This is a genomic window from Agrobacterium sp. SORGH_AS_0745, assembly GCF_030818995.1.
Taxonomy (GTDB): Bacteria; Pseudomonadota; Alphaproteobacteria; order Rhizobiales; family Rhizobiaceae; genus Agrobacterium; species Agrobacterium tumefaciens.
In genome coordinates this window covers 318938-375908 of record NZ_JAUTBI010000001.1, presented here as the reverse complement: position 1 = coordinate 375908, position 56971 = coordinate 318938, and the positions used below count along the sequence as shown (strand labels likewise).

General features: G+C 59.9%; 52 protein-coding genes and 3 pseudogenes (2 of these 55 cut by a window edge). 18 read left to right on the top strand and 37 right to left on the bottom strand.

Going from position 1 to position 56971, the window contains the following annotated elements; all coding sequences use genetic code 11:
• Nucleotides 1–401 carry the 3' portion of an MFS transporter gene (locus tag QE432_RS01685; RefSeq protein WP_013762339.1) on the top strand. The gene continues 781 nt to the left of window position 1, outside the view, so 401 of the gene's 1182 nt are visible here — the last part of the coding sequence; the start codon falls outside the window, past its left edge; its stop codon occupies nt 399–401.
• A gap of 218 nt (nt 402–619) precedes the next feature.
• On the opposite strand, the gene QE432_RS01680 is transcribed toward QE432_RS01685, so the two are convergent.
• The 3 genes from QE432_RS01680 to QE432_RS01670 form a co-directional block, all read right to left on the bottom strand.
• Nucleotides 620–1612, bottom strand: a complete 993-nt coding sequence (locus QE432_RS01680; RefSeq protein ID WP_013762340.1) for a WD40 repeat domain-containing protein — start codon at nt 1610–1612, stop codon at nt 620–622.
• 244 nt (nt 1613–1856) lie between these two features.
• Nucleotides 1857–2981: a CobW family GTP-binding protein gene (locus tag QE432_RS01675; RefSeq protein ID WP_004430957.1), complete on the bottom strand. Its 1125-nt coding sequence runs from the start codon at nt 2979–2981 to the stop codon at nt 1857–1859.
• Nucleotides 2982–3096: 115 nt separating this feature from the next.
• Complete coding sequence (locus QE432_RS01670) at nt 3097–3897, bottom strand: creatininase family protein (RefSeq protein ID WP_111801978.1); 801 nt, start codon at nt 3895–3897, stop codon at nt 3097–3099.
• A 79-nt stretch (nt 3898–3976) separates the two neighbouring features.
• On the opposite strand from QE432_RS01670, the gene QE432_RS01665 reads away from it, so the two are divergent.
• From QE432_RS01665 to QE432_RS01655, 3 genes are all read left to right on the top strand, one after another.
• Nucleotides 3977–4486, top strand: a complete 510-nt coding sequence (locus QE432_RS01665) for a MarR family winged helix-turn-helix transcriptional regulator (RefSeq protein WP_004430960.1) — start codon at nt 3977–3979, stop codon at nt 4484–4486.
• Between the two features lie 131 nt (nt 4487–4617).
• Complete coding sequence (locus QE432_RS01660; protein ID WP_004430963.1) at nt 4618–5640, top strand: LacI family DNA-binding transcriptional regulator; 1023 nt, start codon at nt 4618–4620, stop codon at nt 5638–5640.
• 299 nt (nt 5641–5939) lie between these two features.
• Complete coding sequence (locus tag QE432_RS01655) at nt 5940–6902, top strand: 2-hydroxyacid dehydrogenase (RefSeq protein WP_111795288.1); 963 nt, start codon at nt 5940–5942, stop codon at nt 6900–6902.
• Nucleotides 6903–7035: 133 nt separating this feature from the next.
• Here QE432_RS01655 and QE432_RS01650 read toward each other — a convergent pair whose 3' ends face one another.
• The 11 genes and pseudogenes from QE432_RS01650 to QE432_RS01600 all read right to left on the bottom strand — a co-directional run bounded on the left by QE432_RS01650 (nt 7036) and on the right by QE432_RS01600 (nt 19862).
• Nucleotides 7036–8163, bottom strand: coding sequence for a Gfo/Idh/MocA family protein (locus QE432_RS01650; RefSeq protein WP_019566980.1), 1128 nt, complete (start codon nt 8161–8163; stop codon nt 7036–7038).
• A 243-nt stretch (nt 8164–8406) separates the two neighbouring features.
• A complete protein-coding gene (gene iolB, locus QE432_RS01645) occupies nt 8407–9219 on the bottom strand; it encodes a 5-deoxy-glucuronate isomerase (protein WP_013762346.1) in 813 nt (270 codons plus the stop codon).
• 100 nt (nt 9220–9319) lie between these two features.
• Entirely contained in the window at nt 9320–10228 is a 909-nt protein-coding gene (gene iolE, locus QE432_RS01640; protein WP_019566982.1) for a myo-inosose-2 dehydratase, read from the bottom strand.
• A gap of 1 nt (nt 10229) precedes the next feature.
• Nucleotides 10230–12056 (bottom strand): 3D-(3,5/4)-trihydroxycyclohexane-1,2-dione acylhydrolase (decyclizing), encoded by a 1827-nt coding sequence (gene iolD / locus QE432_RS01635; protein WP_112192061.1) that lies wholly within the window; start codon nt 12054–12056, stop codon nt 10230–10232.
• Nucleotides 12053–13969, bottom strand: coding sequence for a bifunctional 5-dehydro-2-deoxygluconokinase/5-dehydro-2-deoxyphosphogluconate aldolase (locus QE432_RS01630; protein ID WP_035200205.1), 1917 nt, complete (start codon nt 13967–13969; stop codon nt 12053–12055). The genes iolD and QE432_RS01630 overlap by 4 nt, the downstream gene beginning before the upstream one ends.
• Nucleotides 13970–14139: 170 nt before the next feature.
• Complete coding sequence (locus QE432_RS01625; RefSeq protein WP_004430982.1) at nt 14140–14955, bottom strand: MurR/RpiR family transcriptional regulator; 816 nt, start codon at nt 14953–14955, stop codon at nt 14140–14142.
• 320 nt (nt 14956–15275) lie between these two features.
• Complete coding sequence (locus QE432_RS01620; RefSeq protein ID WP_004430985.1) at nt 15276–15992, bottom strand: ABC transporter ATP-binding protein; 717 nt, start codon at nt 15990–15992, stop codon at nt 15276–15278.
• Nucleotides 15973–16737, bottom strand: coding sequence for an ABC transporter ATP-binding protein (locus QE432_RS01615; protein WP_013762351.1), 765 nt, complete (start codon nt 16735–16737; stop codon nt 15973–15975). The genes QE432_RS01620 and QE432_RS01615 overlap by 20 nt, the downstream gene beginning before the upstream one ends.
• Entirely contained in the window at nt 16734–17741 is a 1008-nt protein-coding gene (locus QE432_RS01610) for a branched-chain amino acid ABC transporter permease (protein WP_025595027.1), read from the bottom strand. Before QE432_RS01610 ends, QE432_RS01615 begins: the two co-directional genes overlap by 4 nt.
• Before the next feature lies 1 nt (nt 17742).
• A pseudogene (locus QE432_RS01605) lies at nt 17743–18607 on the bottom strand (branched-chain amino acid ABC transporter permease).
• Nucleotides 18608–18689: 82 nt separating this feature from the next.
• On the bottom strand, nt 18690–19862 hold the full coding sequence (locus tag QE432_RS01600; RefSeq protein WP_019566988.1) for an ABC transporter substrate-binding protein: 1173 nt from the start codon (nt 19860–19862) through the stop codon (nt 18690–18692).
• Between the two features lie 379 nt (nt 19863–20241).
• On the opposite strand from QE432_RS01600, the gene QE432_RS01595 reads away from it, so the two are divergent.
• Nucleotides 20242–20613 (top strand): hypothetical protein, encoded by a 372-nt coding sequence (locus QE432_RS01595; RefSeq protein WP_013762356.1) that lies wholly within the window; start codon nt 20242–20244, stop codon nt 20611–20613.
• Nucleotides 20614–20806: 193 nt separating this feature from the next.
• On the opposite strand, the gene QE432_RS01590 is transcribed toward QE432_RS01595, so the two are convergent.
• The 5 genes and pseudogenes from QE432_RS01590 to QE432_RS01570 form a co-directional block, all read right to left on the bottom strand.
• A complete protein-coding gene (locus QE432_RS01590) occupies nt 20807–22540 on the bottom strand; it encodes a M14 family metallopeptidase (protein ID WP_306623240.1) in 1734 nt (577 codons plus the stop codon).
• A gap of 5 nt (nt 22541–22545) precedes the next feature.
• A complete protein-coding gene (locus QE432_RS01585) occupies nt 22546–23394 on the bottom strand; it encodes an ABC transporter permease (RefSeq protein WP_004430999.1) in 849 nt (282 codons plus the stop codon).
• A 6-nt stretch (nt 23395–23400) separates the two neighbouring features.
• A pseudogene (locus tag QE432_RS01580) lies at nt 23401–24325 on the bottom strand (ABC transporter permease).
• A gap of 76 nt (nt 24326–24401) precedes the next feature.
• A complete protein-coding gene (locus tag QE432_RS01575) occupies nt 24402–25937 on the bottom strand; it encodes an ABC transporter substrate-binding protein (RefSeq protein WP_306623235.1) in 1536 nt (511 codons plus the stop codon).
• 41 nt (nt 25938–25978) lie between these two features.
• Nucleotides 25979–27799, bottom strand: coding sequence for an ABC transporter ATP-binding protein (locus QE432_RS01570; protein ID WP_060642658.1), 1821 nt, complete (start codon nt 27797–27799; stop codon nt 25979–25981).
• A 523-nt stretch (nt 27800–28322) separates the two neighbouring features.
• Here QE432_RS01570 and QE432_RS01565 point away from each other — a divergent pair.
• A complete protein-coding gene (locus QE432_RS01565; protein ID WP_162632722.1) occupies nt 28323–28616 on the top strand; it encodes a putative quinol monooxygenase in 294 nt (97 codons plus the stop codon).
• 80 nt (nt 28617–28696) lie between these two features.
• Here the strand turns inward: QE432_RS01565 and QE432_RS01560 are convergent, their stop codons facing one another.
• A complete protein-coding gene (locus QE432_RS01560) occupies nt 28697–30598 on the bottom strand; it encodes a bifunctional sugar phosphate isomerase/epimerase/4-hydroxyphenylpyruvate dioxygenase family protein (RefSeq protein WP_306623928.1) in 1902 nt (633 codons plus the stop codon).
• A 121-nt stretch (nt 30599–30719) separates the two neighbouring features.
• Here QE432_RS01560 and QE432_RS01555 point away from each other — a divergent pair, with 121 nt between their 5' ends.
• Nucleotides 30720–31415, top strand: a complete 696-nt coding sequence (locus QE432_RS01555) for a TetR/AcrR family transcriptional regulator (protein ID WP_004431011.1) — start codon at nt 30720–30722, stop codon at nt 31413–31415.
• Here the strand turns inward: QE432_RS01555 and aroQ are convergent.
• The 12 genes from aroQ to pcaD form a co-directional block, all read right to left on the bottom strand.
• On the bottom strand, nt 31387–31830 hold the full coding sequence (gene aroQ, locus QE432_RS01550; protein ID WP_004431014.1) for a type II 3-dehydroquinate dehydratase: 444 nt from the start codon (nt 31828–31830) through the stop codon (nt 31387–31389). The genes QE432_RS01555 and aroQ overlap by 29 nt on opposite strands.
• A complete protein-coding gene (locus tag QE432_RS01545; RefSeq protein ID WP_373465080.1) occupies nt 31827–32714 on the bottom strand; it encodes a shikimate dehydrogenase in 888 nt (295 codons plus the stop codon). Before QE432_RS01545 ends, aroQ begins: the two co-directional genes overlap by 4 nt.
• Before the next feature lie 58 nt (nt 32715–32772).
• On the bottom strand, nt 32773–33534 hold the full coding sequence (locus QE432_RS01540) for an amino acid ABC transporter ATP-binding protein (RefSeq protein WP_004431018.1): 762 nt from the start codon (nt 33532–33534) through the stop codon (nt 32773–32775).
• Between the two features lie 29 nt (nt 33535–33563).
• Nucleotides 33564–34403: a transporter substrate-binding domain-containing protein gene (locus QE432_RS01535; RefSeq protein ID WP_306623229.1), complete on the bottom strand. Its 840-nt coding sequence runs from the start codon at nt 34401–34403 to the stop codon at nt 33564–33566.
• A gap of 34 nt (nt 34404–34437) precedes the next feature.
• Nucleotides 34438–35274 (bottom strand): transporter substrate-binding domain-containing protein, encoded by an 837-nt coding sequence (locus QE432_RS01530; RefSeq protein ID WP_004431022.1) that lies wholly within the window; start codon nt 35272–35274, stop codon nt 34438–34440.
• 43 nt (nt 35275–35317) lie between these two features.
• Nucleotides 35318–35968, bottom strand: a complete 651-nt coding sequence (locus QE432_RS01525) for an amino acid ABC transporter permease (protein ID WP_004431025.1) — start codon at nt 35966–35968, stop codon at nt 35318–35320.
• A gap of 10 nt (nt 35969–35978) precedes the next feature.
• Nucleotides 35979–36647, bottom strand: a complete 669-nt coding sequence (locus tag QE432_RS01520; protein WP_004431026.1) for an amino acid ABC transporter permease — start codon at nt 36645–36647, stop codon at nt 35979–35981.
• Nucleotides 36648–37015: 368 nt separating this feature from the next.
• Complete coding sequence (locus QE432_RS01515; RefSeq protein ID WP_306623224.1) at nt 37016–38077, bottom strand: 3-carboxy-cis,cis-muconate cycloisomerase; 1062 nt, start codon at nt 38075–38077, stop codon at nt 37016–37018.
• Between the two features lie 18 nt (nt 38078–38095).
• Nucleotides 38096–38716, bottom strand: coding sequence for a protocatechuate 3,4-dioxygenase subunit alpha (gene pcaG / locus QE432_RS01510; RefSeq protein WP_025595017.1), 621 nt, complete (start codon nt 38714–38716; stop codon nt 38096–38098).
• A 2-nt stretch (nt 38717–38718) separates the two neighbouring features.
• The gene (gene pcaH / locus QE432_RS01505) at nt 38719–39459 is read right to left on the bottom strand and encodes a protocatechuate 3,4-dioxygenase subunit beta (RefSeq protein WP_004431032.1); all 741 of its coding nucleotides are present in this window, start codon (nt 39457–39459) and stop codon (nt 38719–38721) included.
• Nucleotides 39456–39878 carry a 4-carboxymuconolactone decarboxylase gene (pcaC, locus tag QE432_RS01500; RefSeq protein ID WP_004431033.1) on the bottom strand — a complete coding sequence of 141 codons (423 nt, stop codon included), beginning with the start codon at nt 39876–39878 and terminating at the stop codon, nt 39456–39458. The genes pcaH and pcaC overlap by 4 nt, the downstream gene beginning before the upstream one ends.
• A 3-nt stretch (nt 39879–39881) precedes the next feature.
• Nucleotides 39882–40679, bottom strand: coding sequence for a 3-oxoadipate enol-lactonase (gene pcaD / locus QE432_RS01495; RefSeq protein WP_306623216.1), 798 nt, complete (start codon nt 40677–40679; stop codon nt 39882–39884).
• A 95-nt stretch (nt 40680–40774) separates the two neighbouring features.
• On the opposite strand from pcaD, the gene pcaQ reads away from it, so the two are divergent.
• Nucleotides 40775–41716, top strand: coding sequence for a pca operon transcription factor PcaQ (pcaQ, locus tag QE432_RS01490; RefSeq protein WP_019567002.1), 942 nt, complete (start codon nt 40775–40777; stop codon nt 41714–41716).
• Here the strand turns inward: pcaQ and pobA are convergent.
• A complete protein-coding gene (gene pobA, locus QE432_RS01485) occupies nt 41713–42885 on the bottom strand; it encodes a 4-hydroxybenzoate 3-monooxygenase (RefSeq protein ID WP_306623211.1) in 1173 nt (390 codons plus the stop codon). The two genes, pcaQ and pobA, sit on opposite strands and share 4 nt — an antisense overlap.
• Before the next feature lie 119 nt (nt 42886–43004).
• Here pobA and QE432_RS01480 point away from each other — a divergent pair, with 119 nt between their 5' ends.
• Nucleotides 43005–43952 (top strand): helix-turn-helix domain-containing protein, encoded by a 948-nt coding sequence (locus tag QE432_RS01480; RefSeq protein ID WP_112753042.1) that lies wholly within the window; start codon nt 43005–43007, stop codon nt 43950–43952.
• Here the strand turns inward: QE432_RS01480 and QE432_RS01475 are convergent.
• Nucleotides 43898–44660: pseudogene (locus QE432_RS01475) on the bottom strand (IclR family transcriptional regulator). The gene QE432_RS01480 and the pseudogene QE432_RS01475 overlap by 55 nt on opposite strands.
• 137 nt (nt 44661–44797) lie before the next feature.
• Between QE432_RS01475 and QE432_RS01470 the strand changes: the two are divergent.
• The 9 genes from QE432_RS01470 (at nt 44798) to QE432_RS01430 (ending at nt 54194) form a co-directional block, all read left to right on the top strand.
• A complete protein-coding gene (locus tag QE432_RS01470; RefSeq protein ID WP_060642652.1) occupies nt 44798–45505 on the top strand; it encodes a 3-oxoacid CoA-transferase subunit A in 708 nt (235 codons plus the stop codon).
• Nucleotides 45502–46197, top strand: coding sequence for a CoA transferase subunit B (locus tag QE432_RS01465; RefSeq protein ID WP_004431045.1), 696 nt, complete (start codon nt 45502–45504; stop codon nt 46195–46197). Before QE432_RS01470 ends, QE432_RS01465 begins: the two co-directional genes overlap by 4 nt.
• A 10-nt stretch (nt 46198–46207) precedes the next feature.
• Nucleotides 46208–47413, top strand: a complete 1206-nt coding sequence (gene pcaF, locus QE432_RS01460) for a 3-oxoadipyl-CoA thiolase (RefSeq protein WP_019567006.1) — start codon at nt 46208–46210, stop codon at nt 47411–47413.
• Nucleotides 47414–47816: 403 nt separating this feature from the next.
• On the top strand, nt 47817–48845 hold the full coding sequence (locus QE432_RS01455) for a LacI family DNA-binding transcriptional regulator (protein ID WP_306623204.1): 1029 nt from the start codon (nt 47817–47819) through the stop codon (nt 48843–48845).
• A 282-nt stretch (nt 48846–49127) separates the two neighbouring features.
• Nucleotides 49128–50069 (top strand): sugar ABC transporter substrate-binding protein, encoded by a 942-nt coding sequence (locus QE432_RS01450; RefSeq protein WP_306623201.1) that lies wholly within the window; start codon nt 49128–49130, stop codon nt 50067–50069.
• Nucleotides 50070–50211: 142 nt separating this feature from the next.
• Nucleotides 50212–51111, top strand: coding sequence for a sugar phosphate isomerase/epimerase family protein (locus QE432_RS01445; RefSeq protein WP_004431052.1), 900 nt, complete (start codon nt 50212–50214; stop codon nt 51109–51111).
• A gap of 10 nt (nt 51112–51121) precedes the next feature.
• The gene (locus tag QE432_RS01440; protein ID WP_306623195.1) at nt 51122–52132 is read left to right on the top strand and encodes a Gfo/Idh/MocA family protein; all 1011 of its coding nucleotides are present in this window, start codon (nt 51122–51124) and stop codon (nt 52130–52132) included.
• Nucleotides 52133–52141: 9 nt separating this feature from the next.
• Complete coding sequence (locus tag QE432_RS01435; protein WP_306623191.1) at nt 52142–52927, top strand: TIM barrel protein; 786 nt, start codon at nt 52142–52144, stop codon at nt 52925–52927.
• Nucleotides 52928–53147: 220 nt separating this feature from the next.
• Entirely contained in the window at nt 53148–54194 is a 1047-nt protein-coding gene (locus tag QE432_RS01430) for a LacI family DNA-binding transcriptional regulator (RefSeq protein WP_174012362.1), read from the top strand.
• A gap of 10 nt (nt 54195–54204) precedes the next feature.
• Here the strand turns inward: QE432_RS01430 and QE432_RS01425 are convergent, their stop codons facing one another.
• The 3 genes in view from QE432_RS01425 to QE432_RS01415 are tightly spaced (at most 2 nt apart) and all read right to left on the bottom strand, a layout consistent with a single transcriptional unit that may run on beyond the window.
• The gene (locus QE432_RS01425; RefSeq protein ID WP_013762383.1) at nt 54205–55263 is read right to left on the bottom strand and encodes a carbohydrate ABC transporter permease; all 1059 of its coding nucleotides are present in this window, start codon (nt 55261–55263) and stop codon (nt 54205–54207) included.
• Between the two features lie 2 nt (nt 55264–55265).
• Nucleotides 55266–56261: a carbohydrate ABC transporter permease gene (locus tag QE432_RS01420; protein ID WP_306623175.1), complete on the bottom strand. Its 996-nt coding sequence runs from the start codon at nt 56259–56261 to the stop codon at nt 55266–55268.
• 1 nt (nt 56262) lies between these two features.
• On the bottom strand, nt 56263–56971 hold the 3' portion of the coding sequence (locus QE432_RS01415; RefSeq protein WP_306623172.1) for an ABC transporter ATP-binding protein. The gene runs 398 nt beyond the window's last position; only the last 709 of its 1107 coding nucleotides appear in the window; its start codon lies beyond the right edge, outside the window; the stop codon is at nt 56263–56265.

Here is a 56971-nt window from a genome sequence, read left to right as displayed (position 1 = left end):
TGGAGGTTCTGCTGATCCTGCTTGCGCCAAGGATCATGCGCCGGGTCAGCGCCCGCATCCTTCTTTGTATCTCTGCGGTGATGGCAATCGTCGCCTTCAACGTCATAGCCTCGGTCCAGACCCTTCCGGCCATGTTGTTCGGAGCAGCACTTGAAGGGGCCTATTACGGGCTTTGCGCCGGAACGTGCCTCACCTTCGTGCAGGGCTTTGCGCGCGGACGCACCGCGCGGGCGACCGCGCTCTACATGAATTCCATTTTCCTTGCCGGGTTGTTTGCAGTGCCGCTTATGGGGTTTGTGTCGCAATATGCGAGCTTCGGTACGTCGATCAGACTTGCTTCGGTTGGTGCAGGGGCAGCCCTGCTGCTGCTGTTCCTGACGCGGCGTCAGGTCAGCGAATAGCGAGACAACGCCGAGGTTTTCTGGCGCTGACACCTACCAGCCCTCATGCCTGTGCTTGTCACAGGAATCCAGTCGATGCGCGTCTGCGTGGCGAAAACAGTCCCTTGCAGCCCAAGGACTTGGGCTGGCTAGATTCCTTTGACGAGCACAGGAATGAGGGCGGAGATTGAGCCGTATCGAGCCATCCGTCGAAACCGGACGTGCGCCTGTTGCTGTCCTTACGCCGAAATATCGACAATGCCGCAGTCGCCTGCCTCGGAGGCAAATGCGAGCAGTTTGCCGGTGGCGCTCCAGTCCATGCCGGTAATGGCGCCCTTGCCGGGGCGGCGAAGCAGGGCTTCCTTGCCATCCGCAAGCCGCACGCCAAGGATCATGCCGTCAATGAAGCCAATGGCCAGCACATCTTCCAGCGGGTGAAAGGCGACATTGGTAGCCATGATGTTGGCGCGGCTACCAAGTTCTTCGGGTGCCTTGCCCATCGGGCCGTCCTTGCCGGAAAACGGCCAGACGATCGCGGCCGGGGCACCTGATGAGGCGAGCCACTTGCCCTTTGCCGACCACGAAACGGATTTCACCTTGGCGGGATAACCCGTCATGCGCATATGGCGGGCTTCCATGCCGCCCTTGGTGGCCTCCATCTTCCAGCCATGCAGGGCGTTTTCCTGCATGGTGGTGACGAGGAACTTACCGTCAGGCGAGAAGGTGACGCCGGTATGGGCACCTTTCCATTCCAGATCGACCGGATCGCCTGCACTCGCCACCCAATGCAGCGTCACGCCGTTATAGCGTGCAACGGCAATGCGCAGGCCCTTGGGCGCGAAGGCTATTGCCTCCACCGTGCGTTCTTCCTTGAATTCCTTGACCGTGCCGTCCGAGAGGCGCACGAAGCTGGACTTGCCGACACCATAAGCGACCGCCTTCTGCGGACCGCCGGCAACAACGCCGACCCATTTCCGCGGCACATTGGCGATCTCGCTGAGGCTGCCATCATGGCCAATGCGCAGCACGCGCCCGTCCTCGCCGCCGGAAAGCAGCGTGGCGCTATAGGGGTCGCGGATGCAGGTCAGCAGACCCTCATGCGCCTCAGTGACCTTCTCGCCGCCATCCAGCCGGTGAATGGTGCCGGCGGCGGTGGCAAACAGCGGAATGTCGCCGAGAAAATGGGTCGAGACCACGTGGCCTTCGATATCAAGCGGGGCAACAGTCGGCATGGGGCATCGGTCTTTCGTCTATGTGTTTGTCATTGATGGATTTCGGTCGCAGACCAGGTCGGGAAGACCCGTTGGTGCGGTTTCAACCCGTGGCGTCAAGGTCGGTCCTCGGGTCATGCCCGGGGATCACTCGACCATCCATATGCTGGCGGCAATGGCTCCTCGGGTCAAGCCCGAGGATGACGTCGAAAGTGAGGAAGGGCACCGAAAACGCCAAGGGTGGCACGGTGCCCCGTCAAGGATGTCAAGCCGTGGCGAGGCAGGCGTTGAAGCTCTTTTCCAGCTTTTCGCGGTCGAGTTCGCGGCCGATGAAGACAAGGCGGCTTTCGCGCTTTTCGCCTTCCTTCCACGGGCGCTGGTGATCACCCTCGATGATCATGTGCACGCCCTGCACCACGTAACGTTCCGCATCGCCCTTGAATGCGATGATGCCCTTGAGGCGCAGGATGTTCGGGCCGTCCGTCTGGGTGACCTTCTGGATCCACGGGAAGAAGCGCTCCGGGTTCATTTCGCCGCCGCGCAGCGACACCGACTGCACCGTTACGTCATGGATCGGGGAGGCGGCGCCATGGTGGTGGTGATCGTGGCCGTGGTCATGATCGTGGTGCGCGTGATCATGGTCGTGATGATGGTGGTCATGGCCGTGATCGTGCCCATGATCATGGTGGTGGTGGTCGCAATCAGGACCGCACGCGTGATCCTCGTGGCCGTGCTCGAGGAAGTGCGGATCGTTTTCGAGCGCACGTTCCAGATTGAAGGCGCCCTGGTCGAGAACGCGGGCAAGATCGACGCCGGAACGGGTGGTCTTGTAGATGCGCGCAGAGGGATTGATGGCGCGCACGATATCCTCGATGCGGGCGACTTCTTCCGGCGAAACGAGATCGGTCTTGTTGACGATGACGACATCGGCAAAAGCGATCTGGTCTTCGGCTTCGCGGCTGTCCTTCAGGCGCAGCGGCAGGTGCTTGGCATCGACAAGTGCGACCACGGCGTCAAGCTCGGTCTTGGCGCGCACGTCGTCATCCATGAAGAAGGTCTGGGCGACCGGAACGGGATCGGCAAGGCCAGTGGTCTCGACAATGATGCCGTCGAATCGGCCGGGCCGGCGCATCAGGCCTTCGACCACGCGGATGAGGTCGCCGCGCACCGTGCAGCAGACGCAGCCATTGTTCATTTCGTAGATTTCTTCGTCGGATTCGACGATCAGATCGTTGTCGATGCCGATCTCGCCGAATTCGTTGACGATGACAGCGTATTTCTTGCCGTGGTTCTCGGACAGGATACGGTTGAGAAGCGTCGTCTTGCCGGCGCCTAGATATCCCGTCAGGACGGTGACTGGAATGGGCTTGGCTGGTGCTGTTTCGGTCATGGAAACCTCGCGTGGAGAAAGGCCGGTTGAGGCCTCAAGGAATAAGTGTCGACGTCCATATAGGCGCGACGTTCGGGCAGTTCAAAGGGATTCTGGCCGGTTTCGGCGCAGTTTTTCAAATTTTGTTATGAAATAACGTTATGTCAAAAGCGTGGACGTCTTCAAGCAGTTCGACAAGGCCCGAAACGGCATGGAAAATGATTCTTTCGCCCTTCTCGGCTGAGGCGGCGGCGGCGTTTCCGGCAACGCCATCAGGGTTCAGGTCGCCCATAAGCCAACCGAAAGCGTGTGGACCATAGGCACGCAGATGCCGGAAACGGCTGGCGAAATCGCTCTGGCGGGAGGGGAAGTTGGCGGCTTTTTCCATCGCCACCCGCTCCGGGCAAAGCGCCAGCATGACCGACGTCTCGATATCGCCACCATGGATATCGATCGCCTTGTCTTCAGGCTTCACGATATCCGCCGGCACGCCGAAACGAGTCCAGCTGGTGGCGACCGCCAGCATACCGAAGCGGGCGCGCGCCTCGGTGGCGACGATGGTCATCAATGGCGAATTGCCGCCATGGGCGTTCAACATCACGAATTTGCGCACGCCTTTTTCATATTCGGCCTTAGCAATGCCGAGCCAGCGCTCAACGGCCTCATCGTAACGCAACGACTTCGTGCCGGGCACATTCATGTGCTCGATGGAATATCCAACGGGCTCCACCGGCAGGAAGGAGACCGGCAGACCGGCGGGCAAAACAGCAGCCAAACGGGAGACAATGCCCGCCGCAATCAGCGTGTCTGTCTCGAAGGGCAGGTGCGGCCCGTGCTGTTCGTGCGCACCGAGCGGCAGCACTGAAATTGCACCTGTTGCGCGAAGATGAGGGTCTGTTACGTTTTCGTCGTGATAATGCGTGTATGAGTTTGGCATCTGGCAGTCCGCGCGTGCATTCGGTAAGGATTTCCAGCAACATATATCGGTTCCGCCACAGGGTAAAAGGCACTCGCATATGAGCAAGGACAAAACTGGGCATAAGGACAAGGGCGCCAAAAAGGACAAGGGCACCAAGAAAGTAAAGGACGCCAAAAAGAGGGATGAGAATTTCAACCCTGAGGAACTGGCGCAATCCATCACCCAGGCCGCCCGTTCCATGCGCACGGCGCTGAGCCACAGCCTTGCCGAAAGCGGCCTTTATGCCGGGCAGGACGGCGTTATTCTGGCGTTGGCGCAGGAAGGCAGCCTCACGCCTGGGCAGATCGCCCAGAAACTTGGTGTCAAGGCGCCGACCATGACGCGAACCATCGGCCGCATGGAAGCCCAGGGCTTCGTGGAGCGCAGCGGCGATGACGAAGATGGCCGCGTAACACTGGTGAAACTGACGGAGACAGGCCTGAAAAGCGTCGAGCATATCAACGTATCCATCGCAAATTGCGGTGCGCGGGCGATTGAGGGGCTTTCGGCCAAGGACATCAGGACGGTGGTTAAACTTCTCAAGGTGATCGATACCAACCTTCAATAATTTGTTGAGTTTTTAAAAACCACTGTCTTTTTGTTGATATTCCTTAAACCGGTTGCGGATTTTGTTTAAATTGTTTAATTGCGATTTAAACAGAAACGTCTGTCAATGACATGGGTTTGGGGAGAAATGCCGTGGCACAAAAGATCAAACTGTCGACAATCGCCGAAAGCCTCGGTCTATCGACTGCCACGATCTCCCTTGCATTGCGCGACAGTCCGCTGGTCGCCTCCGACACCCGCGACAAGATCAAGGAACAGGCCCGGGCGCTCGGTTACATCTACAACCGCCGGGCCGCCAGCCTGCGCACCTCGCGCTCCGGCATTATCGGCGTGGTGTTCCACGATGTGATGAACCCGTTTTATGGTGAAATTCTCAAGGCCATCGAAACCGAGCTGGATCGCAGCCGCCAGACCTTCATTCTGTCCAACCATTATGATTCGGTTGAAAAACAGCGCACCTTCATCGAAACGCTGCTGCAACTAGGTTCTGATGGTATCATCATGTCGCCCGCCATCGGCACGCCGATCGAGGACATGACGCTGGCTGAGGAAAACGGCATGCCCGCCATTCTGGTGGCCCGCTCGCTCGAGGGCGTCGACATGCCGACCTATCGCGGCGACGACAGCTATGGCATTTCGCTTGCGACCAATCATCTGATCAGTCTTGGCCATCGCACCATCGCCATGGTTGGTGGTACCGACCAGACCTCGACCGGCCGCGATCGTTATCAGGGTTATGTCAACGCGCTGCGCAAGGCGGGAATCGAGGTCGATCCGAACCTGCGTATTCCCGGCCCACGCTCCAAGCAGGGCGGTTTCGAGGCCGCAGTGCATTTCCTGTCGCTGCCGCAGAAGCCCACCGCTGCCGTCTGCTGGAACGATCTGGTCGCCATCGGCCTGATGAACGGCATTTCGCGCGCCGGACTGGTGGCGGGCGTGGATATTTCCGTGACGGGTTACGACGATCTGGAGGAGGCGGCCATCGCCACGCCGGCGCTGACCACGGTGTCCAACGGACAGGCCGAGGTGGGGCGCCTTGCGGCGCGCGCGCTTCTGGACAGGCTGGCGGGCAGCCACGAGCCGGATGGCGTGCACCTCATCAAGCCGGAAATGCGCATCCGCCAGTCGACAGGGCCGGTGCGTCCGAGGGTTTGAGCAGCGTTTCTCTCTCTTTCGTCATTCCGGCCTTCAGCCTAAAGCCAGCCAGCTCAAGCCCTTGAGCTGGAAAGACTCTTTGCGCCCCGCCGACGCGCGCCTGAAGTCCGGCATGACGGAGGCGGGCGCGTAAAAAAACGGCATGAAACTTCCGTCTGCCCCCATAGCTTCCCCTTATTGCCCTTTTCACGGCCGCCGTTGTTTGAAAAGATCGCGGCCCAGAAGAGCGGGATGGCGAGTGGTTCGCCGATGAATCCGCTCTGACGATATCGGAATGCAATCAGGAGGAATATCCACCCATGTCTGACAGACAAGCCGTCGTTCTCGTTCCCGGCAAGATCAACCCGCGCGTGCTCGAACGCCTCGAAGGCAAGGTCGAGATCGTGACAGTGCCCGCCGGTGCTGAGCCGGTTCTGCCTGATGGCGCGGCTGAGCGCATTAATGCCATCGCCGTTTCAGGCGTCGTCAACGCCAAATGGATCGATGCGCTGCCGAAACTCGAGATCATTGCCAATTTCGGTGTCGGTTACGATGGCGTTGATGCCAAACATGCCGCCACGCGCGGTATCGTGGTGACCAATACGCCCGACGTGCTGAACGACGAAGTTGCGGACACGACGATTGCGCTGCTGATCAACACGGTTCGCCGTCTCTATCAGGCCGAAACCTGGCTGCGTGAGGGAAAATGGGTTGGCGAAGGCCCCTTCGCGCTTTCGCCGTTTTCCCTGCGCGGCCGCAAGGTCGGCCTGTTCGGCATGGGCCGCATTGGCCAGGAAATCGCCAAGCGGCTGGAGCCATTCAAGGTGGAGATCGGCTATCATACCCGCAGCAAGCGCGATGGCCTGCCCTATACCTATTACGGTTCGCTAAAGGAGATGGCGCAGGCTGTCGACACGCTGATCTGCATCGTGCCCGGCACCCCGGAAACGCACAAGGCGATCAACGCGGAAGTCCTCTCGGCACTTGGTCCGCAGGGCGTGTTCATCAATGTCGGACGCGGCTCCAGCGTCGATGAGGATGCGCTTTTGCAGGCCCTCAAGAGCGGTGCGGTGGGTGCTGCCGGTCTCGATGTGTTCTACGCAGAACCGAAGGTGCCGGGAGCGTTCCTGTCACTGCCGAACGTTTCCCTGCTGCCGCACGTCGCCTCTGCGTCCATCCCGACGCGCAACGCGATGGCCGATCTGGTGGCCGACAATATTCTCGGCTGGTTTAGGGATGGCAAGGTGCTGACGCCGGTGCCGGAAACGCCGGTTCAGGGATAACACCTCTCCGCCGTCATCCTCGGGCTTGTCCCGAGGATCCAACCAGGTAGCGTTAAATCAATCGGTTGCAGATGCTCGGGACAGGCCCGAGCATGACGAAAGAGGCAAAGTTCCGCGCTAACCCCGCCTCTGCCTATTCCGCAATCTCACTCGTCGCGACCCATCGTCCCTCGACGAAGGACCGGGCCATGGCATGAATGCTGCGCTCGATCTTCAGGCCTTCCTCGAAGTCGATGATATGCGCCGTCTTGCCCTCGATGGCCGCGATCAGTTCCCGGCACTCGATGACCTTCAGATCGTTGAAGCCGAGCCCGTGGCCGGGGGCGGGGATGAAGCGGTCATACGGTTTGTGGTGAGGGGCGGCGAGAATGGTTCTGAAACCCTGCTCCTCCGGGCGCCCGTCCGTGGTGTAGAACTGGAATTCGTTCATCCGCTCTTGGTCGAAAAGGATCGAGCCGGTGGAGCCGTAAATCTGGATGGCGATACGGCCCTTGCGACCCCAGGCCGAGCGGTTGGCGATCAGCACCGCCGAAATGCCGCCTTCGAGCTTCAGAAGCACGCTGGCAAGATCATGCGTTTCCACAGCGCGCTCGCCGCCGCCACTTAGCGGCCGCGTCTCGTAAGGCTTCACCATATCGGTGATCGCGCTTTCGGCATGGCCGAAAAGGGAAAACAGAAGTGACAGCGGATGAACAGCGAAATCATCCAGCGCGCCATAGCCGGAGGAGGCTTCGCTCTTCCAGTAGAAGGGCTGGGTGGCATCCGCCATGAAGTCCTCATCCATTTCCGCACGGACATGGTAGACATTGCCGATCGCGCCTTCGTCGATAAGGCGGCGCATATGGCGGATGACAGGGTTCTGGATGTAGTTGTAGCCCATGGCCGCCGCCTTGCCCGAACGGCGGGCCGCATCGCGCATCTTCACGGCATCCGTGAAGGCAGGCGCCATCGGCTTTTCGCACCAGACGTGTTTGCCGGCATCAAGGGCGGCAATCGCCATTTCGGGGTGAAAGGCATTGGGTGTGGTGACCGAGATCACATCGATTTCAGGATCGGCAAGCAGATCGCGCCAGTCGCCTGTCGAGCGGGCGAAACCGAACTCGGCGGCTTTCTTCGCCGCAAGCTCGGGATTGACCTCTGCCAGTGTGACCAGTCGTGGACGCTCCACATTGCCGAATACGCTGGTGACGTTGTTCCACGCCAAAGCGTGGCACTTGCCCATGTAACCCGTGCCAATAAGGCCAACGCCAAGAGCGGCCATGGTTTTCTCCTCCAGAGATTATTAGAATGAAATCAGTGATTTGGGCATTTCGGTTTAGTAGGCGAGACAGGGATCTTATTTGCTTTGCGTGTCCCTCGACCCTCATTCCTGTGCTTGTCACAGGAATCCAGCCGACGCGCGTCTGCGCGGCGGGAGGAGTCTTTTCAGCCCAAGGACTTGGGCTGGCTGGATCCCTGTGACAAGCACAGGGATGAGGAGGAGGCTGTATGTGCCGGAACTACCTCACGGATTGTCGCGCTTGAAAATCCAGTCGTGATCGGGGTGGTTCTTGAAGCGCCATTTGCGCATCGGCCCGGCCATCACGTTCAAATAATACATCTCGTAGCCATAAGGCGCGCCGCAGGGGTGGTGTCCCTTGGGAACCAGCACGACATCGCCGTCCGCCACAGCCATGGTCTCGTCCAGCGACCCATCCTCGGTGAAAACGCGCTGGAAACCGAAACCCTGCGCCGGGTTGAGCCGGTGATAATAGGTCTCTTCCAGATAGGTCATATCGGGGTAATTGTCTTCGTCATGCCGGTGCGGCGGATAGGACGACCAGTTGCCCGACGGGGTGAACACTTCCGTCACCAGGAGACTATCGGCGACATCGCGCTCTTCCATGGCGATGGGGAAAATGTAACGCGTATTGGCGCCTTTGCCGCGCTCGGTCAGTTGCACGCCATCGGGACCGATCTGTTGCGCTTCGCGGCTACCTTTTTCACCCGGTGCGGTGCAGACACCGACGGTGCAATCCGTCGTGGCCGTCAGCGACCATTCGGAGCCGGCGGGGACATAAACGCAGTGCGGCGGCTTGCGCTCGAACACGTTCATGCGGTCGCCGAGTTCACCGAACTCCTTGCCCCCGGCGGAAATCTTCGCCTTGCCTTCGACAAGCACCAGAATGACTTCCGTATCGCCAGTCTTCTCGGCTGCGGTTTCACCGGGCTTCAGACGATAAAGGCCGAAACCGACATAACCCCAATCCGCGCTTTGGGGCGTGATGTCGTGCACCTTGCCGCTTGTCGCGACCGGCTTGCGCAGAAGTGAGGTCATGGTGGTGTTCCTTTTTGGTCAGTCGTTCAATTTATCGGGCGGCTATTCCCGCGTTTCCCTCATCCCTGTGCTTGTCACAGGGATGAGGGAGTAAAGGGCCTCAAGCCGCCTGAGCCTTGTCCAGTCCGGCCTCGCGGGCAAACGCCTTCAGCGATTTCAGGCCGAGGCTCTGATATTCGAAGGGGTTGCGCACATCCGGGTCTTGTTCGGCCTCGATGACCAGCCAACCGCTGTAATTGTGCTCGGCGGCAATTTTCAGAACCGGCGGGAAGTTTACGCCGCCTTCGCTGTCACCCGGCACGGTGAACACACCGCGGCGAACGCCTTCGAGGAAGGAAAGCCGCTCGTTCCGAACCTGATCGGCAATCACCGGCCGCACGTTCTTGGCGTGGATATGGCCGACGCGGTGCATGTATTTCTGCGCGACGCGCACGGGATCTCCGCCGCCGAACAGGCAATGGCCGGTATCGAGCAGCAGATGGGTCTTCGGCCCGGTATGCTTCATCAGAAGGTCGATCTCGTCTTCGCTCTCGACCACGGTTCCCATGTGGTGATGGTAGACGAGGGTGATGCCCTGTTCGGCAGCATAGGCCGCCAGCGCCTCCACACCCGCGCCGAACTTCGCCCAGTCCTCGGCCGCAAGGCGAGGACGGTCAACCAGCGCCGTGTCGTCGGCACCGTGAATGGCGTTCGAGGTCTCGCAGACGATGATGACTTTCGAGCCCATGGCTTTCAGCAGATCGAGCGCCGGCTGCATGGCCTTCTTTTCGGATTCGATGCTGTCGGTCAGAAGGTTCAGCGAATGCCAGCCGGAGACGAAGGAAAGGCCACGCGGCGCAAGCACACCCTTCAGGCCTTCCGGGTCAGTCGGGAACTTGTGGCCCTTCTCGATGCCGTCGAAGCCGATCTTGGCGGTTTCGTCGAGGCATTGTTCAAGGCTGATATTGGCGCCCAGTGTGCGGTCGTCGTCGTTGGACCAGGCAATCGGGTTGGTTCCGTAACGGATCATCTTACTGTCTTTCCTTGATATGGTTTTCGTAGCGCGCGCGCGCCGGTCCGATTTCGGCCCGGTCGGAAACTTCGGGTACCGCCACATCCCACCAGTGGCCACCGGCCTGCGGGGTCGGATAGGGGTCGGTATCGATGACGATGACAGTCGTGCGGCTGGATTCGCGAGCGGACGCAAGCGCCGCTTCCAGCTCGGCGATGGTGGAAACCTTGCGCGCATCCGCGCCCATGGAGCCGGCATGGGCGACGAAGTCGATGGCGATGGGGTTGACGTTGGTGTGGGCGTAGAGGTTGTTGAACTCCGCGCCGCCGGTTTCCATTTGCAGCCGGTTGATGCAGCCGTAACCCCTGTTATCGGTGATGACGAGGGTGATTTTGACGCCCATGGCAACCGATGTCGCAAGCTCGGAATTCATCATCATATAGGAGCCGTCGCCGACCATGACGATCACGTCCCGGTCCGGTTCCGCCATCTTGATGCCGAGGCCGCCGGCAACCTCATAGCCCATGCAGGAGAAGCCGTATTCCATGTGATAGGAAAGCGGCAGCTTGGATTTCCACAACTGGTGCAGCTCACCCGGCATGGTGCCCGCTGCACACATGACGACGGTATTGTCGCGCGACTGGCGCTGCACGGCGCCGATCACCTGCATGTCGGTGGGCAGGCTGTTGGCGTTTTCCTCACCCGGTGCCGCCGTATCGGCATCGGCCTTCTCGAACCATGCCGCCTTGAGCTTGGCATCCGGTGCCGTGAAGCGGTGGCTGCCAAGGGCGGCCGACAGTTTTTCGAGACCGATCTTCGCATCCGCCGTCAGGCTGATCGCATCGTGTTTGGCGCTGTCATAGGGCTGCACGTTGAGGGCGAGGATCTTGCGGTCCGGGTTCTTGAACAGCGCCCAGGAACCGGTGGTAAAGTCCTGAAAGCGGGTGCCGACGCCGAACACCAGATCGGCTTTCTCGCTTATGATATTGGCGCTTTCGGCACCCGTGACGCCGACCGGGCCGAAATTGAGATCGTGATCCCACGCCAGTGCCGATTTGCCGGCCTGGGTTTCGACGACCGGGATGGAATGGGTTTCCGCAAAACGCTTCAGCGTTTCGGTGGCGCCGGAAAAATGCACACCGCCGCCGGCAACGATGACGGGGTTCTTCGCAGCCTTCAGCGCGGCGACAGCCTCTTCGAATTCCGCCACATCCGGTTCCGGGCGGCGTTGCCGCCAGACGCGCTTTTCAAAGAAGCTGACGGGATAATCATAAGCTTCCGCTTGCACGTCCTGGCAGAAGGCAAGCGTTACCGGGCCGCAATCGGCAGGGTCCGTCATGGTGCGCATGGCGCGGGGAAGGGCGGTCAGCAACTGTTCCGGGCGCATGATACGATCGAAATAACGGCTAACCGGGCGGAAGCAGTCATTCACCGTCATCGTGCCGTCGCCGAAATCCTCCAGCTGCTGGAGCACGGGGTCTGGACCGCGATTGGCGAAGACATCGCCGGGTATAAGAAGAACCGGCAGGCGGTTGACATGGGCGAGCGCTGCCGCCGTTACCATGTTGGCAGCACCGGGGCCGATGGAGGAGGTGACCGCCATTGCCCGCCGGCGACGCAGCTGCTTGGAATAGGCAATCGCCGCATGCGCCATGGATTGCTCGTTCTGGCCGCGATAGGTCGGCAGTTCCTCGCGAATGCCATAAAGCGCCTCGCCGATGCCGGCGACATTGCCATGGCCGAAGATGGCCCAGACACCGGCAATATAGGTCTCGCCATGCTCATTCATCTGCGCGGCGAGGTAACGAACCATAGCCTGCGCAGCCGTCAATCTGATTGTCTTCACGCTGCCTCTCCCTTTTTGGCGCGCGCCTCATCCCATATGCGGCACAGGCTGGTATAGCGCTGCGCCATGTCCTTCACCGCTTCCTCATCGGTGATCTTGCCACCGAGCCAACCCCGCGCGGCGTCGGCGAAAATCGTGCGGCCAACCGCGAAACCTTTGACCAGATCGAAACCGGCGGCAAGGCGGAAGCTCTCCTCCAGCTCGCTTTGCGGTGCGTCGAGACCAAGAACGACGATGCCGCGCACGTAAGGATCGTTGCGATGCACGGCGTCGCAGGCATTTTTCCAGGCGGCTTTGGTTTTCATCGGCTCCAGTTTCCACCAGTCGGGATAAACGCCGATCTCGTAGAAGCGTTCGATGATGCGCGCGGCGGTCAGATCGTCGGTCGGGCCGACCTTGGAGGGAATGACCTCGAGCAGCATCTCCAACCGGTTGCGGCGTGTCGCCTGGAACAGACGCATCACCGTCTCCTCCTGCGCGGCGCGCATTTCGTCGGTATCATCCGGGTGATAGAAGCACAGAACCTTGACGACGTTTTCCAGCGGCCATTCGGAAAGCCCGCCGAAATCCTTGCCGAGTTCCGGTTCCAGCGTCAGCGGGCGCGAACCCGGCCATTCCACCGGCCGGCCGATCCACAGACCGGAGCCGCTGGCTGCAAAGAGTGCATCACGTCCGAGGCGTCCGTCACAGAGGATACCGTAACCCGCCTTGCCACCGGCGACCGTTTGCGCGGCCTCGAGGCAGAGCTTCTTGAAGGCGCCGATGCGCTCATGTTTAATGCCGAGTTCGTCGGCGATCGCTTCCAGTTGCATGCGATGGTCGAAGGCGAAGACGCGCATGGTGTCCCATTCGCCCTTGCGATTGGTTGACCAATGCACCTGTTCCAGCGCCTCGTCCTTGCGCAGCGCCTTGTTGCGGATGCCGGCCTTGAAGAAATATTGCAGCTCTTCCCAACTCGGATAGGCGGGCGTGCAGCCGTGGCGGGAAACGGCAAAGGCGCCACAGGCATTGGCGTATTTCAGTGTCGTCGGCCAGTCCTCGCCGCGCAGCCAGCCACGGAAAAGCCCGGCCATGAAACCATCGCCCGCGCCGAGAACATTGAAGACCTCGATCGGGAAACCTTCGCCCGTCTCGCCATCGTCCAGGCTTGCCGGAATTTCACCGGCGAAAACCGAAGCACCCATCGGGCCACGCTTGCACACCAGCGTCGCGTTCGACACCTTGCGTACGGCGTTCAGTGCAGCCAGCGTATCGGTCGAGCCGCCGGCAATGTGGAATTCTTCTTCCGTGCCTACAATCAGATCGAAGAGATGCAGGGTGGATTGCAGCTTGGCGGTGACCTTCTGCGATTCCACGAAGCGGCTTTCGCCATCGCCATGGCCGGCAACACCCCAGAGATTGGGTCGATAGTCGATGTCGAGCGCTGTTTTCGCACCGTTTTCGCGGGCAAGTTTCAGCGCCTTCAGCACGGCCGCTTCCGTCTTCGGATGCGACAGATGCGTGCCGGTGGCGCAGACACAGCCTGCTTCGGCAATAAAGGCGGGATCGATGTCGTCTTCGCTGAGCGCCATGTCGGCACAGTTCTCGCGATAGAAAATCAGCGGAAACTGGTTCTGGTCGCGAATGCCGAGAAGCACCAGCGCAGTCAACCGCTCCGGGTCGGTTTTCACGCCGCGTACGTCCACGCCTTCGCGCACCAGCTGTTCACGGATGAAGCGGCCCATATGCTCGTCACCAACGCGGGTGATGACGGCGCTGGCAAGGCCGAGCCGCGCAGCGCCGGCCGCAATATTGGTGGGGGAGCCGCCAATATATTTGGCAAAGGAGGCCATGTCCTCCAGCCGGCCGCCGACCTGCGAACCATAAAGGTCGACCGACGAGCGCCCGATCGTGATAAGGTCAAGTTTTTTCAAAAGCTTCCTCCTTCGGACCCCGCATTGAGGGAGCCTGATGCCAGTGGGCCTCCTCCGCCCACTTTCTGTCTCACCACCTTCGGGTGCATTCACGAGACGGACAATTATGGAATGCCCGTTTCATGAATTTGGATCATAAATTCTATTTTTTATGTTTTCAATAAAAATATTCAGGCTGTTTTGCGTGTTCCCACAGCGACAGCGAGTGTAATGGCGAGACAGAGCGTGGCGGAAAGCGAGCGGAATGCGCCAAAATCGATTTCCGTTACCGTGAGTAGCGTCGCGCCGGACTTGCGCAGCGGATTGACGGCCGAATCGGACATGGCGACAACGGGAATGCCGTTGGCGCGGGCCATCTCGGCCAATTCCAGCGTTTCCGCCGAATAGGGGGAGAAGGTGATCGCAATCAGTGCGTCGTCGCGGGAGATGGCGCTCAGATTGCCAAGGCCACCGACGGCGCTGTGCAAAACCGCAGGTACCTTCATTTTCTCGAAGGCGTAAGCGAGGTAACTGGCAATGGGGAAGGAGCGCCGCAAACCGATGATATGCACGGTGCGCGCCTGTGCCAGCGCCGAGACCGCCTCGTCAAGCTGCCGTGTATCGACCGATTTCAGCAGCATTTCCAATGAAGAACGGCCAGCCTCCACGAACTCCGCCAACAGGCCCGACGCGCTCTCGTCGCCCTTTTCGCGCAGGTGGTCCAGCCGGGTCGCATAATCCGGCCAGCCACCGACATAGGAATCGCGAAACAGGCGCTGCATCTCCGAAAAGCCGGAAAAACCCATGATCTGGCAAAAGCGCATGAATGCAGACGGCTGCACGCCGGCACCTTCTGCCATTTCGGCGACGGTGGAAACGGCAATGCGATCCTGATTGGACGCGACATAATCCGCACATTGACGTAATCGTTTCGGCAGGCCTTCCGCGACCTGAAGCAACCGCTCCTCAAAAGCCTTCACGGAGTCTGGCGCATCGATTGCCGTCATTGTCGTTCCTTTGTGCAGATTGAAATCGTGTGCACTTTAACTGCAATGGAATTTTTATTCCATTGTGTTTTTTGAGATATGATTGATGGGCGAGAGTAGGGACAGGAGTAGCCAGCATATTCTACTCATCCCTGTGCTTGTCACAGGGATCCAGTCGACGCGCGTCCCCGCGGCGATAGAGTTCTTTAAGCCCCAGGACTTGGGCTGGCTGGATTCCTGTGACAAGCACAGGAATGAGGGGGAGATGTAGGCGCGCCTGCGGTCGCTTACTCTAAAAGCCGTTCCAACCGAAAACTCTTCTGGTTTTCAGCGAGATGGACTCAGTGCAATCCACCCACACCAAGATGCGTATCAACAATATCCGGGTTCGCCGCAAGATCGTCGGACGGTCCTGACCAGACGATGCGGCCGCGTTCCATGATGATGGCGTGGTCGGCGAAGTCGATGGCCATCTGGATGCGCTGTTCGATGAGAAGAATGGTCATTTCGCCCGATTGCGCGAGTTTCGAGAAGGCCGCCATCAGTTCCTCGCAGATAACAGGGGCGAGACCTTCGAGCGGTTCATCGAGAAGCAGCACCTGCGGCTGGCCGAGGATGGTGCGGGCGGTGGAAAGCATCTGCTGCTCGCCACCGGAGAGTTGCGAGCCGAGATTGCGGCGTCGTTCCTTCAGGCGCGGAAACAGCGTGTAGGCTTCCTCGATGGCCGATTTCGGCCGGCCCTTGAGGCCGACGAAGAGGTTTTCTTCGACTGTGAGTGTCGGAAAGACATCGCGGGTTTGCGGCACGTAACCGAGACCGGCGAGGGCGCGGGCAGCACTTGGCAGGGCGGTGATGTCCTGCCCGCCGAGATGGATATCACCGGCAAATCGTTTCGTCTGCCCGGCAAGCGTGGCAAACAGGCTTGTCTTGCCAACGCCGTTACGTCCGAGCACCGCGAAACGCGAACCGGCGGGAACGGAGAGCGACAGACCCTCGATGACACGGGTGGGGCCGTAACCGGCGGTCAGGTTGGCGATTTCAAGCGGCGCTGCGGGCATTGGCGTAACTTCCGAGATAGGCTTGGCGGACTTCTGCGTTGCTGGTGACCTCGCCAGGCGAACCGTCGAATATGACGGCGCCTGCGGCGAGCACGACCACACGTCTGGCGAAACGGAAGACCAGATCCATGTCGTGTTCGATCATCAATATGGCGAGGTCGGCGGGCAGGCGATCGAGCGCCTGTTCGATACGCGCCGTTTCCGTCGAGGGAACGCCGGCGGCAGGTTCATCAAGCAGCAGGATTTTGGGCCTGAGCGCCATGGCAAGCGCGATCTCGATGAGCCGCTGCTGGCCATAGGCAATTTCACGGACGCGGGTTTCGGCGATGGCAAGAAGGCCAAGCGTTCCGAGAATGTCGCGTGCCTCGCTCATCACCGTTGGCATGGCGCGGTAACGGCCGAAAATCCGGCCCGTCCTGCCTTCCCTTTGCAGGATGGCGAGTGCGACATGTTCCTCCGGCGTCATGTCCTGGAACAGCCGCGTCACCTGAAACGAGCGGACAAGTCCGCGCTTCACGCGCTGACTGGCGCTGAGCCCCGTCACGTCTTCTCCGGCAATCCGCACGGTTCCGGCGGATGGCTTGATGTTTCCGGTAACGAGGTTGACGAAGGTGGTCTTGCCGGCGCCGTTGGGCCCGATCAGCACGGTGCGATCGCCGGGCGAAAGCGACAGCGAGACATTGTTGGTAACGACGAGACCGCCGAAATTTTTCTGCAGTCCGGAAACTTCGAAAATGGCGCTCATTTGCGATCTCCCCGCAGGCGCGCGATGATCTGTTCGCCCGCGCCATAAAGGCCGCGCGGCGCAAACAGCACGACGGCGATCAGAAGCAGGCCTACGATTGTGAGCCAGTGGAACGGATTGGCGGCGGAAACGACGTCTTCGAACCACATGAAGGTGACGGTGCCGATCAGCGCGCCATAAAGCGAGCCCGCGCCACCGAGAACCAGCATGACCAGCGCTTCGGCAGACAGCGTGAAGCTGAGGCTGTCGAGGCCGACCACCTGCGTGGAGATGGCGTTCAGCGCGCCGCCGATTCCGGCGACGATGCCTGATATCACGAACATCTTCAAAATCGTGCCATTGACCGAACCGCCCATGGCCTGAATGCGGATGCTGTCCTGCTTGACGCCGCGACACAGCATGCCGAAGGGCGAATTGACGACGACGCGAAGTGCCAGAAAAACCAGAAGCAGCAGGCAGACGCCGTAGATATAGGCGGTGCGGCCGTAAAGATCGAATTCGAAGGTGCCGAACAGCGCATCGGGCGAGACGCCGGCAAGCCCGTCGCTGCCGCCCGTCCAGTCCGACGCCTTGTTGGCCGCCTCATGGAAAAGATGGACGACGGCGATGGACAGCACCAGTTGCGGCAGGCCGTGCGCGCGCAACAGAATGGTGCCGGACAGCAATCCCGCGATGCCGCCCACTGCTGCGCCGATGAGGGTCATGAGAAGCGGGTCGGTGATACCGTAGTGGGCAGCGGCAATGCCGGCGGCATAGGCGCCGGCACCGAACAGGGCCGCATGGCCAAGTGTCGCCACGCCGCAATAGCCGGTAACGAGATCGATGGAGAGCACGAGAAGCGCTATCGCGATGATACGCGTCAACAGCGCCAGATTATCCGGGAACAGGAAGTAACCGGCGATGGCGGCGATGATGATGAGCAGCGGACCGCCAATCGCGCGCAGGGGCGAGCGGGCCTTCGGCGGTTTTGCCGTTTCAGTGAGGTCGTTCATGAGCACCGCCATCTCATTTCGCCCTTCCAAGAAGGCCGCGCGGAAACAGCGTGATGATCACGATGACCGCCAGATAGAAGAAGAATTCGCCGTATTCGGGGGCAAGATACCGCCCGGTCGTATCGATTGCGCCGAGCAGCAGACAGGCAATCAGCGCGCCGGGGGATCGAGCCTGCGCCGCCGACGGATACGACCACCAGGAAGGTGACCATGTAGCGCAGCGCATAATAGGGTTCGACCGGCAGCAATTCTGCGCCGATGACGCCGCCCATGGCGGCAAGGCCGACGGCGATGGCGAAGCTTACGGCATAGATGATTTCGGTGCGCACGCCGAGGGCTGCTGCCATGGCCGCATTGTCCACCGCTGCCCGCAACTTGATGCCGAAGGCGGTCTTTTCGAACGTGAACCAAAGTGCCGCCGCCACCACGAGGCCAGCGACGATGGCGAAGATGCGGTGGGTGGCGATGGTGCGAAACCCGAGATCGGTGGGACCGGCCAGTTCCTGCGGCAGCGGAATGGTTTTGAGTGTTGGCCCGAACACGAAATTGGCGATGCCGATGATGCAGAAGGTGATGCCGATGGTCATCAGCACCTGCGTCAGTTCCGGTGCGCCGTAGATGCGCCGGTAGAGAAACCGTTCAAGCGGTATGGCGATCACGATGGTGCCGACAATCGCAACGAGGATTGCCGCCGCGTAACCAAGGCCGAGGCCATGGGCGGCATAGGAGGCGAGATACCCGCCGATCATGGCGAAGGCGCCGTGGGCGAGATTGACCACACGCATCAGCCCCATTGTCACGGATAGGCCGATGGAGATGATGAAAAGCACCATGCCATAGGCAAGCGCATCGACAAGGATGCTGAAGACCGTCTGCATGTTCGAAAGCTCCTCCCGATGCGATTGCGCGCTTGCCGGAGCCGCCCACAAAAGGCGGCGCCGGTCATTTCCGTCTCAATGCTTACTTGGCGGCGGCAAGGCCCGGATCGCCCTGTTTTTCGAAAGTCTGGACTTCCTTGTTGTAATAATTGCCGTCATCGCCCTTGGAGACTTCGCGCAGATAGATGTTCTGCGTGATGTGGCGGCTCTGCGGATCGATGCTGACAGGGCCGCGCGGGCTTGTCCAGGAAAGACCCTTCACCGCCTCGACAGCCTTTTCCGCATCCTGTTTGCCGCCGGTCGCCTCGATCATCTTGGTGATGACATACATGCCGTCAAACGCGCCGACTGCGGGGAAGGACAGTTCCTTCTGATTGCCAATGGCCTTGGTTGCGGCCTCCACGAAGGTCTTGTTTTCGGGTGAATCGTGGGAGACGGCATAGTGGAAGGTAGTCTGCATGCCGAGTGCTGCTTCGCCAAGGGCCGGCAGATCCGATTCCTGTGTAAGATCGCCCGGCGCGAAAAGCTTGATGCCTGATGATTTCAGGCCGTTGTCGTTGAAGGCCTTCACGAAGCCGAGCGTCGTCGGGCCGGAGGGCAGGAAGGCGAAGACGCCTTGTGCGCCGGAATCCTTCACGCGCTGCATGATGGGGCTGAAATCATTGGTGGAAAGCGGCATGCGAATGCTTTCCACAACTTCGCCGCCAGCGGCGGTGAAGGCTGCCTTGAAGGCGTTCTCCGCGTCAACGCCCGGGCCGTAATCGCTGACCAGCGAAATGACCTTCTTGACGCCGCCATCGAAAGCCACCTTGGCGATGGGCGTAGATGTCTGCCATGTCGTGAACGAGGTGCGCACCACATAGGGGCTTTTGGTAACGATGGCCGATGTGGCCGCATTCATGATGACCATGGGCACATTGCCCTGTTTCAGAAGCGGCGTAACCGCCATGGCGTCGGGCGTAAAATAGAAGCCGGCGAGATATTGCACGCCTTCCTTTACAACCAGCTCCTGCGCCAACGCCTTGGATTGCGCCGGATCGGCCTGCGGCACATCGCGGTAGACGACTTCGACAGTGTCATTGCCCACCTTGTTGCCGTGAAGCGAAAACCAGGCGTCTATGCCAGCCTTGAAGTTCTTGCCCTGCAGCGCGAAGGGGCCGGAGAACGGGCCGACCACGCCGACCTTGATCGTCTCGGCATAGGCAACGGAACTGAAGCAGATGGCCGCGATTGCGGCGGTGATCCGTAATTTCATGATTTCCTCCCAATTGATCCGTGGCTCCCTCCACCGATCCAGCCAGTCAAACTGGTAAGTGCGATGGCCAAAGTAAAATGAAAAAAAGGGGGCAATAAATAACCTGATGGTTATGGATCGCCGCCTTATCCGGTTCTGCCCGATATTGGATCATACAATAGGGATAGTCTGGCGATTCTCAATTGCCGCAGCCGCTGCAGCCATCACGAATGGTCCCGTTTCAGCATGCTGCTTCCAAATGCCGCCGTTATGAAAAATGCCCTGCGCCACGCGGCCGGAAAATGACGATAATATGCACGTAATCCCGGTGCCTTAACCAGTTCTAAGGGGATTGTCCGTAGTCTCCCGAAGCATATTTTGAATTTCATTTGGTGTCTTGATGGGCGAATATCAGAATAAAGCCGTTGATCTTATGCGGAATCGCGTTGGCGACAGTATACTCAACAACAAGATCGAGCGCCGCGAAGCTTTTCTCCGCAAGGCGCTGGCGCTGTATCACGTCATGGGCGGCGCGGCGGATGGCATGCGCGCCGCGGTGGAAGATGTTGTGCACCTGCCGAAGCCGAGCGTCGATGTCGCCGTTGGCGACGTGATGCATGAACTGGCAGCAATCGGTCACGTCGCCGATCTCGATATTATCCAGGCCGGATATAACAAACTTGATGCCGCCAATCTGCATATTTTGAGCAAGGGCAAGCGGCTTTTGCAGAAGCAGCAGGAAAAGAAGCTTGCCGCCACGGCTGAGAAGTAAGCCGTACAAGGGCAACTGAGGGTGATGACAAAGCTCCCTCACACCCGGCGTCATCGCTGGATTGCCCCAAGGATCCAATCACGTCCAACTAGACCAAGACGTTGCAGCTGCTCCGGACAAGCCCAAGCATGACGGACGAGGGCTTCGGGACTTCGTCATCATTCTGATGCCCCCAATCGGGGGCGCTTCGAAATCAGGCAACGTCCGCGACGAAAATATCCTGCCAGGCGTCGTAAGCTGAAAGAACCGTTTCCATCTGCGCGGTGTGGCCGGTGATGAAGTCATCGCCGTAGATCGTCTCATCAGGATATTCGGTAATCAGCGTCATCGGCACTGTGTGGCGGTCGTCGATGGACGACAGGCACGGGAAACCGTTGATGATGCGGAAACCGGTTTCACCGGCGTGAATCTCATAAAGCGCGATCTGGCGGTTGTTGTAATCCAGCAGGCCCGGAATGGCGCCGAGATGGCGGGTAACCCGGTCGAGCAGGGCTTCCGCCTGCTTTTCCCAATCCGCATGGTGGCGGATGATGAGGAAGAAACCCTTCGGCAGCGTCCACATGGCGAAATTGCGCGGCACATAACCGGAAAGCGGACGGGTCCATTCGTGCGAGGGATAACCGTGCAGGTTCACATGCAGGCTCGCGCCGCTCATCTCGTGCGCGCTGAAACGGATTGCCTTCTCGTTGAGATGGACGCCCGAATTTTCCCGCGTGCGATATTCGAGATCGTCGCCGAGCGCCGTGTACCGCGCCGCATGGTGCATATGGCGTGGATTGTCGGCGCGCAGCCGCTGGTGCAGGGCATAACCATCGGGGTTTTCCAGCGGCGAAATGGTGAAATGCGCGCCCTGTCTTTCCGCAAGTTTGCGGGCGGCGCGGACGGCGCCAACGATGCCGGTGGTTTCATTGGGATGCTGGCCGCCGCTGATCATCACGGCAGCATCGCTGCCCGCGACATAACGGGCGGCAAGAACGCGGCCCGACCGCGAGCGGGCCTCGAACGCCTCGCCGCCGATCTCGGCAAGCATACGCGCGATCTGACCCGCCGCCACCGGTTCGCGGGCCTCGTCGATCCGCTGTTCGCCGCCATCCAAGAAAGTGGTGGTGAGTGCACGGGTCTCGATACGGACCGAAACGTCGCCGTTGCTTTTGACGACTTCCGGAACGATCTGGCCGGGTTTCAGGCCGCGGTCGCCCAGCGGCCGGCCGGACTTCTTCTGGAAGAATTCCAGGAGGGAGAAATAGAAATCCTCGTGCAGCGCTTCACGCAGGCTGACCACCTCGTCCCCGACCGGCAGCGCCATGTCTTCGGACGGGTGCGTGACGCGGATGTTCAATTCCTCGAAATAGGGTTCCTCATCGCCCCAGCCGTGGTTGGCGACGGCATTGATTGCCGCTTCGAAAAGCTGCTCGTAATCCGTCTCCAGCCGCTCGCCCGTAGCGTCACCGGCCGGACGGAACCAGCCGGTTGGCGAGACATTGGTTTCGCCGACGATATCGGTATGAACCCGGTTGGGAGCGAGAACCTTCAGGGTTTCCTTCTTGCCGTTGCGGCTCAGCGTAACGTCATAATGAAGTGCGTCGTCGTCGCGGGCGATAAAATCGATCTTGGCGTCGCCGGCTAGTGCCGCCAGCGGATAGGCCTCCAGCCGGAAACGATTGGCGGGTGCATTGGCGTGCACCGGGTAATGCACCTCGATGGCATCGACGCCACCAAGATTGATCTCTTCCAGAAAGGTGAAGAGAAGCGGCTTGTAGGCGCTGCGGATGCGGGCACTGACGCCTTTTTTCTTCAGCCTTTCTTCGGCTTCGCGGCGGCTTTTGGCGTCATCGAACGTCCATGCCTCAAAGGACTGGCCGGGCGCGGCATTGGCGAGAAGCACATCCAGAGTACGCTTGAAGGTCTGGTCGAAAATCTGGCTCATCACGATCACCTTGAGGTTCTGCCGGTGGGGTCGAGGCTGTCGCGCAGCCAGTCACCGAGAAGGTTGAGGCCAAGCACGGTCAGAAGGATGGCAAGACCGGGGAAGACGCTGACCCACCATGCCGTTTGCAGATAGGTGCGGCCATCCGCCAGCATGCCGCCCCAGCTCGGAATGGTCGGATCGACACCGAGGCCGAGGAAGGTGAGGCTGCTTTCCAGAAGGATGTTGTTGGCGACGTTGAGCGTCATCAGCACGATGACCGGGCCGATCAGGTTCGGCAGAAGGTGCTGGAGGATGATGCGCCAGTCCTTCACGCCAATGGCGCGGGCGGACAGGATGAATTCCCGTTCGCGCAGCGTCAGCACCGAGCCGCGCACCAGACGGGCATATTGTACCCATTGCGAGACGATCAGGAGGATGATGGTGTTGGTGAGGCTACCGCCAACAATTGCGATGAAGGTGATGGCCAAGAGAATGAAGGGCATGGCGAGCTGTATATCGGCAAAGCGCATGACCAGCATGTCCCAGAAGCCGCGATAATAACCGGCGACCAGGCCGACGATCACGCCGAAGACCACGGCCCCGATGACCGAGGTGAAACCGACGAGCAGCGAAATCTTGCCGCCGGCCACGACACGGGCCAGTACGTCACGGCCGAGCGGATCGGTGCCGAGCGGATGGGCGGCGCTAGTGAAGGGCTTGGCAAGGCGCGCCATCAGGTCGATCTTTTCGGCACCGCCCGGAAACAGCACGTCGGAAAGAAGAACGGCAAGGCAGATGACGACGGTAAGCAGGGCGCCGAGGATGAATTCGAGATTGTTGAAGCGCGACAGGCGCGAGGTTTTGGCAGCCATCGTCAATTACTCCGTGCGGATGCGCGGATCGACCAGCCCGTAGGCGATATCGACCAGAAGGTTGATGCCGACGATCATCAGCGACAGCACGGTGATGACGGCCTGAAGCACGGGATAGTCGCGCGCGCCCACCGCATCGAAGGCGAGCGTGCCGAGACCCGGCCAGTTGAAGACGCGCTCGATGACGACGATGCCGCCGAGAAGTCCGCCGAATTGCAGGCCGAAATAGGTAATCAGCGGAATGGCGCAGTTACGCAGCGCATGCTTGTAAAGCACCTTGTTTTCGCTGAGGCCCTTGGCGCGCGCCACCATGACATATTGCGAGCGCAGCGTATCGAGCATCGCCGTGCGCACCAGGCGCACATTGGTCGCCGTCAGGATAACGCCCATGGTGACCGATGGCATGATGTAGCTTGCAAAGCCGCCCATGCCGCTTGGCGGCAGCCAGCCGAGCGTGATGGAGAAAAGCAGCACCAGCATGGTGGCCAGCCAGAAATTTGGGGAATGACAGGCCGACGAGCGAGAAGATACGGATCACCTGATCGGCCGTCTTGCCGCGCGAGGTCGCGGCCTTGATGCCGAGCGGAATGGAAAGCGCAATCGACACCGCCATGGAGATGAAGGCGAGAAGCAGCGTGGCGGGCAGGGCATCGGCGATGAGCCGCGATACCGGCGTGCTGCCGGTGAAGCTGCGGCCGAAATCGAGCGTAACCAGGCCTTTCAGGAAGCTGAAATATTGCACGAAGAACGGCCGGTCGGTTCCAAGCGCCGCACGAATGCGCGCCAGATCGTCTTCCGTCATGCTGCCGCCGCCCTGGAACATGGTGACAGCCGGATCGCCCGTCAGGCGGATGGCGAAGGAAACGAGAAGGGTGATGGCGATGACGACAAAAATCGCCTGCAGCAATCGCTTGATGAGGAAACCGGCCACGTTTTTTACCTTGAAGAGAGACCCGACCTTGCCCGCGGGATGGCGGGCAAGGCGCTTTTAGGGAGGATAAGCCTGATTATTCGACGGTGACGTCGGTCAGCTTCAGGCGGTTATCCGGCGGTGCCACGAAACCCTTGACCCGCTTGTTGATGCCGTAAATGGCATTGGTGTTGTAAAGCGGAATTTCCAGCGCGCGCTCAGCGGCATAGGCGCCGACTTGCTTGAGGATCTTTTCGCGCTCGGCTCGGTCAGTCAGCGGGCGCTGCGATTCCAGCAGCTTGTCCAGCTTCTCGTCCTTGTCGTAAGGATTCCACTTTTCACCCGAGTGGTACATGGAATAGGCCGTGTTGTCGTAATCGAAGGTCCAGCCGCCCCATTTCTGCTGGAACATCGCGCCGGTCTTGCCCTGCGGGATGATGTCGTTCAGGAGCACGTTGGTCTCATAGGGCTTGATGGTGGCGGTGATGCCGACCATGGACAGATAGCTTGAGATGACCTGCGCGACTTCGTTCATCGTCGCATCGTTGCCTCTGATATCGATCTGCAGCGCCGCACCCGGCTTGACGCCGGCTTCCGCGAGCAGCTTCTTTGCGCCTTCCGGATCATAAGGCAGCGGCTTCAGATCGGCGTCGTAACCGAAGGACAGCGCGCTCTGGAAGCTGGCGATTTCCGAGGCCTGACCGGCAAGGATCGACTTGACGATCGTGCCGCGATCAACGGCCATGATGATGGCCTTGCGCACCTTGGGATCAGCGGTGATGCCGTCACGAGTGTTGAAACGCAGCGCATCCACCGTCGGGCCTGGAACGCTGACGATCTCCAGCTTGGAATCGCCTTCGATGACCGGGATCATGCCAATCGGGATGGTGGGCGGAATGACGAGATCGACGCGGCCGGCCTGCAATTCGGCAACTGCGGTCGCCGGCTCGGCGATGAAGCGGAATTCCAGTTCGGAGAGCTTCGGTGCGCCGCCCCAGTAATCCGGGTTGGCTTCCAGCTTGATGTTGGTCTTCGGCGCATAGGAGGCGAATTTGAACGCGCCGGTGCCGACCGGGTTGAGGTTGAAGTTGTCCTCACCCTTTTCCTGAATGTATTTCGGCGGCACGATCATGCCGCCATAACCGGCAAGCTTGGTCAGAAGCACCGGATCGGGCGCCTTGAGCTTCATGTCGACGGTGTAGTCGTCAATGACGTCGACGCTTTCGATGGCGACATAGTTGGAGCGCTGCGGGCCCTTGGCACCCTGTTCGCCGAGAAGGCGCTCGAAGGTGAACTTGACGGCGGCGGCGTTGAAGGGCTCGCCATTATGGAACTTGACGTTCTGGCGCAGCTTGAAGCGGATGCGCTTGCCTTCATCCAGCTCTTCCCAGGATTCGGCAAGGCCGGGCACAAGTTTCAGGTCCGGACCGCGATAGGTCAGGCCATCGAAGATGTTGGTGGCGACAGCTGCCCATTGCACCAGGAAGGTGTCGATCGGATCCCAGCTGCCGGGGTCCTGCGGGCTGGAAATGGTCATCTTGCCAGCGGCGAAAGCCGGCGCTGCGGTGAAGGCCGTGCCGGCCAGCGCAAGCGCGACGAACGTTGCCGTCATCCCCTTTTTGATTTTTGTCATCTACCTGTTCCTCTTCAGATGGTTACGGTTTTGGTTATTGTTCAGGCACTCTTCGCGATGAAGTGGCCTGGATTGATTTCCTCATGGGCGAGAATGGCGGGCTCATCGCCGACGCGGCGCACGGGATTGGGAATTTCGCCCTCGATCATGGCGATGCGGCGCTCGATCAGGGGATCGGCAACCGGCACTGCGGAAAGCAGCCGGCGCGTATAATCATGCGTGGGCGTTTCGAAGACCTGCTGGCGGCTGCCCATTTCCATGATCTGGCCGAGATAAAGCACCGCGACGCGGTGGCTCATCTTTTCCACCACCGCCATGTCATGGCTGATGAACAGGTAAGCAAGACCACGTTCCGCTTGCAAATCCATGAACAGATTGATGATCTGCGCCTGGATGGAGACATCGAGCGCCGACAGCGCTTCGTCGGCGATAATGAGCTTAGGATCGGAGGCGAGCGCGCGGGCAATGCAGACACGCTGCCGCTGGCCGCCCGAAAACTCGTGCGGATACCGCGATGCATGTTCCGAACTCAGACCCACCCGTTCCAGCAGCTCATCCACCCGGCGGCGCACCGCCTTGGCATCGTTGATCAGGCTGTGGGTGTTGATTGGTTCGGCGATCGAGAAGCCTACCGTCTTGCGCGGATCGAGCGAGGCGAAGGGGTCCTGGAAGATATATTGCACTTCCTGCCGCATGCGGAAACGTTCCGCCGCCGACATCTCAGAATAGCTGCGGCCGTTGAAGGATATTTCGCCTGATACCGCCGATTGCAGCTGCTGGATTGTGCGGCCGATGGTGGATTTGCCCGAACCGGATTCACCGACCAGCGCCAGTGTCTCCCCGGCGTGGATGTCGAAGCTGACCTTCTGCACGGCGCTGCAACGGTGCGTCGCCTTGCCGAACAGGTTCTTGCGAATATCGAAGCGAACGAACAGGTCGCGAACCGAAAGCAGCGGCTTCTCATCGTATTTTGCGGTGTTCTGCACCCGTTCCTCGCCCACCACGACCGGCTGGCCATCCTGCAGGACGGTGAGCGGAAGGCGCTTGGGAAACTCTTCGCCGGTCATGCTGCCGAGGCGCGGAACGGCGGAAAGCAGCGCCCGCGTATAGGGATGCTGCGGATTGGCGAAGATGTCCTTGACCGGGCCTTCCTCAACCTTCCTGCCTTTCCACATGACGACGACGTCATCGGCCATTTCCGCCACCACGCCCATGTCATGGGTGATGAAGACCATGCCCATGCCGAGCTTCTTTTGCAGGTCGCGCATGATGTTGAGGATCTGCGCCTGAATGGTGACATCAAGTGCCGTCGTCGGTTCGTCGGCGATCAGCAGCTTCGGCCGACAGGCAAGCGCCATGGCAATCATCACGCGCTGGCGCATGCCGCCGGAAAGCTGATGCGGATAACGGTGCAGAAGCTCGGCCGCATCCGGCAACCGCACCATGTCGAGCAACTTTTTTGCCTCGGCCATGGCCGCCGCCTTGCCCATTTTCTCGTGCAGGACAAGCACTTCGCAGATCTGGTCACCGATGGTGAAGACCGGGTTCAGCGATGTCATCGGCTCCTGGAAGATCATGGCGATCTCCTTGCCGCGGATCGACCGCATTTCCTTCTGCGATGCCTTCAGCAGATCCTTGCCTTCGAACATGATGCGACCGGCGGGGTAAGTCGCGCCCATCATATCCGCAAGACGCATGGTCGAGAGCGACGTGACCGATTTGCCCGATCCGGATTCGCCGACGATCGCCACTGTCCTGCCGGCTTCCACGGCAAAGGAAATATCGTCCACGACGCGGCTGTCGCCGAACTCAACGCTCAGGTTTTCAACCGAGAGGAGGGCGTTGCGGTTTGCGGCAGTCATATCAGCGTCTCCGGCTTGGCATGCGCGGCAATGCCGGCGCGGCCATCTGAAATAGTGAGGGGGCAAGGGCGTGGGGCAGGCGCGCGGGATGAAACGCTATGCCGGAGGATGGGAGTGTCAAAAAGAAAGCGCATGGCGTTTCAAACGCGATGTAGATTGGCTGCTGCCGGTCGATACGGGAATTGCGACCTGGTCGAAGTGCTACGGGCGACCTCACCGGTGCCGGTAAAATGCCTGTTGCCAGTCTCAGAATCGATGATGCGCATGAACTTGTATTCCCCACCCCTTGTTTTACAAAAAAGCTAACAAAACAGGACAATCATGTCCAGAGTGTTGAACAATTTTTGTATACTGCTCTACAAATACGCAAGTGCATTTATTTTGGGCGCGGGTGTGCCGAAGGGCCAGACCCCGATTAAGGGATGTTTTTAGTCTGTATTGAGGATGTATCGATTTCAGTGGTTGCGGGTGCCGCTGCCCGTGATACAGGCCGGACGAAGACCATTGAAAAAGGATACCGGGTATGACGAATAGAACGGGTGCGGTCAGGCTATCCGGCTTACTGCGTTGCGCATCGGTGCAGGATGTTCAACTTGTAGAAAGCCATCTACCCGATCACATTCGCCTGACCAGAGCGGAGCCGGGCTGTATTTCCTTTGAGGTATCGCAGACCGAAGACCCCCTGATCTGGAGGGTGGAAGAGCTTTTTGTGGACCGCGCTGCTTTCGATTTTCATCAGCAGCGCACGCGCGCATCTAAATGGTTTGTGGCCACCTCCGCCATTCCACGGGACTATGAGATAGTGATGCTGGCGTAAATAAAGACAGGCCGCAGCGGCATTCCTGCTGGCTGCGGCCTGTTTGCATTTTTGAAGCACCAGTGGACTGGTGTCTGCGCCTATTCCTTCGGCATGCCGATCGGTGGCGCAAGACGCCGCTGCGCAGCGATGCGGAAGGGGGCGTTCATCGCGCCATATCCGCCGTAGGCACCGCGCCTTTCGACGATTTCGAAGAAGAACCCTTCGCCGAAGGTGCGGCTGTAGATCTGGAAATATTCGCCGTTGTCGTCCCGGTCGTAGAGGATGCTTGCTTCCCGGAGTGCGTCGGAGAATTCCGGTTCCAGCCCGAAGCGGGCCTCCAGATCGTCATAATAATTGCGCGAGATCGGCAGGGCGTGAAAGCCGCGCGCATGCAGAGCCTTGGCGGTGGCGAAGATATCGTCCGTGGCGAAGGCGATGTGCTGGATGCTGGTGCCGAAACCTTCCGCCAGAAATTTGCCGGCGAAGGTCTTTCGGTTGTCGGCGCCGTTCATGGTCAGGCGGAAACGCGGGGAGGGCACGCTTTCTATGGCCTGGCTGCGCACCAGACCGCCGGGATCGACCACATCCACCATCGGCGTGCGGCGCGTTGAAAACAGCGATGTGTAAAACAGAAGCCAGGTCAGCATTTCATCGTAATGCGTTGTTTGCGCAAGATGGTCGATGCGGGTCAGTCCGGTATTGCCTGCTGCTGTCGTCGCATCTACCGGTGCGAATTCATTGTCCCAGATGGAGGCGAGCGCCGTGGACCCGTCGAGGAAATAGATGACGCCATTGCCCACGCCCTGAATGGCTGGAACCGCAACTTCGCCGGATTTGCGCGGTTCGGCGAATGTCGGCGCGCCCAGCGCTGCCGCACGCGCAAGCGCTGCCTGCGCATCATCGACCTTCAGGCCGAATGCATAGGCATTTGTGCCGTGGATGGAGTAGGATGCACCGGCGAAACTCTCACCGGTACCGCCGGTATTGATGACGATGCGAATGTCGCCCTGCGTATAGAGATCGACATCGCGATTGCGGTGCCTCGCGGTTTTATCAAAACCGAGTGTGGCGAGCAGCGCTTCCAGATTGGCCTTTTCCTCCGGTGCCGTTGTGAACTCGACAAACTCCACGCCTTCCGTCTGCACCCGCTCAGGCATGGCGGGCGCCTCGATGCGGATGTCGGGCTCCAGACGGCGCACCTGATCCATGAGGTTGATGAGCGAACGATGGCCGTCCTCAGCCAGCAGGCGCGCCGAGCCACCGCGGAACTGGTCGTTGAAGATTTCGAGCGACAGCGGGCCGCTATATCCGGTTGCGGCGACAGCGCGCATGAAATCCACCACTGGCAGATCGCCTTCGCCGGGCATGTTGCGGAAATGGCGGCTCCAGTACAAAAGGTCCATGTCGATCAGCGGTGCGTCGGCCAATTGCACGATGAAGATCTTGTCGCCGGGAATGGAGCGGATGGAGTTGGGATCGATCTTGCGCGACAGCGTGTGGAAGCTGTCGAGGATGATACCGACATTGGGGTGATCGGCGCGGCGCACCACTTCCCACGCATCGCGATGATCGCTGATGTGCCGGCCCCAGGCCAGCGCCTCGTAACCCACGCGAACACCATGCCTGGACGCAAGCTCGCCAAGCTCATGGAAATCGGCGGCGGCGCGGTCTATGCCACCCAGCGACACCGGCGAGACATTCGAGCAGATCAGCATCAGATCGGTCCCGAGTTCGCCCATGATGTCGAATTTACGCCCTGCGCGCTCGAAGGCGCGGGCGCGGTGCGGTTCCGGCATGCCTTCGAAATCGCGGAACGGCTGGAAAAGCGTGATATCCAGCCCATGATCTGCCGCAAGGGCCTTAACCTCGCGCGGCGAGGCGTCGTAGGTCAGGAAATCGTTCTCGAAAATCTCCACACCAGTGAAACCGGCTTTCGCAATGGCCGCCAGTTTCTCCGGGAATTCGCCGCTGATGGAGACGGTGGCGATGGAAGTACGCATTGGCACGCCCTGTTTGCCTGTGTCATAGCTCGCCATATTGCGTTCCTTTTCAGCGTTATGTACTAATTGGTTAATAATAGGGGTGCGGCGGCAAGCCGTATACCCTGCTGATGGATGGATCATGACAAAAAGCGCAACTTCGAACGGCACCAGCGAAACCCGGCAGGCGAAGCGCGATCCGGAAGGCGTGCGCCGAGACATTCTTTCCGTTGCGATGGAGGAGTTTTCGCAAAACGGCCTGTCGGGGGCGCGCATCGACGAGATCGCCGCCCGCACGCGTACGTCCAAGCGGATGATCTATTATTATTTTACCGACAAGGAAGGGCTTTACCAGCGCGTTCTTGAAGAAGCCTATGCCAAGGTGCGTGGCGGCGAGAGCGATCTGGAGCTGGACGGTCTGGAGCCGGTTGCGGCGCTCGAAAAGCTCTGTCGGTTCACTTTCGATCACCATCGCCGCAACCCGGCTTTCATCCGCATGGTGATGATCGAGAACATTCATCACGGCCGGCACATGCAATCGTCCGGAACGATCCGCCAGCTCAACCGGCCGGCCATCGATGCCCTGGAAAGCGTGCTGCTGCGCGGCCAGAAGAGCGGCATTTTCCGCAACGGCATCAATGCGCTGGAACTGCACTGGCAGATCAGCGCGCTGTCCTTTTTCAACGTCTCGAACGTCGCAACCTTCTCGTTCATCTTCGGCGACGGGCTGTTTACCGAGAAGGGTCAGCAAACATTGTCGCATCACGTCAGCGACATGGTGTTGCGATATGTGCTGAGCCCTGACCATATCACGAAGATCGGGAAAGACGGCCGATGAGGTGGCTGAGCGCCACCCCGTAACCTTCGATGCCGAGACCGGCGATCACGCCTTCGGCGCGCGTCGAGATATAGGAATGGTGGCGGAAGATCTCCCGTTTGTGGATGTTGGAAATGTGAACCTCGATCACCGGTGCCTCGAAGGTGTTGAGTGCATCGAGGATCGCCACCGAGGTATGGGTAAAGGCACCGGGATTGATGACGATGCCTGCCGATGTGCCGCGCGCCGCATGGATCCAGTCGATCAGCTCGTATTCCCGGTTGCTCTGGGCAAAGAATATCTCGTGGCCCGCCGCCTCGGCAATCGCGCGGCAATTTGCCTCCACATCGGCCATCGTTTCGTAGCCGTAGATTTCCGGCTGGCGTTGGCCGAGCAGGTTGAGGTTCGGTCCGTTAAGTATGGTAAAAAGGCTCACGCCACACCCTCTTTCGTGCAAATTTCGGTAAAATGTGCCGTCATGCGCTCGGCATCAGGTTCACGGCCGCAGAACAGCCGAAACGCGCCAACAGCCTGAAACACCGTCATGCCGCCGCCGGGCAGGGTGCGACAGCCTTTTTGGGCCGCCGTCGCAAGAAGCTCGGTCACCAGCGGCATATAAACGATATCGGCCACCCAGTGCCGTTGTTCAAGGAGGTCGGCCTTGACCGGCATGCCGGGATGGGCGGGCATGCCCATCGGTGTGGCGTGGATCAACCCATCCGCGAAGGGCAGGGAATCTGCCGGGTCTTTCACGGCAAAGGCGTGGCCTTCGCCAAAACGGGCGTTGAGTTCGGCAGCCAGATGATCTGCGCGGCTGAAATCGCGGTCGCAGATATCAAGATGGGTAATGCCGAGTTTCAGCGCCGCATGGGCCACCGCAACGCCTGCGCCACCGGCACCGACCAGCAGCGCCCGGTCGCGTTTCGCATCCGGCAGGCCGCGCATGAAGCTTTCGTAAAATCCGTACCAGTCCGTATTGTGCCCAATGCGACGCCCGGCCTTGAAGACGACGGTGTTGACCGCGCCGAGCATGCGGGCATCATCAGACAATTCATGCAGGTGCGGAAGGACCGCCTGCTTGAAGGGATGGGTAATGTTGGTGCCGGCAAAGCCGCGCGATTCCAGCTCATTGAGCAGATCGGGAAGCGCGCTTTCCGGCAGCTTGCGCGCCACGACATCGACAAGCTCATAGGAATAATCGAGGCCGTGGGCAGCCCCTTCGCGCATGTGCAGCGCGGGAGATTTGGAAAGCTGGATGTCGGCGCCAATCAGGCCGACCTTGAAGGATTTGGTGTCTGTCATGATCAGGTCATCGCTCATCGAACGTGGTGGGAGAGGCGGGGGTCATCCCCGCCTGCCTGTCGGCTCCGGGTGAGCCTTAGTGATGGGCGAGAATTTCGCCGAGGAATGTGCGGGTACGCTGGTGCTTGGGATCGCGGAAGAACTCGTCCGGCGGGCCTTCCTCGATGATTTCGCCTTCCGACATGAAGACCACACGGTCGGCAACCTGCCGGGCAAAGCCCATTTCATGGGTCACGCAAATCATCGTCATGCCGTCGCGGGCAAGGCCGATCATTGTGTCGAGCACTTCCTTGACCATTTCGGGATCAAGCGCCGAAGTCGGCTCATCGAACAGCATGGCTTTCGGCTCCATGCAGAGCGCACGGGCAATAGCTGCGCGTTGCTGCTGGCCGCCGGAAAGCTGCGCCGGATATTTGTCGGCCTGATTGAGAATGCGCACGCGCTCCAGATATTTGCGCGCGGTCGCTTCCGCATCGGCTTTCGACAGGCCCTTCACCCGCATGGGCGCCAGGGTGCAGTTTTCCATGATGGTCTTGTGCGGGAAGAGATTGAAGCTCTGGAACACCATGCCCACTTCACGGCGAACCGCATCGATGGCGCGGGTCGAATCCGAAAGCGTGGTTCCCTCGACCGTGATCTTGCCCTCCTGGATTTCTTCCAGATGGTTGATGCAGCGGATAAGGGTGGATTTTCCTGAACCGGACGGGCCGCAAAGAACGATTTTTTCGCCTTTGCGAACCGTCATGTTGACGCCTTTCAGCGCATGGAAGGCTCCATACCACTTTCCAACCCCTTCAAGGGCGATCAGCGGAGCCTGTGCGGCGGAGGATTGCGACATGGAACTTTCCTTCATGCTGGGAAGCAGCGTTAGTTAACGGTGTAGGGAATGTCAGGAAGCGAGGCCGGGAAGTCCGGAACCGGGCGCTTCATCCATTTGGCATAGACTTTTGCGAGCTCGCCATTGGCCTTGGCTTTGTCGAGCCAAGCGTTGAGTGCCTCGTTCCAGTCCTTTTCACCGGGGCGCGTGGCGGCGCTGTTGTAGAGGGTCACGAGGTCGAACTTTACCTCGTAATCCTTGCCGCCAGCCGCTGCGAGACGGTCACCATAAAACTGGTTGCCGCCGATTGCCTCGATCTGGCCCGACAGGATCGCCTGAATGGTGGCGGCGTCATCGTCGAAACGCAGAATTTTTGCCTTGGTACCGGCACCTGCGGTCAAAGCCGTGTCCATCGGACTGGATTTCGGCGCGCCGACGGTCATTCCCGTGAGATCGTCGAAGTTGGCGATCTTCTTGTCCTTGGTGGCATAGACCGACATGACGTTATGCGCGTAAGGCTGCGCATATTGTACGTTTTTCGCGCGTTCCGGCGTCATCCCCATCGACGCGAACAGGGCATCGACCTTTCCGGTGCGAAGCGACGGGATGCGGTTGGCGACTGCAAGCGGTACGAACTCCACTTTCAGTCCAAGATAGTCCGCAAACCCGCGGGCCAAATCCGCATCATACCCTTCCTGAACACCAGAGGAATTTATGAAGCCCCAGGGCGCGTTGTCGCCCTGAATGCCGATGATGATCTTGCCGCTGGACTTTGCTTCTTCAAGTGTTCTGGCTTCTGCGCCTGCGGGTGTCAGGATTGGCAGCAAAGCTGCTGCAAATCCGATGGCGATGGCTGTTCGCCAACGCGTCTGTTTGTTAAAGATTCCCATTGGTTACTCCTCCCAATCCAGCCTCTTCCGGTCTTCACTTCACGGTGAAAGGAATATCCGGCAGGCTTTCCGGGAAAGCGGGAACTTCGCGCTTCATCCACTTGTCGTAGATCTTGGCAAGCTGACCATCCGACTTGATCTTGTCGAGGAAGGCGTTGACGGTCTCGTTCCAGTCCTTTTCACCCGGACGGGTGCCGGCGCCGTTGTAAAGCGTCGTCAGGTCGAACTTCGGCTCGTATTTGCCGTTGGCAGCCTGATTGAGGCGGTCGCCATAAAACTGGTTGCCACCGACAACCTCGACCTGGCCGGAAATCAGCGCCTGAATGTTGGCGGCATCATCGTCAAAGCGCAGGATCTTGGCCTTGGAGCCTGCACCTGCCGTGATCGCCGTGTCCATGGCGCTGGACTTCGGAACGCCGACGGAGACGCCGGTCAGATCGTCATAGTTGCCGATCTTCTTGTCCTTGGGGCCGTAGACTGAAAGCACGTTACCGGCATAGGGCTTGGAATACTGGATGGTCTTGGCGCGCTCGGCGGTCATGCCCATGGTTGCGAACAGCAGGTCGACCTTGCCCGTCAGAAGGGCCGGAATGCGGTTTGCCACGGCAAGCGGTACGAATTCCACCTTGACGCCGAGATATTCGGCAAACGCCTTGCCGATATCGGCATCGAGGCCATCCTGAACGCCGCTTGAATTGACGAAGCCCCATGGCGAATTGTCGCCCTGAATGCCGATTACGACCTTGCCCTTGGCCTTGGCCTCATCCACCGTGCCGGCGAAGGCGTCGACCGGTGCGATAAAGGGCAGGGCGACCGTTGCTGCGGCGAGCGCGAGCAGGGTGCGACGTGAGAATTTACCGTTGGATTTCATCTTTTGCTCCTCCTTACAAAGCTTGATGACATGTTGATGGGTATTAGCGGGAAGCGGCTTGCATCCGCTTTTCTACACTGGCGCCCCACAGGGAAAGCGGCCAGCAGATCAGGAAATACATGATGCCGACGATGGCAAAGACCGTCAGCGGACGGAACGTCTGGTTGGAGACGATCTGGCCGGCGCGGGACAGTTCGACGAAGCCGACAATGGCGGCAAGCGACGTGCCCTTGATGAGCTGCACCAGAAAACCGATGGTGGCGGGCAGCGAAATCTTGAAGGCCTGCGGCAGAACCACGTCCTTCATTCGCGACACGTAGTGCAGGCCAAGCGCGTTGGCGGCTTCGGTCTGACCCTTCGGCACAGCCTGGATGCCACCGCGCCAGATTTCACCCAGAAAGGCGCTGGCATGCAGGGTGAATGCGATGGCGACCGCAATCCAGGCATCCACATTCAGGCCCGCAAGCGCCACGCCGTAATAAACGACGAAAAGCTGCATCAGGAGCGGTGTGCCCTGGAAAATCGCGATGAAGCCGGTGCTGGCGCGCTGGATCGCCGGGGTTTCGGCAACGCGGCCAAGCGCGACGCAAAGACCGAAAATGCCGCCGCCGATGAAGCCGATCAGGGTCAGCGCAAGGGTCCATTTCAGGCCCTGCAGCAGGAAGAACAATTCGTTGGAACCGATGGATGCCATTGTCTTTTCCTCACTTGACCGGATAGCTGAACGATGTGCGGGAGATGAGGGAAAATACCCCCATCATCAGCGAGGAAATGACCAGATAAAGCAGCGTGATCGAGAAATAGACCTCAAAGGAGCGGAAGGTGTCCGCTTCGATCTGCTGGGCCACCGAGGTCAGCTCGTAAGCCGCAATCGAGGTACAGACCGAAGTGGTCAGCGTCAGCATGATGAACTGGCTGGTGAGTGACGGATAGACCGCCCGAAGCGCCGGTTTCAGAATGATGTGCCGGAAGATCTGCGCCCGGTGCAGGCCAAGCGCCAATCCCGCCTCAACCTGACCCTTGGGAATGGAATCGACGCCGCCGCGAATGATTTCAATGGCATAGGCGCCGCCGTTCAACGCAAGCGCAATGATGGCCGTGACCGTGGGGTTAAGCTTGATGCCGATTTGCGGCAGGGCGAAGAAGATGAAGAATATCTGCACCAGAAACGGCGTGTTGCGAATGGCTTCCACGAACCCGATGACCAGACCGCGCAGCAGCTTGAAGCGCGAGCGGCGGGCCACGACGCCGAGAACCCCGATGACGGTGGCGAGCGACATGCCGGCGATTGCAAGGCCGATCGTTGCAAGACAGGCCAGAAGCAGCTCGGGCAGACGGTCTATGACCGCCGAAAAATCGAGACTGTAAGACATATTTCCTCCCAACCCGTTCGGGTCCGAACAGACGTTTCGCCTTGTTCGCATCGCTTTGGAAACCCTGTGGCTCCAAAGCCCTCCGTTTGTTTTTACCGTGCCGGGGAAGCTCCACACTTCTGTGCCAGCATAGCGTTAACCTGAATGTTTGTACCAGTTAGTTCAATTTTGTGTCAAGCGCCAACTCCGGTTAGAAACAGCTTAAAGATCACTTTTTCTTCATTCATCTTGTTCAAGAAAGTCGTTTTTTATCAACGACTAATGTGATTGGTCGCAAGCGTTTTCATCGCGCGCCCGCGCCATTCCCATCTCGCTGGCAAAAGCGCCCGAAGGCCGCTCAGTCCTCGCGAAAATCTGTCATTCCCTCTTTATTCTTCGCTTGCTCCCAGCCGGTCGATCTGCCCCGCGAGGCGCTCGGCGATCAGGAGTGAGGACCCCGTTGCCGTCACCATTTGCGGCAGCGACAGCCATTCGAGCATCCAGCCCGCGCCCGAACGTTCCTGTTCGTGAACGAGAGACTGGTGCAACGCCGAAATCTGCACGGCGTTGAAGCGTGCCAGCGTCACCAGCGTTTCCGCATTGACCGGGTTCTGCTTGTGCGGCATCGCCGAGGAACCACCCCCGCCGCTCATGCGAATTTCGGCGCCGACTTCGGCCAGAAGCGCGATATCCTGCCCGAACTTGCCAAGCGTGCCGGTGACGAGCGACAGCAGATTGGCAAGCTCGGCGATACCGTCGCGCTGGCTGTGCCACTGCGGCCTGTCAGAAAGGCCGAGACGCTTTGCGAGATCGGCGCGGACAGTGCCGGCATTGTCGCCGAGCTTTTCCAGCGTGCCGGCCGCGCCGCCGAACTGGACGGCAAAACCGTGCTGCAAAAACGTGTCGATCCGAACCAGATGCCGTTCCAGCGGATCGATCCAGCTTTCCACCCTGTCGCCGACCGTGATGGCGATGGCGGCCTGCATGCGGGTATATCCCGTCAGCGGGTTGCTGCCATCGCGGGCCGCAATATCACCCAGCGTATCGATGAGGCGGCCGAGCCGTGCCGCGATGATTTCCGCTGCCGCCTTCAGCCGCAGCATCAGGCTGGTATCGATGACATCCTGGCTGGTGGCGCCGAAATGCAGCTTTTCCGCCGCAGTACCGGCGACCGCCGCCCGCATCTGCCGGACAAGTTCCGGCACCACAACGCCGTCCTTGGCGACGCCATGGCGAAGCGAGGTGGTATCAGCGGCAAAATCGGAAAGGCGGGAGACGATCGCATCCGCCGCATCCGCTTCTATGACGCCCACCCCGGCTTGCGCCTGCGCCAGCGCCGTCTCGAAACGGATCATGGCATCGATATCCGCTCTGGCCGAAAACAGCTCAACGATTTCGCTGTCGCCAAAAAGGCCGGAGAGAAACGGATGTTCGAAGGGGGAAAGGCTCATCTCAGGTTACGGCTCCGCTCAGATATCGAAAAACACGGTTTCGCCCTCGCCCTGAAGGCGGATATCGAAACGATAGATGTTTCCTTCCTCCTTTTTGGCGACAAGGGTGGCGATGCGGCTTTTCTGCTCGACGCGGGCAAGGACCGGATCGGCCGCATTGGCCTCCTGCTCCTCGGGAAAATACATGCGGGTTTGCAGGCCGATATTGATACCGCGCGCCACGATCCAGAAAGTGATGTGCGGCGCCATCCACCGGCCGTCGCGGAAGGGAACCTTGCCGGGCTTGATGGTGTCGAAGATGAATTCGCCGGTATCCATGTCGCCGGGCGAGCGGCCCCAGCCGGTGAAATTCGGATCCGCCTTGCCGCGTGTTTCGCTGGGGCTGTTGTAATAACCGTCCGTATCCGCCTGCCAGATTTCGATCAGGGCGTCTTTCAGCGGCATGCCAGCGCCGTCGTAGACCGTGCCACGCACGCTTATGCGTTCGCCGCGAGCCTTGTCGTTATAGAGCGCGCCGGAGCCCAAGTCCTTTTCGAACACGCCCTCGATGCCAACGAAATTGGGGGTGCAGCCGATATGGACATATGGACCTGCCGTCTGCGACGCTGATTCCTTGAGATAACCGAGCGGCTGGACCATGATCAGTTGCCTTCCTTGCGATTTTCGAAAAACGTGGAGCGGCGGCCGCGAAGCACGATGTCGAACTTGTATGCCAGCATGTCCATGGGAATGTTTGAATTCATATCCAGCGGCGCGATCAGCCGCTTGATCGCATCCTCGTCCGGGATGGTTTTGACGATCGGACATTTCCAGATCAGCGGATCGCCTTCGAAATACATCTGGGTTATCAGCCGCTGGGCAAAGCCGTGGCCGAAGACCGAGAAGTGGATATGGGCAGGCCGCCAGTCGTTGACGCCGTTCGGCCAGGGGTAAGCGCCAGGCTGGATGGTCTTGAACCAGTAATAACCGTTCTCATCCGTGATCGTGCGGCCGACGCCGCCAAAATTCGGATCGATGGCGGCGAGATAGGTTTCCTTCTTGTGGCGATACCGCCCGCCGGCATTGGCCTGCCAGAATTCCACGAGCGCACCGTCCACGCCACGGCCGCGCTCGTCCAGCACCCGGCCGTGGACCAGAATGCGCGGGCCAATCGGCATTTCGCCAGGGCGGGCATAATTGAGGATCAGGTCGTTATCCAGCTCGTTCAGCAGGCTGTGGCCGAAAACCGGCCCGGTGATCTCGCTTTTGGTGCCTTCCAGCGAAATCAGGGCGCGCTGCGGAGAACGCAGGATAGAGGTCTTGTACCAGGGAGCATAGGCCAGCGGATGAATATCGCGGTCGCGTGCGAAGAACGGCCCGGTTTCGGGCTTTGTATTACTCATTTCGTCTCCTCCTCGTCGCGGGAACTATCGGCTTTCATGCCGGCCAGAGCAAGCTTGGCGGTCTTGAAAGCGTGGTTGGCGGCGGGCACGCCGGCATAGATTGCGACATGCAGCAGCGCTTCGCGAATATCCGCTTCGGTGGCACCGGTATTGGCGGTGGCGCGCACATGCATGGCAAGCTCCTCGTCCTGACCGAGTGCGGCAAGCAAGGCGATGGTGACCATCGAGCGCTCGCGCTTCGTCCAGTGGTTACCGGACCACACCGTGCCCCAGGCCGCTTCGGTGATGAGCTGCTGAAACGGCTGGTCGAACCCCGTCGTCACCGTCTGCGCGCGGTCGACATGCGCGTCACCGAGCACGGCGCGGCGCGTTTTCATGCCCTGCTCAAATCTCTCGTTCTTGTCGATATTGTCCGCCATCTGTCAGTGCTCCGGCAAGGTCTTCAGAAAATCACCGACCGCCTGAGCATAGGCGAGCGGTTGTTCAAGGCAAGGAATGTGGCCGCAGCGTGCAATGGTGGCGAGACGGCTTGCGGGAATGAGGTCCGCCAGCGATTTCACCAGTGCTGGCGGTGTCGACCCGTCTTCATCGCCCGCCACGCAGAGCGTCGGAACAGCGATGCGGCCCGCTTCGTGCGTGAAATCGGCATCGCGTATGGCGGCGCAGGTGCCGCTGTAACCGGCCTCCGGCTGTTGGGAAAGCATGTTGCGCGCGCCCGCATAAACCACGTTTTCCGGCTGGCGAAAGGCTGGTGTGAACCAGCGCTCCATCACCGGATCGATCAGCGAGGCAAGGCCGTCAGCGGCGATCTTGTCGATGCGCGCGTTCCACATCTCGGCGGTGCCGATCCTGTGGGCGGTATTGCTGAGCACAAGGGCACGCACGAGATCGGGACGCCGGGCATAAAGTCCCTGTGCAACCAGTCCACCGACCGACAGACCCCAGATAACCGCATTGTTGACGGAAAGATGATCGAGGATGGCAATCAGGTCGTCCGCGTGATCGTCTATCGAATAGGCAGGGCGGCCGATATCGGACAGGCCATGGCCACGTTTGTCGTGCAGGACGAAAGCATATTTGTCGCCAAGTTCCGCGATCACCGCATCCCAGATACGGAAATCGGTGCCAAGCGAATTGATAAAGGCGATGACCGGCTTGTCGCTTTCCAGTTCGTGCGCACGATAATGGATCGCGTTTTCGCCACAGCGCAGAAAATGCATGATGTAAGTCCTCCTGTTGACGATATTGCAAGCACGTTCCGGTTAAGTAAAATGACATTATCGGTGAAAAATATAACCAATGGATTATATGTTCGATGGTCGAGCAGCGTATAAAGTTCCGGCATCTTCAGACCTTCGTGGAGGTGGCGCGCCAGAAAAGCGTCATTCGTGCTGCAGAAATCCTGCATGTCAGCCAGCCGGCGGTAACGAAAACCATCCGCGAACTCGAGGAGATTCTCGGCGTCTCGCTGTTCGACCGCGAGGGGCGCGGCATCCGCATCAGCCGCTATGGCGAGGTGTTCCTGCGCCATGCCGGGGCAACGATGACGGCACTTCGCCATGCGGTCGATTCCGTCTCGCAGGAGGCGGCGCGTGCCGGCCCGCCGGTTCGCGTCGGTGCCTTGCCGACGGTCTCGGTGAGGATCATGCCGAAAGCCATGGCTGGGTTTCTTTCGGAAAAAACCGGCAGCCCGGTCAAGATCGTCACCGGTGACAATGCCGTTCTTCTGGAGCAGTTGCGCGTCGGCGATCTGGATCTCGTCGTCGGGCGCCTGGCTGCGCCGGAAAAGATGGCGGGCTTTTCCTTCGAGCATCTCTATTCCGAAAAGGTGCGGTTCGTTGTGCGCGCCGGCCATCCGCTGCTGTCGCCGGGCATTTCGGTTTTCGATCACCTGCACGAGTTCCCGGTATTGATCCCCACCCGCCAGTCGGTAATCGGTCCCATCGTCGAGCAGTTCCTGATCGCCAATGGGGTGCCGGCCTTGCCGATCCGCATCGAAACGGTATCGGATGCGTTTGGTCGCGCGTTCCTGCGCACCAGTGATGCCGTCTGGATCATTTCGGAAGGGGTGGTCGCAGGCGATGTGGCGGATGGAACTCTGGCGATCCTGCCGGTCGATACCGGCGATACCAGCGGCCCGGTCGGATTGACGGTGCGGGCCGATACGCAGCCCTCACTGCCGCTGTCGCTACTGATACAGGCCATTCGCGAAGCTGCGCGCGAACTGCTCGACCCGAAGCCCGAAACTGTTTCCTAATAGGGAAGCCCGACATAGTTTTCCGCAAGCGCCGTGGAGGCCGCGCGGGAATGCACGAGGTAATCCAGCTCCGCTTCCTGGATGCGCTGGCCAAATTCGCCGGTATCGGGAAAGCGGTGCATAATTGTCGTCATCCACCAGGAAAAGCGCACGGCCTTCCAGACGCGGGATAGCGCTTTCTGCGAATAGGAATCGATGCCCGCTTCCGACCCGTCACGATAAAATTCGATGAGCGCCTCGCTGAGATAATGCACGTCGCTGGCAGCAAGGTTGAGGCCCTTGGCGCCGGTCGGCGGCACGATGTGGGCGGCGTCGCCCGCCAGAAACAACCGCCCGAAGCGCACCGGTTCGCACACGAAGGACCGAAGCGGTGCAATGGATTTTTCAAACGACGGTCCGGTCACCAGGGCATCGGCGTGGTTTTCCGGCAGGCGGCGGCGGATTTCATCCCAGAAGCGCTCGTCGCTCCAGTCCTCCGGCCGGTCTTCCAGCGAACATTGCAGGTAATAGCGGCTGCGCGTGTGCGAGCGCATGGAACAGAGCGCAAAACCACTGGGATGGTTGGCATAGATGAGTTCGTGGCTGACGGGTGGCACTTCGGCCAGAATACCGAGCCAGCCGAAGGGATATATCTTCTCGAATTCCTTGATCGAGCGCTCAGGCACGGATTTGCGGCTGACGCCGTGAAACCCATCGCATCCGGCAATAAAATCACAATCTATCCGATGGCCTACGCCGTCTTTTTCATAGGTCACATAGGGGCTGGCACCATCGAAATCATGAGGCTCCACATTCAAGGCTTCATAGATTGTGGTAAGCCCCGCTTTTTCGCGGGCATCCATCAGGTCATGCGTCACCTCCGTCTGACCGTAGACCATTACACGTTTGCCGCCGGTCAGATCGAAGAGGTCGATACGGTGATCGCGCCCGTCAAACGTCAGCGAGAAACCGTCATGCGGCAGACCTTCCTTGTGCAGGCGCTTGTCGGCGCCAACTTTTTCCAGAAGGTGCACTGTGCCTTCTTCCAGCACCCCGGCGCGGACCCGACCGAGGATGTAGTCCTTGCCGGCCCGGTCGAGAATGACGGTATCGATGCCTTCATTGGCAAGCAGCTGACCAAGCAGCAGACCCGAAGGACCGGAACCGATGATGACGACCTTGGTGCGCATTATTTTCCTCCCGGAATTGTCTCCTGTCAGGAAATTGACCAAAGCGCGCGACAAGCTCAATGGACTTTCTGATCCGTAAATTGCACAATTCGACCATGATGCGGGGAGCTTGGGATGACATGCGGGTTGCGGCGAATGAAGGCCTATATGGCGAGGAGACAGCGCAAGGAACCGCTTTCCGCTTTCATTGCGAGACGCTTTTTTCCAGAAGCAGCCTGCATCGCTTTGAAATCGGCCTGCACCGGCATGCCGCGTTCCTGCAAATCTTGTACATTTGGGGCGGCGAGGGCGATGCATTGCTGGATGGCCGCACCGAGGCTATCCGCCCACCTGTCGCCATTGTCGTGCCGCCGGGTTTCGAGCACGGCTTTCGTTTTTCGCGCGATATTGGCGGGGTGATCGTCACCGTGCTGCCCGGCGCGCTTGCCGCATCCGTACAGGCGCTGCTGCTGCGGAATTTCCAGCAGCCCGTGTTGTTGCCGTTGCAGGATTTCTCCGAGGGCGAGCGATTGCGCAGGGATTTCGAACATATCTCCGCGGAGTATGAAAGCCACGAGATAGGCCGGGAGGCGATGATCGAAGGTCAGCTTGCCACCGTGGCTGCACTTCTTGCACGAGCGGCGCGGCCTCTACTGGAAAGAACCGGGGAAGGCCCTGCGGAACAGCGCTTCGAACTCCTGCTGTCACTGATCGCCCGACATATTCGCGAGCCGCGCAAGGCGGCGTTTTATGCGCAGAAGCTCGGCCTTTCCGAGACCCATCTCAACCGTCTCGTCCGTTCCGTTTCCGGCCTCAGCCTGCAACGGCTTGTTGCCAGGCGCCAGATCGAGATCGCCCAGCAGGAACTGATCTTCACCGTATCGACCGTGCAGATGATTGCGGAAGATCTCGGTTTTGCCGACCCGGCCTATTTCAACCGCTTCTTCAAGCGGGAAACAGGCATGACACCGCGGGCATGGCGATTGGCTGAACGGCGGAAAATGGGAGATGACGGCGCGGCTTCGGCCTCACCTCAGGCAAGCATTCTTCCCAGCTCACGCTGGACGGAAAGCAGTGGCGGCAAATAACGTTCCACCAGATCGTCCATCGACGCTACCGAGGCGGCAAGCCCGACATTGAGTGCTGCGACCGTCTGCCCGCGCACGGTTTTCACCGGCACGGCAATGGAGCGAAGGCCGATCTCCACCTCCTGATCGATCAGGGCATAACCACGATTGCGGGTCGCCTCGAGTTCGTCGAGCAGGGCGTCGATACCGGTCATCGTCTTTTCCGTCCGTGCCACCAGCCGCGAGTGTTCCAGGACCTCGCGCTGCCGTTCCGGTGTAAGGGCTGAGAGGAGAACGCGGCCCATGGAGGTGCAATAGGCGGGCAGGCGCGAGCCAGGCATGAGGGCGATGGACATGACCCGCTGCTGGGCGGCGCGCGCCACGTAGACGATTTCGGTATCGTCCAGAATGGAGACTGATGTGCTGTGGCCGATCTCTTCCGAAAGACGGTCGAGAAGGGGGCTGGACGATGCGCGGCAGCGGCATGGTGGCAAGACAGCCGGTTCCAAGCCGCAGCACCTTGGGCGTCACAGTGAAGAACTTGCCGTCATAGGCGGCGTAACCCATTTCCGACAGTGTCAGCAGACAGCGCCGCGTGGTGGCGCGGTCAAGGCCTGCGATGTCAGCGGCATCGGATATGGACAGGCGCGGGCGCTCGGCGCTGAACGCCTCGATCACCTTCAGTCCCTTGGCGAGACCGCCCATCATGTCTCTTTCATTGACGGCCATGTCACGCTCTATTTGTGCGATATACGAACAAAAATCATATAACGCACAAAATTGTTGCCGTCGAGGCGGATTCGGATTTAGCTCTGCGACAAAGCAGCCTTGCGAGTTCCCATTGCTGGGCTGGATGGAGGATTGATATGGACAAGACAATCAAGAGCGCGACTGATGCCATTTCCGGTATCGGCGACGGCGCGACGGTGATGATCGGCGGTTTTGGCGGCTCCGGCGCGCCCATCGAGCTGATCCACGCCCTGATCGACAAGGGACCGAAAAACCTGACGGTCATCAACAACAACGCCGGCAATGGCCGTATCGGCATTGCCGCAATGATCGACGCGGGCATGGTCAAGAAGATGATCTGCTCGTTTCCGCGCTCTTCCGATCCGCGCGCTTTCACCGACAGATATCTGGCCGGCGAAATCGAGCTGGAACTTGTGCCGCAGGGCACGCTTGCCGAGCGTATCCGTGCCGGTGGCGCCGGCATTCCGGCATTCTACACCCCGACTGCCTTTGGCACGGAGCTTGCCAATGGCAAGCCGATCGCCGAATTCGACGGCCGGTCGTATGTTCAGGAACGCTGGCTGAAGGCGGATTTCGCCATCGTCAAGGCTGAGCTTGGCGATACCTACGGCAATCTCACCTACAACAAGGCGGGGCGCAATTTTAACCCGCTGATGTGCATGGCGGCAGCCACCACCATTGCCCAGGTCTCCAAGATCGTCGCTGCCGGCGAGATCGACCCCGAGCATGTCGTCACGCCCGGCATTTTCGTCAACGGCGTCGTGGAGATCGCCGATCCGCAACAGGAAGAAATTCTCATTCGCGCGGGAGTAGCCTACGCATGACCCAGCCAATCAACACTCGCGACGATATCAAGCTTTCCAACGCCCAGATCGCCTGGCGCGCAGCGCAGGACATCGAGGATGGCGCTTACGTCAATCTCGGCATCGGTTTTCCCGAAATGGTCGCCCGTTACCAGCCGCCCGGCCGTCAGGCTATCTTCCACACCGAAAACGGCATCCTGAATTTCGGCGAAGCGCCGCCGGAAGGTGAAGAGGACTGGAACCTCATCAATGCTGGCAAGAAGGCCGTTACGCTGAAGCCGGGTGCCTCCTTCTTCCACCATGCCGACAGCTTCGCCATGGTGCGCGGCGGGCATCTGGATGTGGCGATCCTCGGCGCCTATCAGGTGGCGCAGAATGGTGATCTCGCCAATTGGCGCGTTGGCTCCAAGGGCGTGCCCGCCGTTGGCGGCGCCATGGATCTGGTGCATGGCGCCAAGCAGGTTTTCGTCATCACCGAACATGTGACGAAGAACGGCGAGCCGAAGCTTGTCGAAAAATGCGCCTTTCCGCTGACCGGCGTCGGCTGCATCACCCGCATCTACACCAGCCATGCGGTGATTGACGTCGTGGATGGCCGTTTCGTTTTGCGCGAAAAGCTGGCGGCGATGAGCTTCGATGAATTGCAGGCCATGACCGGCGCGCCTCTCCATGTCGATGGTGAAGTCGCCGATCTTGTCGCCCCGGAACTTTGAGGAACAACCGATGACCGATGCATTCATCTGCGACTATATCCGCACACCGATCGGCCGTTTCGGCGGTGCATTGTCTTCAGTGCGGGCTGACGATCTCGGTGCTGTGCCCTTGCGGGCGCTTGTCGAGCGTAACCCGTCCGTGGATTGGGAAGCCGTCGAGGACGTGATCTTCGGCTGCGCCAACCAGGCGGGCGAAGATAACCGCAATGTTGCCCGCATGTCGCTGCTGCTGGCCGGCCTGCCGGTTTCGGTGACCGGAACCACCATCAACCGGTTGTGCGGTTCGGGCATGGACGCTGTCATCGCCGCTGCCCGTGCCGTCAAATCCGGCGAGGCGGAATTGATGATCGCAGGCGGCGTGGAAAGCATGAGCCGCGCGCCCTTCGTGCTGCCCAAGGCCGAAAGCGCCTTTTCACGCAACGCCGAAATCTACGACACGACCATCGGCTGGCGTTTCGTCAACCCGCTGATGAAGGCGCAATATGGCGTCGATTCCATGCCGGAGACCGGTGATAACGTCGCCGTCGATTATCAGGTCTCCCGCGAAGATCAGGACGCCTTTGCCGTTCGCAGCCAGCAAAAGGCAGCCGACGCGCAGGCCAATGGCCGCCTCGACAAGGAAATCGTCTCGGTCACGATCCCGCAGCGCAAGGGCGATCCGCTGGTGGTGTCTAAAGACGAACATCCGCGCGCGACGAGCCTTGAGGCCCTTGCAAAGCTGAAGCCGGTCAACAAGCGCGACGGTGCGACAGTGACGGCGGGCAATGCATCCGGCGTCAATGACGGTGCGGCGGCTCTCATCATCGCTTCGGCTGAAGCCGCAAAGAAATACGGCCTGACGCCGATTGCCCGCATTCTCGGCGGAGCAACTGCCGGCGTTCCGCCGCGCGTCATGGGCATTGGCCCCGCGCCTGCCTCAGCCAAGCTTCTGGCGCGTCTCGGCCTGAAACAGGAAGAGCTTGACGTGATCGAGCTGAACGAAGCCTTCGCCAGCCAGGGTCTCGCAACGCTTCGCCAGCTCGGCATTGCCGATGACGATGCGCGGGTGAATGCAAATGGCGGCGCGATTGCGCTTGGGCATCCGCTTGGCATGTCCGGTGCGCGCATTGCCGGCACCGCAGCACTCGAGCTTTCTCTGACCGGCAAGCGTTATGCGCTTTCGACCATGTGCATCGGCGTCGGGCAGGGCATTGCCGTGGCGCTCGAGCGGGTCTGACGCGATCGCGGCATTCGGTTCTGTTGAACGGTCCGGATGCCGCTGCGGCCATGTCTTCACCTATGTCGGCAGGTGCTCAGGAACTCCACGCATGATTTTCTCGCGTTGGTGCATTCCAACTCCCCTCATTCCTGTGCTTGTCACAGGAATCCAGCCGACGCGCGTCTGCGCGGCGGAGGGAGTCTTTTCAGCCCAAGGACTTGGGCTGGCTGGATCTCTGTGACAAGCACAAAGATGAGGGACGTGGAAAAGCAGGCCTCGCACCAGACACCCCAGCCATCAATATTTATGCCGCGTGCTATGGCACCCCTCGCCGAAATCTCGGTTTGCGTTGGATTCTATCATGATCCGTGACATGTTTTGCGGGGTATGACAGGATTCTTTCCGTGTAAGGGGTGTCTTCATGAAGCGTCCGACAATCACAGATGTTGCAAACGCCGCCGGCGTCAGCGTTGCGACTGTCGACAGGGTATTGAATGGTCGCCTGCCGGTGCGGGAGGAAACCTCGCGGCGGGTGTTCGAGGCGGCGGAAAAGATCGGTTTCCATGCCACCAACATCATCCGCCAGCGCATGCTGGCCGATCTGCCGTCCTATAATCTCGGAATCATTCTGCGGAAAGAACGGCACTCCTTTTACCAGGCATTTGCCGATCAGCTGGAGCTTGCGGCGCGCAACATGAGGGATCGCCATCTGAACCTGCGCATCGAATTTGCGCAGTCGGGCGAGCCGAGCGAGCTTGCGGCCCTTCTGTCCGGCATGAAAGGCCGGGTGCAGGCCGTTGCGGCCACCGGTCCTGACCATCATGACGTTACGGCGGCCGTTGAGGCGCTGAAGGCGAAGGGTATTCCCACCTTTTCCCTGCTTTCCGATTTCGCGCAGGGAGTGCGCGAGGCCTATCTTGGCGCGAATAACATGAAGGTCGGGCGCACGGCGGCCTGGATGATCTCGCGGCTGGCGCGCAGCAAGGGCAAGGTGCTTCTTTTGCTCGGCGGCCACCGTTTTCACGGTCATTCACTGCGGGAAACCGGCTTTCGCAGCTATATCAGGGAATATGCGCCGGAATTCGAGGTGATGGATGCGCTGATCACGTTGGAAACGCGGCGGCTGACCTACGAGCTTGTCATGGACACCATCGCCAAACACCAAGATCTCGTCGGCATCTATTGCATCGGCGGCGGCATGGAAGGTGTGATCGAGGCCTTGCAGCAGGAGAACCACCAGGAAACCATCGTCTGCCTCGTCAACGAGTTGACGCCGGAATCCCGTCAGGCGCTGCTTGAGCGGCGTATTACCGGCGTGTTCCAGACACCGCTTCGCGAACTATGCACGGACCTCGTTGCCACGATGGTTCACACCATCGAACACGGCATGGCGGAAACGCCGGGACAGAGATTTGTGCCCGCTCATCTATGGGTTCCTGAGAGCCTTTGATGGTTTGATAGATTCTATCATAAATGTCGCGTCTATTTCTATCAGCCATGATGGTTTTGCCCGCCGAAGACGCGTTGACGCCGGCCCCGGACTAGGATCATGTTGCCGGCATGTGGAGCGGGCAGGAGGCTGATCCACGACAATAACGATGTTTCAAGGTTGCCAAACGCCGCAGATTTCCATCTTCGGCGACGGGTATCCTTTTGCCGGCGATCGGCTGTGGCGCGATGCACTTGCGGCTGTGCGACCGGTTTCTTTTCAAGAGTTTCGGAGGAGGATGACATGAAAAGACATTTTGCGATTGCGGCTCTGGCCACCATGCTGGCGACCACGGCTTCGGCTCAGACCATCGGCGTTTCGATGGCCCTGTTCGACGACAATTTCCTGACCGTGCTGCGTAACGGCATGATCGACTATTCGAAGGGCATGAACGGTGTCTCGCTGCAGATCGAGGACGCCCAGAACGATGTCGGCAAACAATTGAGCCAGGTGCAGAACTTTGTCGCCGCCGGCGTCGACGCCATCATCGTCAATCCCGTCGATACGGATGCGACGGTGGCGCTTTCGCAGGCGGCTGCCGCAGCCGGCGTTCCGCTTGTCTACGTCAACCGCCAGCCGGTCAATCTCGACAACCTGCCGGACAAGCAGGCCTTCGTCGCTTCCGATGAAAAACAGTCGGGAACGTTGCAGACGCAGGAAGTCTGCCGGCTTCTGAAGGCTGCCGGCAAGACGGAAGCCAAGGCCGTTGTGATGATGGGCGAACTCTCCAACCAGGCAGCGCGCATGCGGACTGAGGACATCAAGGAGGTCGTCGCCACTCCGGATTGCAGCTTCATCAAGCTCGTTGAGGAGCAATCCGCCAACTGGTCGCGCACGCAGGGGTCGGACCTGATGACCAACTGGCTCTCGGCTGGCGTTGAGTTCGATGCGGTGATTTCCAACAATGACGAGATGGCGATCGGCGCGATCCAGTCGTTGAAGGCGACCGGCCGGCCGATGGATGGCGTCATCATCGCGGGTATCGACGCGACCCAGGATGCACTTGCCGCGATGGCGGCGGGCGAACTGGATGTCAGTGTTTTTCAGAATGCCGCCGGCCAGGGCAAGGGCGCGGTGGATGCCGCGCTGAAACTCGCCAAGGGCGAGACGATCGACAAGAAGGTCTTCGTTCCCTTCGAACTCGTCACGCCCGCCAACCTCAAGGATTATCAGGCGAAGAACTGAGGCCAGCATTCACTGGGAATGCCAGGAATAAACCAGGGGCCGCTCATGGAAAAGCAGGCCCAAGGCCGCGGTCTCTTCTCCCGGACCGCGGCCTAACCTGTCCGCAACGACCTCAACAGATACCGACGACAAGGAAGCGTAAATGCGCATCGCCATCGACCCGTTCATGCACCGCCATCTCAGCCTCGAAGCCCTTCCCGCCAAAGTTAGGGAGCTCGGCTACGACTGGATCGAGCTCAGCCCGCGCGCCGATTTCCTCGAATGGTTCAAGGCGCCACGCGTGTTTCCCGAAAGGATCCGCTCGTTCAAGAAGGCGCTGGCGGCCGAAAACGTCAAGATTGCCTCGCTGCTGCCGATGTATCGCTGGGCCTCCAATGACGAGACCGAGCGGCAGGCGGCAGTAAAACACTGGAAACGCGCCATCGAGATCGCCGTCGAGCTGGAGGTCGATACGATGAACTCCGAATTTGGCCGTGGACCGCATCCCGACAAGGGTTCCTGCTATTGCTGCCATACCGGCTCGATGATCGAGGCCTGCGAGGATGCCTGGTGGCGTTCAATGGAAGAACTTGTGCCGATCTTCGAGCGCGAAGGCATCAATCTGCATGTCGAGCCGCATCCGGAAGACTGGTGCGAGACGCTTCAGCCGGCGCTCGACATCATCCGCACCGTCAACTCGAAGAATGTGAAGTTTCTCTATTGCGCGCCGCACACCTTCTATTTCGGCGACGACACCAAGGCGATGCTGCGCGAAGCGAAGGATGTGCTCGCCCACGTGCATGTCGGTGACACCTTCAATCACAAGGCCAGTTCAGGGCTGCGCTACATTCTCAACCCGCCCGGCACGCAGGCGCGCGTGCACCAGCACTTGAACATCGGCCAGGGTGAGGTGCCGTGGGACGACTTCTTCGGCACGCTTTCCGAAATCGGCTTCGACGGCATCATGACCTCCTGTGTTTTTGCCTGGGAGGACAGGGCCGATGAATCGGGCAGGTTCATGTGCGCCGAGATCAACAACTATATCGAAAAATACCGCAAGTGAGGTTTTTCCCATGACTGTGAGAATTGGTGTCATCGGCACCGGCGCGATTGGCCGTGACCATGCCCGCCGCATCAACAAGGTCCTCGGAGGCGCAAAGGTCGTGGCGCTGAGTGACGTCAACCCTGCATCCGCCGAGGCGGTAAAGAACGACATTGCTCCGGACGCCGTCATTTTCGCCACCGGCGAGGAACTGATTGCATCGCCGGATGTGGACGCCGTTCTGGTGACATCCTGGGGTGCAACGCATGAGCAATATGCGCTGGCCGCCATTGCCGCCGGCAAGCCCTGCTTTTGCGAAAAGCCGCTGGCGACAACGGCGGAAGGGGCAAAACGCGTCGTTGACGCCGAGGTGGCGCAGGGCAAGCGGCTGGTTCAGGTGGGCTTCATGCGCCGTTATGACGCCGGTTATGTGGCGTTGAAACAGGCCGTCGACACCAAGATCGGCGCGCCGATCATGGTGCACGCCGCCCATCGCAATCCGGCGGTTCCGGAGCAATATGTGACTGCTATGGCCATCCACGACACGATGATCCACGAGATCGACGTGCTGCGCTGGCTGCTCGACGATGACTATGTTTCGGCGCGGGTTCTCTTTCCCCGCTCGGCGGCCAGAAGCCATGCACAGCTGAAGGATCCGCAGATCGTCATTCTGGAGACCACCAGGGGCACGCTCATCGACGTCGAAATTTTCGTCAATTGCCATTATGGCTATGATATTCAGTGCCAGGTGGTGGGAGAGGATGGCATCGCCAGCCTGCCGGAGCCGATGTCCGTCCAGACCCGCCTTGGCGCCAAGCTACAGAACGATATCCTGACAGACTGGAAGGATCGCTTTATCGCGAGCTATGATGTCGAGCTGCAGGATTTCATCCATGCGGCGGCGAAGGGCACCGCGGCCGGACCTAATTCCTGGGACGGTTACGTGGCCGCCATCACATCCGATGCCTGCGTCGCCGCGCAGGAAACCGGTGGCGCTGCGGTCGCCATCGACCTTCCCGCGCGTCCTGCCCTTTATAAGTGAGGATATCTCATGCGTTTTGCCATCAACCACATCACCGCACCAAAACTCTCCCTCGAGGACTTCTTCGCGACAGCGCACAATCTTGGCCTTAGCGAAGTCGAAATCCGCAACGACCTGCCTGACATCGTCGGCACGGTGGACCCGGCTGCCGTGAAGGTTGCGGCCGAAAAGGCCGGTGTGACGATCATCTCCATCAACGCGCTATACCCATTCAACGTCTGGTCGGGCGATCTGCCAAAAAGGGCAGTCGTGATGGCTGATTACGCCGCCGCAAGTGGCGCGAAGGCGCTTGTCATGTGCCCGCTCAACGAGGGCCGACAGGTACCCTTCGACGATCTCGTGGCCGCGCTGAAGGACATGAAGCCCATCCTTGAGGAACGTGGGCTGACCGGCCTTGTCGAACCGCTCGGTTTCCCCGTCTCTTCGCTGCGTACCAAGGCTGAGGCCGTCAAGGCCATCGACGCGGCAGACGGGGGCGATGTCTACAGGCTGGTGCACGACACTTTCCATCATCATCTGGCAGGAGAGACGGTGTTTTTCCCCGAACGCACCGGCCTCGTCCACATATCAGGCGTGACAGACCCCGCCGTCTCCGTCGCCGACATGCTGGACGCCCACCGCGTTCTGGTGGATAGCGACGACCGGCTGGAGAATCTTGCCCAGATCAGGACGCTGGAGGCCGCTGGCTACAAGGGGCCTTACAGCTTCGAGCCTTTCGCGGCTGAGGTGCATGAGTTGAAAGACCCGGCTGCTGCCGTCAGAGACAGTATCGACCATATCTCCCAGGCGCTATGACCGCCTCACCGCCTGCGGTTTGCTGCAGGCGGTGCTTGCGTTCGAATACAGGCTGATTGGTAGAAAACACAGAGAAATCAATTCCGCTTTTACGGATGATGCTGTAATCTTTGCGTGACAAAACAGAGCAGCAATCGGGCTCGGGTATTCTTGAAATCAACTGCTTTGTGCCGGTTTCTTGCCCGCCCCATCCTTAAAAGAGTGGGTGAATTTCCCTTTTATGAAAATAGACAGGAAAACGACGCTTAAGGATGTGGCGCAGCAGGCAAATGTTTCGCTTAGCACCGCTTCGCACGCCCTTAACGGCACGGCCCCCTTGACCACGCTGGTGCGCGAGCGGGTGCTGGAAGCGGCCCGTTCGCTCGGTTATCTCGAAAACCGCCGGCAGAAGGCGACGATTGCGACCCTGCGCGTGGTGTTGCTGGCAATGACCAACGATGCGGCTCCGCAAAGTGATCTCAACATGGTCAGCTGGACGATGCTGAACGGCTTCCGGCGCGAATGCGAACGGCGCGGCATTCGCATCGTTCCCTTCGTCAGCGCCACAAGCCGGCTTGACCCTGTCGCGGTGGCGCAGGCGGCGGATGCCGACAATGTGGATGGCATCGTGGTGTTGAACGATGACCGGTCGCAACTGGTTCAGGCGCTTTCGGCGCTCGGCAAACCGGTGGTGCTGATCAATGGCGAGGACCCGGCCATGATCGTAGATACGGTGACGGCCGAGAACCGTTTCGGCGCCCGCCTCGGCATCGAGCACCTGCTTTCCCTTGGGCACCGCAATATTCTGCACATTACCTGGAAGGGGCGCACGACGATCCGCCGCCGTTTCGACGGCTATAGCGACGCATTTCTTGCGGCGGGGTTTCCGGTGCCTGCGGATATGGTCATTGAGGTGGAGAGTTATGAACCCCAATGGGGCGAAACCGCCATTCGTCGCCTGCTGGCCGAGGAGCGCCCGCTCAGAAATGCAACGGCGATTTTCTGCGCTGCCGACAATCTGGCGCTCGGCTGTCTGAAAGCACTGACGGAAGCCGGTGTCCGGGTTCCCGATGATGTTTCGGTATTGGGTTTTGACGATATCATGCCGGCGGCCTTCAGTGCGCCACCGCTCAGCACCGTTCAATTGCCCGCCGACAGGCTGGGTGGTGCGGCACTTTCCCTGCTGGAGCAGCGGCTTGTCGCCGCCGACCCGACCCGGCCTGCGCACCGGCTGGAACTTGGCTGTCGACTTGTGCTGAGGGGCAGCATCGCACCGCCCCCCAAGTGATACCGAGCTTTTACTTCATGCCCGTCCCAGCAATGCCTGTCGTGATATAGCGTTGCAGGAACAGGAACACGACGGTAACCGGCGCCAGGCTGAGGAAAGTCATGGCAAGAATATAGTGCCATTGCACCGAGAACTCGCCCTGGAAGGCGTTCAGGCCCACCTGCAGTGTGAAGTTCTCGCGGCTGCTGAGGACGATCAACGGCCAGAGGAAGTCGTTCCAGCGCCACAGCACCGAGAAGATTGCGAGAACCGCTAGTGCAGGTGCCGTCAGCGGCAGGATGATGCGCCAGAAGATGCGGAATTCGCTGGCCGCATCGACGCGTGCGGCTTCGATCAGTTCGTCCGGGATCGTCAGCATATATTGCCGGAGCAGGAACACGCCGGTTGGCGTCGCGACGGTGGGAATGATGACACCCCAGAGATTGTCGACGAGGCCGACACCGACGATAACAAGATAGGCTGGCACCATGACGACGGTAAGTGGGATCATCAGCGTGGAGATGATCAGCACGAAAATCGCCTTCTCGCCGCGGAAGCGGTATTTCGAGAGAGCAAACGCCGCCATGGCGTTGACGATCAAGGTTAAAACGGTCGCGACAACAGTGACGAAGACCGAGTTTTTCAGGAAAGTCAGAAAGTTGAACTGGGTCAAGGGATCGGTGAAATTCTGCGTCGCGATCGTCAGTTTCTGGACGGGCGACATTTCGCGTGTGTCGACGCTGACCGGCGGGCCGGGATTGGCCGGATCCACCATCTGCGCCTTGATGCCAACGCGCCGGACCATGGCCATCTCCCGCTCCATGCCGTCGATGGTGACGGTCCAGAGGCTGAGCGGCCTGTCATAACCTGGAACTTCCACCTGCACGGCGGCGCGCGGCAGAAGGCTCGGCGGAAACCGTGTGATCTCGGCTTCCGGCTTCAGCGAGGACATGGCGGCCCAGACAACGGGTATGAGCACCGCGAGCGTTCCGCCAATGAGCCACACCCAGGAGAGAATATCGGTGAGACCGATCCTGCCGGGGCGGCGGGTTCGCGTCAGGAAAGTGACTGCGTTTATATTGCCGGACATTATCAGGACTCCATCTTTTTGCCGAGGCGCAGTTGCACGAGCGTCAGCGCGAGAAGAACAAGGCCCATCAGAACCGATGCGGCGGATGCGAGGCCGAAGAGCCTGAGATCGCTGCCAAAGGCCATCTGGTAGATATATTGCACCACGAACGTGTTGGCCGTGCCCGGCCCGCCGCCATTGGTCAAAACCCAGGCTTCATCAAATATTTGCACTGAGCGGATCATCAAAAGGATCAGTACGACGAGAAGGTTGGGAGCCAGCAGCGGCAGGGTGATGCGCAGCAATGTGCGTCGGGGCGAAGCGGCGTCGATTGCGGCTGCTTCATAAAGGTCTTTGGGAATGGCCTGCAGCCCGGCCAGCAGGATGAGCGTGTAAAAGCCCATGTGGAACCAGACGGATACGACCACGACGAAGAAGCGCGACCAGCCGACATCCAGCAGGAAGATTTCCGGCGGCACGCCGAGCATCTGGAAGAAGGCGTTCAGCAGTCCGTTGCGGTCAAGAAACCATTTCCAGATGAGGCCGATGACAACAGGTGACAGCAGCGCGGGATAAAAGAACATGGCGCGGAAGAAGCCGCGCGCGGCAATCGCCCTGTTAAGAATGAGGGCCGTGACCAGCGCGACGAACAGCGTGGCGACAACGTTGAAGCCGACGAACCAGAGCGTGTTCCAGATCGCTGTCCAGAACAGCGATTCCCGGCAGCTTCCAGGGTCCATATAGCTCTGGCAATCGAGCAGCTTGCCGAAATTCTCCAGACCGACAAAGGGGCGGTCGGTGATCAGCAGCTCGGTGCCGCCGGTAAAGGCGTAACCGACGGCAATGGCAATCGGCAGGAAGGTGAAGATGCCGAAGAGAACGAGGTTCGGCATCAGGAAAATATAGGGCATGCGCCTTTTGCCGATCAGCCGCTCTATGAGGTTGAGCGGCACTTCGGCAATCGCCATCACGGCGTCGAGCACGCGGTCGGACAGTCTCGCAAGCGTCGGATTGGCCATGCTAGTCTCTCCCGTGGCTGTCAAGGCGCGGCAGCGCCAGTTCGGTTCCGGGGTCGAAGACATGCACCCGTTCGCGCGCCGGCATGATGTTCAGAATTGAACCTGAAGCGGGTGCGAAGTGGCCAGCCTGGTGCACGATGATCTGCTCTTTCTGGCCCTGAAGATTGCCGTAGAGATAGGTCTCGGTGCCGAGGCTCTCGTGATACTGCACCTCGAAGGGCAGGCCCTTTTCCTGCGTGATGACAAAATGCGAGGGGCGGATGCCCGCCAGAACTGCCTGTCCGGGGGTAGCCACGGCGGGATCGACGAGGCAGGGCAGGGACACGCCGTATCCGGTGTCGATTGCGAAACCGCCGTCGCTGCCAGCGACGAATGTGCCCTTTAATATGTTCATGCGCGGTGAACCGAGGAAGCCGGCGACGAAGAGGTTGCGCGGATTGTCGAAAAGCTCGAGCGGGCTGCCAACCTGTTCGATGCGGCCTGCACGCAGCACCACGATCTTGTCGGCCATGGTCATGGCTTCCACCTGATCGTGGGTCACATAGATCATCGTCGTCTTGATATCGCGATGCAGCCTTGTGATTTCGGCGCGGGTCTGCACGCGCAGCGCCGCATCGAGGTTCGACAGCGGCTCGTCAAACAGGAAAATGTCAGGCTCGCGCACGATGGCGCGGCCGATGGCGACGCGCTGGCGCTGGCCGCCGGAAAGC

Coding starts and splice junctions, on each gene's coding strand:
- QE432_RS01680 (WP_013762340.1), bottom strand. CDS start 1,612: ATGCCGACTGTTGCCCCGCTTGATATCGAAGGCCACGTGGTCTCGACC.
- QE432_RS01675 (WP_004430957.1), bottom strand. CDS start 2,981: ATGACCGAAACAGCACCAGCCAAGCCCATTCCAGTCACCGTCCTGACG.
- QE432_RS01670 (WP_111801978.1), bottom strand. CDS start 3,897: ATGCCAAACTCATACACGCATTATCACGACGAAAACGTAACAGACCCT.
- QE432_RS01665 (WP_004430960.1), top strand. CDS start 3,977: ATGAGCAAGGACAAAACTGGGCATAAGGACAAGGGCGCCAAAAAGGAC.
- QE432_RS01655 (WP_111795288.1), top strand. CDS start 5,940: ATGTCTGACAGACAAGCCGTCGTTCTCGTTCCCGGCAAGATCAACCCG.
- QE432_RS01650 (WP_019566980.1), bottom strand. CDS start 8,163: ATGGCCGCTCTTGGCGTTGGCCTTATTGGCACGGGTTACATGGGCAAG.
- iolB (WP_013762346.1), bottom strand. CDS start 9,219: ATGACCTCACTTCTGCGCAAGCCGGTCGCGACAAGCGGCAAGGTGCAC.
- iolE (WP_019566982.1), bottom strand. CDS start 10,228: ATGATCCGTTACGGAACCAACCCGATTGCCTGGTCCAACGACGACGAC.
- QE432_RS01625 (WP_004430982.1), bottom strand. CDS start 14,955: ATGACGGCAATCGATGCGCCAGACTCCGTGAAGGCTTTTGAGGAGCGG.
- QE432_RS01620 (WP_004430985.1), bottom strand. CDS start 15,992: ATGCCCGCAGCGCCGCTTGAAATCGCCAACCTGACCGCCGGTTACGGC.
- QE432_RS01615 (WP_013762351.1), bottom strand. CDS start 16,737: ATGAGCGCCATTTTCGAAGTTTCCGGACTGCAGAAAAATTTCGGCGGT.
- QE432_RS01610 (WP_025595027.1), bottom strand. CDS start 17,741: ATGGCGGTGCTCATGAACGACCTCACTGAAACGGCAAAACCGCCGAAG.
- QE432_RS01600 (WP_019566988.1), bottom strand. CDS start 19,862: ATGAAATTACGGATCACCGCCGCAATCGCGGCCATCTGCTTCAGTTCC.
- QE432_RS01595 (WP_013762356.1), top strand. CDS start 20,242: ATGGGCGAATATCAGAATAAAGCCGTTGATCTTATGCGGAATCGCGTT.
- QE432_RS01590 (WP_306623240.1), bottom strand. CDS start 22,540: ATGAGCCAGATTTTCGACCAGACCTTCAAGCGTACTCTGGATGTGCTT.
- QE432_RS01585 (WP_004430999.1), bottom strand. CDS start 23,394: ATGGCTGCCAAAACCTCGCGCCTGTCGCGCTTCAACAATCTCGAATTC.
- QE432_RS01575 (WP_306623235.1), bottom strand. CDS start 25,937: ATGACAAAAATCAAAAAGGGGATGACGGCAACGTTCGTCGCGCTTGCG.
- QE432_RS01570 (WP_060642658.1), bottom strand. CDS start 27,799: ATGACTGCCGCAAACCGCAACGCCCTCCTCTCGGTTGAAAACCTGAGC.
- QE432_RS01565 (WP_162632722.1), top strand. CDS start 28,323: ATGACGAATAGAACGGGTGCGGTCAGGCTATCCGGCTTACTGCGTTGC.
- QE432_RS01560 (WP_306623928.1), bottom strand. CDS start 30,598: ATGCGTACTTCCATCGCCACCGTCTCCATCAGCGGCGAATTCCCGGAG.
- QE432_RS01555 (WP_004431011.1), top strand. CDS start 30,720: ATGACAAAAAGCGCAACTTCGAACGGCACCAGCGAAACCCGGCAGGCG.
- QE432_RS01545 (WP_373465080.1), bottom strand. CDS start 32,714: ATGAGCGATGACCTGATCATGACAGACACCAAATCCTTCAAGGTCGGC.
- QE432_RS01540 (WP_004431018.1), bottom strand. CDS start 33,534: ATGTCGCAATCCTCCGCCGCACAGGCTCCGCTGATCGCCCTTGAAGGG.
- QE432_RS01535 (WP_306623229.1), bottom strand. CDS start 34,403: ATGGGAATCTTTAACAAACAGACGCGTTGGCGAACAGCCATCGCCATC.
- QE432_RS01530 (WP_004431022.1), bottom strand. CDS start 35,274: ATGAAATCCAACGGTAAATTCTCACGTCGCACCCTGCTCGCGCTCGCC.
- QE432_RS01525 (WP_004431025.1), bottom strand. CDS start 35,968: ATGGCATCCATCGGTTCCAACGAATTGTTCTTCCTGCTGCAGGGCCTG.
- QE432_RS01520 (WP_004431026.1), bottom strand. CDS start 36,647: ATGTCTTACAGTCTCGATTTTTCGGCGGTCATAGACCGTCTGCCCGAG.
- QE432_RS01515 (WP_306623224.1), bottom strand. CDS start 38,077: ATGAGCCTTTCCCCCTTCGAACATCCGTTTCTCTCCGGCCTTTTTGGC.
- pcaG (WP_025595017.1), bottom strand. CDS start 38,716: ATGGTCCAGCCGCTCGGTTATCTCAAGGAATCAGCGTCGCAGACGGCA.
- pcaH (WP_004431032.1), bottom strand. CDS start 39,459: ATGAGTAATACAAAGCCCGAAACCGGGCCGTTCTTCGCACGCGACCGC.
- pcaC (WP_004431033.1), bottom strand. CDS start 39,878: ATGGCGGACAATATCGACAAGAACGAGAGATTTGAGCAGGGCATGAAA.
- pcaD (WP_306623216.1), bottom strand. CDS start 40,679: ATGCATTTTCTGCGCTGTGGCGAAAACGCGATCCATTATCGTGCGCAC.
- pcaQ (WP_019567002.1), top strand. CDS start 40,775: ATGGTCGAGCAGCGTATAAAGTTCCGGCATCTTCAGACCTTCGTGGAG.
- pobA (WP_306623211.1), bottom strand. CDS start 42,885: ATGCGCACCAAGGTCGTCATCATCGGTTCCGGTCCTTCGGGTCTGCTG.
- QE432_RS01480 (WP_112753042.1), top strand. CDS start 43,005: ATGCGGGTTGCGGCGAATGAAGGCCTATATGGCGAGGAGACAGCGCAA.
- QE432_RS01470 (WP_060642652.1), top strand. CDS start 44,798: ATGGACAAGACAATCAAGAGCGCGACTGATGCCATTTCCGGTATCGGC.
- QE432_RS01465 (WP_004431045.1), top strand. CDS start 45,502: ATGACCCAGCCAATCAACACTCGCGACGATATCAAGCTTTCCAACGCC.
- pcaF (WP_019567006.1), top strand. CDS start 46,208: ATGACCGATGCATTCATCTGCGACTATATCCGCACACCGATCGGCCGT.
- QE432_RS01455 (WP_306623204.1), top strand. CDS start 47,817: ATGAAGCGTCCGACAATCACAGATGTTGCAAACGCCGCCGGCGTCAGC.
- QE432_RS01450 (WP_306623201.1), top strand. CDS start 49,128: ATGAAAAGACATTTTGCGATTGCGGCTCTGGCCACCATGCTGGCGACC.
- QE432_RS01445 (WP_004431052.1), top strand. CDS start 50,212: ATGCGCATCGCCATCGACCCGTTCATGCACCGCCATCTCAGCCTCGAA.
- QE432_RS01440 (WP_306623195.1), top strand. CDS start 51,122: ATGACTGTGAGAATTGGTGTCATCGGCACCGGCGCGATTGGCCGTGAC.
- QE432_RS01435 (WP_306623191.1), top strand. CDS start 52,142: ATGCGTTTTGCCATCAACCACATCACCGCACCAAAACTCTCCCTCGAG.
- QE432_RS01430 (WP_174012362.1), top strand. CDS start 53,148: ATGAAAATAGACAGGAAAACGACGCTTAAGGATGTGGCGCAGCAGGCA.
- QE432_RS01425 (WP_013762383.1), bottom strand. CDS start 55,263: ATGTCCGGCAATATAAACGCAGTCACTTTCCTGACGCGAACCCGCCGC.
- QE432_RS01420 (WP_306623175.1), bottom strand. CDS start 56,261: ATGGCCAATCCGACGCTTGCGAGACTGTCCGACCGCGTGCTCGACGCC.